Below are 57,671 nucleotides of genomic sequence, written 5' to 3'. Positions count from 1 at the left end.
GGACTGCCAGGGGATGTGCGGGGAAAAGTTTATTTCAGACAAGCAGTGGCTGACTTTTCTTACTGAAGGGGGACGGTAGAATGAAGCGGTGGCTGAGGAAATCGCCGGGCCCTAAGGATGAAGGCAGCATGGTTGTGGAGGCGGCACTGATTCTGCCAGTGTTCCTGTTATTTGTCCTGTTCCTCATCTTCATAATTCAAATGACCTTGTATTCTACAGCACTGCAGAGTACGGCTTCTGACACTGTCAAAATAATCTCAACCCATATGTATCCAGCAGCGCTGGCAATGCAGCAGCAGGAGGTGGAAGGTGGAGGAGATAAAGCCGAAGAAGCAGGTGAGGGTGAGCACTCAGATGATGCGGACTCCTCCGGCATCTGGAGCATACCTCGGCTGTCAATAACGGAGTGGAGTGAGGACTACGTGGAGAAGCTTCCGCAGCCGATGGAATCCTGGGTCAAGGCTATGGTCCGGGAGGGAGAAGGGCCGCTGCAGAAGGTGCAGGCGGGGGCATCGGAGGCTGCGCTGGATCTGGTGCTTAAGCCGATGCTGCGGCCTTATCTGTCCTCAGACCTGCTTGAATATAGCAGAATTCATGTGTCTAATGTCACTGTACCTGATCTGAGAAAAGGGACACATCCGTATTTCGGTATGGTAGTCAGCTATGAGCTGCCAATGCGAGTCCCGTTCCTGAATGAAAAAATCGTACTGGAGGCCAGCGCAGTTGAACGCTTATGGGTCGGCAACACCGATTCTTCCGGGGAAGGAAATACGGCTGAACCTGCTGAGGAGGCCGGGACCATTGTGATCCTGGAGAAGCCGAATCCGGGAGTAGCGAATCACCAGGGTATCATCAAGGTGAAGGTGCCTCCCGGGGCATCGGCCAATCTGTCGATCTTCTATAAGAGCGGCCAGAGTACTGCCAAGTATCTGGGCTGGAAGCAGGCGGATGAACACGGGTACATCGAATGGGAATGGAAGATCGGCGTGAATACTACGCAGGGTACCTGGCCTTTCGTGGTTAGTCTGGCTGATGGAACTACGCTTCAGGCGACTTTTACAGTGGTCAAAAAATAAAAGAATAGAGAAAAGAGGAGCACGGATGACGGAATGGGCGTTATGGGGCTGCCTGCCGTTCCTGACAGCGGCATTATTCACAGATATACGCTGGATGAGAATTCCTAACTGGATTACACTGCCTGCGCTGATTGGCGGACTGCTCCTGCAGTTGATTATCAATGGCTGGCAGGGGCTGCTGTTTTCACTTTGCGGCAGTGGAGCAGGCTTCCTGCTCCTGCTGATTATGTATTTTATCGGGGCGGTGGGGGCTGGCGATGTGAAGCTCTTTGCGGCTATCGGTGCTTGGACCGGAGTGCTATTCTCGCTTCAGGTCATTGTCTATTCGGTGCTCTTGGGGGCGGTCGTAGGCTGGATTATCATTCTCTACAGGAGGGAGACTGGGCGCAGGCTGCGCAGCATAATTAGCAGAACAGCCGGGTTCCTGGTGCTCCGTAATGTGAGTCCGGTCAAAGGCCGGGAAGGGGAACTGCTCAGGTTTCCCTTTATGCTGGCCGTGTTCCCGGGATTCATCTGTGCTTATCTATATTTCTGACTTAGAGCTTATCGTTGACAGCTTAGGAGGTGAAGAGACTTGTTTGGACTTGAACGGGATTTCATCCAGCAGGACGGAATAACGATGCTGCTGGGCAGATCCGGGGGGCTGAGCGCAGGAGAGCTGAATATGGTGCAGGCCCGGATGCTGATGACCAGCGGGATACCGCATCATCTACGCTTGCTGCTTAGAGAAATAGATCTGCAGGTCACACTGGAATACACAGTTGCAAGACGTAAAATGCTGGGAGCACTGCTTAAGAGCGGGAAGCTGAGCATGACAGAATTCTTCGGGCTGACGCTGCAGATCGCTGCCGGGATGGAGGAGGGGCAACTGTATATGCTGCGTACGGAGCAGTATGCGCTCCATGAGGATTTTATCTTTATCGAAGGTCCGCTCAGCAGCGGCAAGGTCTTCCTGACTTATATTCCGCTTGAACTCAAAGAACCTGCATTGAAGCCGGGAGAAGCCTTGAAATCGCTGATCATGGTCTTCATGGGAGCCATCCAGGAGTTATCGGGTGACGGGATTCAGCGGCTGCTGCAATACTGCGGGGAAGAAGCTTTTAGTCCGGCGGGGCTGAAGGAGCTGCTCGCAGAAATGCTGACGGAGGTTACACCCCATAAGGTCCATGTTGAAGGAGCGGAGCCTGCATATGTGAGTCCAGTGGCTGGCGCAGGCACCTCTGGTGCTGTACCAGGAACGAGGATAGACTGGGCGCAGCCTACGGCTCGCAGGTTGGAGGAACCGGGGGGAAGGGAGAGGTCCGTGGCCGCTGCGTTCTCCCGTGTACATGGAGATAAGGAGTCGCAGCCTTCCGGTTCGATGCTTAATCCCACGCCTTGGATGAGCGGTACGCCGCAACTGAAGTGGAAGGATGGATTATCAGGAGTTCATGCAGCAACGGGTACAACAATGAGATCGGTTCAGGCTGAGGACAAGCAAAGTCCTTACAGGACATATATATTGCTGGGGGCATTATTAGGTGATGCGTTACTATGGAAGTTTCTCTATCTGAATGATCCCCGGACACTATGGCTGGCGGTTTGTGCTGCGGTGACTCTGATACTGGCGGCTGTATGCTGGCTGATATGGAGTGGAAGGCTGGCTTGGGGCGAAGCTGAGGAAGAGATGGATGCTCTGGAGGAGGGGCCAGAGGATTATAACAGTACAGCCCGGAACCGTAAGCTGAGAAGCGATCTGGAGTGGGATTTCAGCAGGAATCCGGTAGATCAGCATCGTTCTCCTGCACCGGTCTACACTCCTCAGAACCAGGAAGCAAATGTGGGGCAGAGCGGATTCACAGCCGCACCGGCTGGCAGACAACAGGCTCCGGCGGGAATGAGCGCCAGTAGTCCGCAGAAGAAGGAAGCGGCGATGGCTACAGCGCTGCTGACCCGGGAACCCGTTCAGGTTACATGGAGCGGACTTACCCAGGCCGGAAGGACAGTGCCTTATCTGGAAAGAAGTGACCCGGATGACGTTGGAGCTCCCGAGAGAATTGAGCTGAACCGGCCCAGCTTCATTATCGGACGCTCCTCTGAAGTGGCTCAGTACATTGAGAAATCGGAGGGTGCTTCACGGGTCCATGCTGAAATCTCCAGAGCCTCAGGAGGATACATCTTGAAGGATCTGGATTCCAGAAACGGGACGCTGCTTGCAGGCGAAGCTATGGTTCCCTACAAAGAATACCCGCTGACCGAAGGCAGCGTGTTCACCATTGTTAAGGGTACCTACACTTTTCGCACTGCGTAGCAGAGATAGCTGGGGCGGATGGAATGGTGCGTTTGCAGCAGCCTACTGGTTTTTTAGTTGCTCCAGTGCAGGCTGTAACGTGGGATAGTTGAAGGTGAAGCCGTGGTTAATTGCTTTGGAAGGAAGTACACGCTGGCCTTCCAGCAGAATCTCTGACAGTTCGCCTACAGCAGTTTTCAGCAGAAACGCCGGAAGGGGGAACCAATGCGGGCGATGGTAGACCTTGCCGATCATCCGTCCGAACTGTTCATTGGTAACGGGCTGTGGAGCCGTGGCATTAACGGGACCCTCGATCTCAGGCTGAAGAATGCAGAATTCGATCAGGCGCACAATGTCTGTAAGGTGAATCCAGGACATCCACTGCTTGCCGGTGCCGATTTTGCCGCCGAAGCCAAGCGAGTAAGGCAGCTTCATTTTGGGAAAAGCACCGCTCTCATTGCCAAGTACAACCCCAGTGCGCAGCTTGACCAGACGGATACCGGCATAAGCTTCATCGGCAGCCTCCTCCCAGGTCTTGACTACCTCGGAAGGGAAATCGACGACCCGGGTCTCGGAAGCTTCGGTATAGGTATCCTGTACGGATGTACCATAGATGGCGACTGCCGAGGACTGGATGATCACGCTTGGCTTATGCTGGAGTGAATTCAGCAGCTTCCCGGCAGCGGCAACGGTTTCAAGCCGCGATTTCATAATCGCCTGCTTCCCCTTAGGGGACCAGCGCTGACTGAGCGAAGCTCCGGCCAGATTTATCAACGCATCTGCACCTTCTGCGGCTTCAGGGCTGGATGCCAAGCTGTCCCAGGTGAGATAGCTAAGCCCCGGATGTACCAGTTTGTTCTCGGGGTTCTTGCGGCCGACACTGATGATCTGATGTCCGCTGTGCAGCCAATATCCGGTAAGCTCGCTGCCTATGAATCCGCTGCCTCCGCAAATGATATATTTCATAGGGATGGCTCCTTAATATACTTTATTTGACCAGATGCTTGTAAGGCGCGTAGTCGATGCCGTTCTTCTCCAGGAAGGTGATCAGGAACCGGTTGTCGCGCCGGGGCGTGGCAATAATGTATCCTTGAATACAGTGCTCACGTGTAACCTCCGTTGCATGGCTCTCTACAGCAAGCTTGCCGATCTCAGCAGCGATAGAATGCTTGGCAATGTCGCGGAACGGGCTGGGCACCGGCTGTACAAGCTGGTCCAGAAAAGACTTCATCTCGTCGCTCCACAGCGGACGGCTGCGTTCCACCCAGTAGTTCTGCCAGTCCAGCTTGGATTTGCCGTCAGCCTTGGGCAGTACCTTCAGAAATTTGCGGAACATAAAATAGCCGCCGATGCACATGCTGCCCAGCAGTAAAAAGGTCCAAAATGCGATGGAGTTCATAAACCAGTTGCTTGGAGATGTGGACAATAAGCTTGAGGGTAAATGGAAATGCATGAATACACCGCCTTTGACAATGATGATTGTCACTTTCCTTTTGCTCCTCTTGAGTATAACGTATTTCCTTAGGTTTGCGAAGCGGAAGCGGCCTTTCGGGGCTTGCCTAGATTTATTCTCCCGATCACGGTAGAATAAGGGTTAATTCGTGAAGGAAAGAGGGAAATAGGCATGCTGAAAATAGGTTCACATGTGTCCTGCGCGGACAAGGGTCTCCTGAGCGCGGCCAATGAAGCAAATGAGTACGGATCTACCTCGTTTATGATATATACGGGAGCGCCGCAAAATACACGCCGGAAGCCGATTGAGTCGATGTTCCCCGAGGAAGGCAAGCAGAAGATGCGGGAGAATGGTGTCGGAGAGATTGTGGTTCACGCTCCTTACATTATTAATCTGGGCTCCTACAAGGAGAATACTTACCAGCTGGCAGTAGATTTCCTGCAGGAGGAGATCCGCCGGACCCATGCGCTTGAGGTCAAGCATATCGTCCTGCATCCGGGTGCATTCACTGATAAGTATGCTGATTACGGCATCCAGCGCATTGCAGACGGTCTGAATGAGGTGCTGGGCGGTACGAATGAGACAGATGTGCATATCGCACTGGAGACGATGGCTGGTAAAGGCACAGAGATTGGCCGCACCTTCGAGGAGATTGCCTCCATTATAGATAAGGTCGAATTTAATCAGAGGTTATCGGTCTGTCTTGACACCTGTCATATTCATGATGCCGGATACGATATCGTGAATGATCTGGATGGGGTGCTGAAGAAGTTCGATGATACTATCGGCCTGGAGCGGCTCGGCGTGATCCATCTTAATGACAGCAAGAACCCGCGCGGAGCGGGCAAAGACCGTCATACACCGATTGGCTCCGGCTACATAGGATTCGAGACGATCAACAATGTAGTCCATCATGAAGCACTCGCAGGTCTGCCGTTTATTCTGGAGACACCCTGGATCGGCAAGGATGCCAAGAAGCTCCGTCCCATGTATGAAGTAGAAATCGCCCTGCTGCGCGGCAATGTCACTGAACGCTTCGGTGCGGAATTCCTGCAGGAGCTGGAAGAGCTGCATGCCTTTTTTGCCAAGCAGGAGCTGGATTCCCGCCGTTATGTGCTGGAGGTGTGGGAACTGCTGAAGAATGACGCCAAGGCCAAAAAAGCAGATCCCCGTGAACCGCTGGAACGTCTCTATGATCAAGTCATAGCTGCCGGATTATTCCCTCAGCTTAGTGAGGAAGCCGTTAATCACCGGCTGATCGCCTGGCTTGCAGGCAAACAGCTGCTCGTGAAGGCATAAATCCACACAGATAACGCAAGCAGATGAGAGGATGGACGGAGAATTATGGAATTACACGTGAAAAGAGATCATTCAGCAGGCAGATCATATCCAGACCGGGCGCGTATGCTCATTTCTTGCCCTGACGGTCCGGGGATTGTAGCGGCGGTATCGCATTTTTTGTATCAGCATGGCGCGAACATCGTGCAGTCGGACCAATATACGATGGACCCGGACGGCGGAATGTTCTTCATGAGAGTAGAGTTTGACCTGCCTAAGCTGGATGAGCGGCTGGAAGAGGTACGTACCATCTTCGGCGGTGTTGCCGAGCGCTTCAAGATGAACTGGCAGATCTTCAAGGTAAGCCATAAGAAGCGGCTGGCGATCTTCGTCTCCAAGGAGGATCATTGTCTGGTGGAGCTGCTCTGGCAGTGGCAGGCGGGCGATCTGGATGCAGATATCGCGCTTGTGGTCAGCAACCACACCGATATGCAGGCTTATGTGGAATCATTCGGTATTCCGTTCCATCATATTCCGGTTACCGCAGAGACGAAGGCTGAAGCTGAAGCGCGTCAACTGGAGGTTATCGGTGAGGATATTGATGTGATCATATTGGCCCGGTATATGCAGATTATTTCCCCTTCATTCATCGAGCATTACCGGCACCGGATCATCAATATCCATCATTCGTTCCTGCCTGCCTTCGTCGGCGGTAAGCCGTACGCCCAGGCCTATCAGCGCGGAGTCAAGATCATCGGGGCGACTGCCCATTACGTGACTGAGGAGCTGGACGGCGGGCCGATTATCGAGCAGGATGTTCAGCGGGTCAGCCACAGTGATGATGTGAATGAGCTGAAGCGCATTGGACGTACCATTGAGCGGGTGGTTCTGGCCCGTGCGGTCAAATGGCATATTGAGGATAGAATCCTCGTGCATCACAATAAAACAGTAGTATTTAATTAATCAGCAGAGTCTTGCAGTCAACGTTACAACCACTCCGGTAAAAGTCAGCAACCCTGCGTAACGCAGGGGATATAGGACATCGTTCTGGCCTGGCTTTTACCGGCATTTATCTTCAGCGGGAGCTTCCCGCAGCCTCAGGCTTCACAACCTCACAAGGATAATCTAATACACTTCTCAACCACTAAGGTAAAAAAGCATTTTACCGGCATTTTGGACATAAGCGCCAAGATGTATTTTGCTATGTGCAGAAATCACATTCAAAGGGGGTAAAGGGCTTGTCAACAAAGCGCGGGCGTCTATTAAAGCGCAATTATTTCTTCGCCGGACTCATCCTGCTCATCGGCTTCGGCGGACTGCTTGGCTATGATCTCTACTTGAAGCCTTATGTACTGTCACAGACCGTTGTCAAAATCAAGGTGGATGGCGGGGGCTTCCTGCCCAAGAATCATGAGCTGACAGCGGAGAATCTCTATCTGGATTCCGTACAGACCAAAGACATCCCGGCAGGGGTCGTCCGTAGTCTGGAACAGGTGGAACAGAAGATTACGAATGTTAATCTGACGGATGGCAGCATTTTGACCGACTCGCTGGTGGATGTAAGCGAGCTGGAGCCACAGCAGGACGAGGGGATTTTCCCGATTCCCAAAGACGCCATCTATGCCATCAACGGTTCTCTCCGCAGCAGGGATAAGGTAGATATTTATCTGGTCGAAGGAGACTCACCCGCAAAAGAACGCAGAGGATACAGTCCGGCTGCTGCTGCATCTGTAACTACTCCCGGAGGGGGGCAGGCTTCAGACGCTTCTTCTGTGCCGGAAGCAGAGGTTCCGCCGGAAATCCCTGCGCGCAAAGTATTCTTAAGCGGAGTGACTGTAAACTACGTGCGTACGGAAGATAACAACGATGTACTCGACTCGGAGAATGGCAATAACAATAACCGCTTTACTTCCACCGGGAAGGTGGCAGCACCGGAGCTGAAGCTGAAGAAGAGCGACGGTGAGCTGCTGGGAGCTTATCTCGAGCAGGGCAAGAAGCTATGGATTGTTCGGGTGGAGTAGAAGAGCAGACAGCAAGGAGGAGGAATAAACTTGAGAATATTCAGTCTGGGCATAGATCAGCTGACGAACAATGAGATTAAGCTGGCAGGCTTCACCGTTATTGCCCAAAGTGTGTTGCCGGAGCCTGAGCATGCCGGAGGGCATCTGTTAATGGTAACGAGCGAGCAGGTGCCGGTAGCGGAATTAAGAGAGCTGAGAGGGAGGTATCCGGACTCTTCGATTTTGTACATCTATTTGCAAAAAGGGGTGCGGGGTTACCAGGCCATACATATGCAGTGTGAGAGTCTGGGCATATTTTTCATGCCTCCGCGCTGCACCTCAGCGGCAATCATCGATAAGCTACGCTATATGCTCGAAGATGAGCATAAGGAGAGCGGTAATGTGGTAGGCTTCTTCGGCTCGGGGCCGGGGATTGGCTGCACGAGTATTGCCAAGCTGTTCGCCAGGAGGATTGCCGCTTCAGGGCTGCGGGTGATTATGCTGGGTCTCGATCTGTACGATCCGGGCTATGACCGGAAGACGGCGGTTAGTCTGGACAGGCTGCGGCCGCGGATTACCGGTAAAATGCTGCACGATGAGGATTTCAGCGCGCTGGTGAAGCAGGAAGGCTATGCCTATCTGCCCGGGAACTTCGATTATCTAAGCGCCCAGGATTATCAGGAGGAGGAGATTGAATACCTGTTGGCGAGAGCAAGTGAAAGTGCTGATGTGGTGATTGCGGATTTTGGGTCGATTCCCGAGAGCGCCGCGTGGTACGTGGGGATGCAGAAGTCGGTGCTGCGCATGATCGTTACACATCCGCGGCATGAACACAGGCTGCAGCCCCTGATGGAGCTGGCCGGACATATGGACCTGCATCCGCAGGACTTCCAGTGGATTATCAACCGCAGCAATGTGGAGGAGCTAACGTCACCGAAGAGCCTGGCCCTGCGTTTTGGCAGCGAGCTTCTGCTGGAGCTACCGTATTATCCATCTTTTCCAGAGAGCCTGCCGTTGGGCAAAAAGGAGCTTCAGCATGTGGACGATAAGGTCCACGCATTGCTTGTATCACTGGGCCTCGCCCAGGAAACCCGCAAGAAGGGGATATTTCAATGATTAACAACAAGGATGAAAGCTTGCCATTGCAGCGGAAGCGTGTGCTGTCTGGATGGGCTCCGCTGGACCCTGAGCAGGGAAGGCGGCAGGAACAGCGGGACGAGAGCTTACAGGCGGTGCCTGGACTCGCAGACGGAACGCAGAGCAGACGGCTATTTTCACTGAAGCAGAGCGTACTGCGTACCAGCAAGCCAGGCAAAGAGGACTTCTACAGCTTCCTGCACACCATGAAAAGTGAAATGAACGCCGGGCTGGAGCGTGAGGATGATGGCTATTTCGAACTGAATGCGAAGGCGCTGGTTGGTGATCCGCAGGCGGTCAGCTTTTTTATGAACGAGATTGAGAAATATCTGCGCCGGACCCCGTTTACCGGCAAAGTGCCGGAGGCTTACCGAACAGCCGCTGAAGCGCTGTTTCATGAATGGAAGGGCTTTGGCCCCGCCTACCGCTGGTTTACAGACCGGGCCTATAGCGAATCCACCGGACTGCAGATGATCGGGCGGCAAATTTTTTATAACCATCAGGGGAAGTTTGTGGCGTATCCCTATGAGATGCCTTCGCTCGACCGGGTGGAGCAGCTTAAACGCTCACTTCTCAAAAGCGATCCGGGCAAGAAGCTGAACAAGGATAATCCTTCTGTTGAATTTAAAATGGATGATCCCCTCTGGCCCGGCCGGTTCATCCGTCTAGCCATCTGGGTCTCGCCAAGGGTCTGGGAGGGTTTCACTACCATCTCGCTGCGGCGGCAGGTCGTTGAATTTCTGGATCTGGATGATCAGGCCGGCACGGAATGCATTCCTGCGGAAGCGATTGATCTGATTCGTGCGCTTACCGGGACGTTTCGCAACACAATTATCGCGGGGGCCGTAGGCTCGGGCAAAACTACTTTTGCCAACACAATTGTCGGCGAGCAGCTGCTCGGCTCCTCTTCCTGCATGGGCGTCGTGATGATCGAGAAGCATCCGGAGTCGATTTTACCGTACCAGATCAAAGGCCACCGGATTATTCCGATTCAGGCTTCCAATGAGGAATTGATGGAGGTTGGAGTGGAGTCGCTGCGGCATGACCCGAACATACTCTACATGACGGAAATGCGTTATAACGAGTGGGAATTCTATCTGTGGAGCGGCGAAAAGGGCTATGACGGCATTACGGGCACCTTTCATACCGTAGATTCGGAGGATATTCCTTATCAGGGGGCGTTCGCTGTATCTACACGGATTGGCGGCAGTCTGAAGGGGCATTTAATCTCAGCGCTGAAATCCTGTGAGCTGGTGTTTATTCTGGAGAGTGTCCCGGATGGCAAGAAGCGGCTCACGCGGATCTCCGAGGTCTTTTATGAAGAGGCCAGTAATTCGGTCTTCGCGAACGATCTGATGCGCTGGGAACCAGAGCAGGCAGGCTGGACCTATAATGACAAGCTAACCCAGGCGCTGATTGTGAAGATGAAGAAGAAGAATGCCAGAGCGGCCCGGATGCTGCTGCAGGAGCTTGGACATCTCGCTGCGCAGAAGCCGATGACTGACCCGCTGAAGGAAAGCCTGAAGTCCAAAATCGTTTTGAATGAATGAGAGGAGGGAGTGCCTGTGGAGCTGCTGTTCTATATTATCCAGTTTGTGCTTCACCTGCTCGTTGCAGGCGGACTGTGGCTGCTGGTCAAGCCGCTGATTGAGCGGCATCTATGGCAGTGGGGGCAAAAGCTGGATCTGCGGATGAACCTGAAGATGAGCTTGTTCGGTCAGAAGGTCAGTAGCACGAAGAGGAAAATGTGGCTGTACCGCCATCTGGATAATCTTCTGTATTTTGCCCATAAGCGATACGAGCCTGGCATCAGTGTGCTGCGCTTCGTCATCCGTTCGGGGATGCTGTTCCTCGGTGTATTTTTATCGAGTCTGCTGACTCTTAAAGAGCTGCCGGGGCAGATGAGCTTCAGCAATCCTTTTCTGGAAGGCATGGTGTTGAATGACGGCGCACCTGTGGCGAATGCCTGGCGGCTTCCGCTGTTCCTGGCGGTTCTCTCGGCCTGTATTCCTTATCTGCGGATGAGGTATACCTATGCCCAGCGCAAGGTGCGGGGGAGCTACGATCTGCTCGATGTGATCAAAATCGCCACCAAATTCACGCATTTGTCTGCGGATTCCATCTTGTCCAAGACCAGTGACCTGCTGCCGGTGGAGAATGTGCTGAAGACGCCCTTGAGGCTGCTGGGGACAGCGTTCGCCGGCTATAGCAATGAACGGGAGCTGAATGAGGAAGCAGGGCGTTTTGCCGGAGCGATTGGCACGACGTTTGCCGTAGAATTCGTATCGGACCTGCTCTATTGCGAGAAGGAGGGCACCCGTTATCTCAAAAGCTCACTCATGACGCTTAACCGCTCAATGGAGCTGCAACGGGAGACTATTTTGACGGTAAAAGCCAGCAGCAGGGATGCGATCAGCCTGGGGTTGTACGGTAATCTGATTGTGCTGGTGTCTTCTGTGGGAACGTTCATGTACATGCTGAAGCCGGATGTGTATTTCAAATTGCAGTTCGAGACAACGATTGGACTTACATTTATGATGGTGATCCTTACGGGCTTATTCATCTCGTTCATGATCAGCACCATCCTCGCCAGACCCAGACTGGACTACCATTAAGGTGATGAATGATGAATAGATTACTACTTTTGATAGCTGTAACAGGTATTGTGTATCTTGCCTTATTGGTCTTTGTCAGCAGCAGCAGCCGTCAGCAGCGGTATGTGCTCCGTCTGGGCCAGCAGTGGAAGGCCTTCGGGGAACGTGTGCAAAATGAGCGGCTGCAGCAATTGCTCAATCAGAGCGGACTTTCTATACCAGCAGCCAAAATCACACTATTCCGATATTCGGCGGCCCTCCTCTATCTGCTGGTTCAGGCAACGGGAGACTTTGTACGCTCTGAGCCAATGTCCCTATACGATCCTCTGATTGCGCTGCTGATTCTCGTGATTACCAGTCCGCAGCGGGCGCTGCCGTTTGGCTGGGTGCTGGGCTGGCTGCATCAGAAGACACTGATTCAAAAAGACGGGGAGCTGATCTCCTTCATCCGCCTCTATGAGAACAACCGGCTGCGCAAGCGGGGGTATGTAGAATTTGGAGCCTTCTGCGCCGGAACGGCTAACCATTTCAGTTACATCCGCCAGGATCTGTATGAGCTTTCGGAGCGGGCGGTGGATGAGGGGACGGAGCGGGCCATTGAATGGTTTTGCAGCAAATTCCCGGAGAATCACATGTTCATCAACGATATCCGCTCGATTCTGCTGGCGACAGAAGGGATGGATGATGACCATGAAGCAGCGAAGTATCTTCAGGAGCAGGGCAAGATTATCACCAAAATCTCAAGTGACCAATATCTGAAGAAGTGGTCCTTTATCGGGGACATTTCCACGATCATCAATGTTATTCCGTCGATCGCCACCTTTCTGATGATTGTGTCGCTGGCGATGCAGTACATTATGCTGATTAAAGGGAATTTTAACGGCGTAGGGATGTTCCAATGACCAGTTCAGACAGGCTTACAGCAAGAAAAAGAACCAAATGAAATTTTTGTTATATTCAAGAAGCCATTTAAAATATAAAATCAAAAGGGAGATATTAACAATGAAAAAAGATGCTATTTCTACTGGTTTGTTTATCGCTATCGGGTTCCTGTGTGTGGCTATCGTAATTGCGGTATTGATTCCTGTGGTACGGGACGTAATCGATAAAGCGGATGACAACAGACCAGATATCCCGGCGGTTAGTCTGATTCAGCCCGCAGATTCTGTGGAGGCGGCAGTAACGTACACAATCGCTGGCCCTTTGGTTTAACAGAGATGAAGAAGGACTCGATTTCCGTCGCGCTGTTTCTGGCTATTGGCTTTGTGATTGCCGGGATTTTTATCGCTGGGGCTACAAGCATTATCGGCGGCAGCCAGGATGATATTATCACCCATGTCAAAGCTGTCGAGAAGTATTAAAAGGAGGCGCTGCGCTTGAAGGCAACCGTCCTCCGGGCCTTGTTCATGTGGCTGGTGCTGTTCATCATCCTGCAGCCGATTTTTACGTACATCGATTATCTGCTCGATCTGCAGGTCAAAGCCAACACCTCGTATATTACGCAAAAGGCAGCGACAGAAGGGAGGGTCACTGCCTCCATGAAGGCAGAGGTCATTTCGAACCTGAAGGCTGTAGGATTTCCGGAAGGCTCAATTAAGATAACCAGCGGAACAGAAGTGATCCTTGAGCGCAAACAGCGGATTGATGTGTATGTGACTGCGCCGCGGGTCAACCTGTTCCCCTACAATTTCTCCGGCGTATCCCAGCCGACACAGTACTATGGACATGGCTCGATCATGAGTGAATATCTCGATTAATTAAGGGATGAAGCTAACCTATGGATTATATTATTAAGCTGGCCTTTGTCTTGTTGATTTTTATTTATTCCTGGTTTTTTCAGATTCAGAATCAGGAATGGGACCAGGTGCGCAGCATGCTTAAGGATGCCAATAATATGGCCGTCCATGACGCATCACAGGAGTTGAACGAAGCAGCGAGGGCCCAAGGCCGTCTGGTCATTGATCCCGCTGAAGCTTATGCCACCTTCCGCCACACCCTGCAGAGTAATCTGGGACTGGATGACGGCTTATCCCCCTTGGCGGGGAGCCGGCTTCAGGCTCAAGTCAAGATCGTCAAGTTCGACATCGTGGATGAATCTACGGGCGATACTTTTCCGCTGCTCTATGAGGACAGCACTTACGGTATCACCAAATACATACAAGGCCCTTCGGTCATCGCCGTTATTCAAACGCAGCACCCGGTGCTGATCTCCAGAAACAAGGTTCAAGAGGCCATCACGGTACCGGCAGTTCAGGAATATAGGATGAATCGATAAAGGCATCCTGCTGATGCGGGTGGAAGAGATATGAAATTATAAAAATTAAAGGGAGAGGTTAATTATGATGAAGTTGAAGATTAGCAAGACCAAAGCGGGCAAAACAGCAGTAAAGGCTTTTCTGGCAGTGGCGTTGTTGGCCGGTCCGGCTGCTGTTCCAGCGGGGGATGTTAGTGCTGCGGGGGTTAAGGCTACGGCGGCTCCTGTGATGACAGATAACTTGGCTAAATTCGGACTGAAGAAGGCAATGAACCTGCCAGTCACTCTTGAATCAGAAGGATTGAGTTATACACTTCATAAGATTATGATTTATGATTTTAAATCTCCGGAAGTGAAGAAGCTTCAGAAGTTGTACGGGTTTCAGGATTCAACTGATATAATAGATAGCCCAAAATACTTTATTTGGACTAAGGTAACCATAGAGAATAAGACAAACAAAAAAATGCATGGTGGCGGTAACGATATTAAAGCTTCCATCCCACTTACCTTTGCAACTGGAAAAATGACAGATGCAATTTGGCCCAAGAAATTAGCATCTAAAACCAACAGTAAAGAGGCATTGTGGACGTACTCACTTAAACCTGGAGAAAAGATCACATCTTATCTTGGGTATGTTTACAACGGTGAGTTTGATCATTTTGTTATCCGTATGTTCTACGGAAAAAACTACGTAGAAAAGTTTGTGGTACCTGAATGAAGAAAATACTGACACTTTTGATAATATTCACTTTAAGTACTGCCTCCTTAATTGAAGTTAAGGAGGTAGTAGCAGCAGAAGTTAAAACAGTCTCCATTTCTATCCCTGCAAATACGGGATTAATAGGCGATGATAATGCTGTTAAGTCATATAACTTAGATTTACCAAGTGGGGTAACAGTAGCTTCAATTAATACAGGAAGTTTTAAATATAGTGGAAGTAATCAATTGAATGGAAATATTACATTAGAAAATGGGATGATTAATTTAAAATTGAATGGCGTGTCTAATAACAAAACAATATCAAATGTTCTCGGATACCGTGCCTCTTTCGGATCATTATTTATTTCAAATCCATATAACTCCATTTGGAGATACTCTGATGGTAGACGCTGGCAAATTAATGAGTATGATGAATCTAACGATGGAATGAAAACAAAAGATATGCCAGCGGAAGACAATGCAAATCCCTCGGATCGTCCACCTAGAGTAGTTATTTCGGCTGCTCCGTATCAGTCTATGGACTACTTAAAATGGTACGATGGATCGCAAGCCAATGTCATAGATTCAAAATATATTAATGCAAGCACAATTAAACCGTATTTTGAATCAAAATATTCTTCTAACACTATTAAAGAGATTAAATTTAAAAACAATAGAGTTATTGTAAACTATGCTATTCCCTATTTTGTGAACTCAGATGGAAAAATAACAGAACAAACTTATGTTAATCAAGATGCAGATTCATCTCACCCTCTTGTGGGTCATGCTCAGGGCAGAAAGTATGAGGTAACGGCTACTTATTATTATAAGGCTGACGCCAAAGTCCCAACCTACAGCTACAGCGGCAGCGTATCCTTCAGCTACACGCCCATCACCGAACCCACCCTAGACGGCGGAGTAAGCATCCTCAAGCCTTCGCCCAATCCGGCGAAGTTTGAGGGGAAGGACACTGAGGTATCCTTGAGAGTCAAGGGAGACCTTTTGGCTTACAATAATTCATCTAACATCGAAGAATGGATATTTTATGCTAAAGAAACTGGTTCCAGTGATGTGAAGACAAAGAAGGATTACGGCAAGGTTTTGAACAGCACACAGACCTTCGATAATTTTGTTATCCCTAAGAGCAGGGGCAGCAATGTGAAGCAAGAATACACCCTTACCGTTACCGTGCGGTTCACCAAACCGGTAGTGACCGGGAGCGGCACCGTCTCATCTCTTTCCAAGACGATGAAGGCCACCGTAGAAGTCTCAGATTCTCCTATTCCTACAACACCACCACCAACCAATAACAACAAGCCGCCAAAAGCCATACTGGATGTATCTGAAGAGGTCATGGCTGGGGAAGAAACCTTGATCTACGGGAAGGGATCATATGATCCAGACGGAACGATTGTAGATTATAAGTACAATACACCTGGAGCTGTGGAGCCGGTTAGTGGTCCCTTCGGCTGGACTTGGTATCCGCTAAGTTCCCTCGGCCAGCATTCTGTGCGCCTAACCGTAACTGATAACGGAGGATTGACCGGTTCTACCAGCGCCAAAATTAATGTCATACAGCCTATCCCTAAAGCTGTTATTGATGTAAAGGGGACAAAAAAAGAAAACAGGAAAGTAACCCTGTTGAGTAAGAGCCGAAGCCCGGAGCACTACCCTATTGATGAGACCAAGACGCAGTGGACGATTTCACCTGTTTCCGGCGGTACTGCTGCAGATATTAAATACTTGGGAAATCTCTCAGGGATGAACTCCAAAGATGTATTGTTTAAGAAGCCTGGGACGTTTAAGGCAACTCTCACCGTTACCAACACTGCCGGGTTTGGGGATTCCACCAGTATGACCTTTGATATCATTCCGGATGAGCCGCCGGTCGTTTATTTTTCTGCTCCTGGAAAGATCTATCGCGATCCAGCAAATGGGAACCAGGCGGTCGCGGCCTTAACCGATATGTCCTTTTCTCCAGACTATGATTTTTTGGCCCACCGAAAATGGGAATATCGGTATGATGCTGAGAATGATGGAGATTTCTCCAATAATCCATGGGTCCCGTTCAATGATGCCAACGTCAGTACTCTGAATTTGATTTTGTATGAAGTAGGCAGGTATGAAGTCCGGCTTACGGTAACGGAAGAGTTCGATCAGCCCACCATTGAAGAATTTATTACTCCAGCCGACCGAAAATCCAGAGACTCCTACAGCAGTGCGCCGCCGCAGCCGATAGCTGAACGAGTCATTGAAGTGTACAACCGTGCTCCGGCAGTCGATTGGTCATGGTAGAAGAGAGGATAACCGCATGAAAAGTCTGAGTCTGATAAAACGAATAACGTTAATGATCTTAATGGTTACAATGCTACCCTGGTATCCGTGGCTGGGAGAGCGGGCAGAGGCAGCGGGTGAGGTCCTAGAGTTCAACGATGTCCAAATTCCAGCGACTCAGTTAAATACCTCAAGACCCCCCTCATACGAAGGAGATAATAACTGGTATGCCAGTTCAATGCGTGTAGACTTACCTGCCGTTGACTTAACGGGTATGACTTATAACAAAGTCACGGGTGAACTGCACATCAATATGAGTAACCTGCAGACGCCAACCGCATGGATACTCATGAGGGAACAGTTACCTTATTATCCCAGGAGCTCCGATCCGGGATCAAGGTGGACGCATGGTTATGTTACCGGATATGCAGGACGCATATTGGTTACCTTTACGGATGGAAGTCAAGAACAAATCGCGCAGGTTGGTGGGGGCTCGTTTCTTGATAGTACAAACAATCCAACCTACTTTGATTCAACACAATTTACCCATCCGGGATTTTACGCTAAACGAGTTTACTTCTCTCCTCCATACGATGATCAATTCTATATAGATTATTTTACCTTAACACCATCTTTTTCGACCTTTATAAGTCCAGGTAAGACACCGAAAAACATCCAATTCATGCAGTCCTTTTCAGAACAATATTGGGTAGCAGATGTATGGCAAAATTCAGGCACCTATAAATACTTTCATACGTATACGATCAATGATGAACGAGTCTTTCCATTATCCACCAACAAAAAGCCCAATCTTACCCTTACCTCACAAAACGGGCAAAGTATCATCAATGATGCTGGGTTGAGCACTTTTTATGTTGAAGGGTATGTGCAAGACCCGGATAACGATACCGTCGATATCATTGCAGAGATCCCGAACGTGTTTTATAAAAAAATCTCCGTAACCAATACGGGCTCAGCGAAAAACTTCACCATTCCCATTGATGTGTTAAATGAGGGAATCCCGCCCGGTTGGTACAACGTCAATGTGAAGGTAGTCGATCCGTTCAACCTGAAGGCAGAAGCCTCCACTTCCTTTAGCGTGACCAACCGGCTGAGGAACAAAGCCTTCTTCCTTATCAATAGCCCGATTGATATCAGTACCTCATATACCGATTATGAGAATGACGGCAAATATGCAGAGCGGTACCGCTATGATCAGGACCCTGGTATTTTTGATAACTCCATGGGTATGATCTGGGACAGCGGGTTGTGGCGGGATAGCAAGTATCCGTCATTTCCTTTCAGCGGCGCTTACACGGCTACCTTTCAAGCGAGGGATAATCCGAAGGGCGATGACCGGTTTGATAATTACCGCATGTGGAGCCGGGACAACTTATCCAGCATGACGTTCATGGTTCACCGGAAGCCGGTTGCCCTATTTTCAGCGAAGCTGATAGGCGGCACGCTGCATCTCACAGACAGCTCATATGATCTGGACCATATGTCCAGTCCAACCAAGGGGTTGGTGACCTGGCAGTGGCAATGGCGCAAAGCCGGGGATGAAGTCTGGACCGAAGGACAGCCACCTGCGCAGCTTCCTTCGGGGGTTGCCCATGAGATCCGGCTGCGTGTCCGGGACATTGATGGTCCTAACGGCTTCGGGGTGTGGAGTGACTGGATGCAGCAGAGTGTGGGCAGCGCAGCCAATCTACCGCCGGTTGCTCTATTCACAGTGAGTCCGACCAATGTCTCTTACCGTAAGGCAACCATTATTATTGATAAGTCCTTTGACCCGGACAATGATCCGCTCGATGTGTATTCTTGGACGGTCATAAAAGACGGCTGGCAGCAGGTGTGGAGTCATTCGGGCGGTGCAACTGTACCGCCGAATATCGCGGCCTTCGGCGTGGGATCATACCAGCTTAATTTGCAGGTTCGTGATAACCGCGGACTCTGGTCGAATGTGTACAGCCAAACCGTGCAGGTCATTAATCATCCGCCTGCGGCCAGCTTTACGATGCCTAATGAGGTCTACCGGGATACGGTCATCAGCTTGAATAACTTGACCCCTGATCCGGATGAGGATGGAGATAATTTGCAGTATGGCTGGTATACCAAACTTAATAATGATCCCTATTACTGGCGGGGGAGCAACCGGAATCAGGTATTCAGGGTGCAAGACGTACTCAATGATTATGGGATTTCTGCACAAAAAGCAATCTCTGACGGCTGGGAAATGAGACTGAATGCGACGGATGGAAGTCTGTATTCCTATGCCACCCAGATGTTCAGCGTCAAAAATCATGTCCCGACAGCGGCGATTCAAGGTCCAGCAGCGGTCAATCAATACGATACCCATACCTTCAATTCCTCTGATGTGGATGAAGATATAGCCGATCAGAGCAGCTTGAAGTATTACTGGCGGGTAACGGGAAGCGATCATAAGATCACACTATTCCAGACTCCGAGTATCTCGCTTAATTTTGATGAACTGGGGACCTACACTCTGGAGCACTGGGCCGTGGACCAGATTGGCGACAAGTCGAACATAGCCACACTCAAGGTAACGGTTAAAGAAAACTTGGCTCCTAACATGACCCTAACGTATCCTGCAGGGACGGTGAACAACCCTACGATTATCGATGCGGAAAAAGAAGGAGATCCACTGATCAAGTGGACCTACTCCGACCCGGAGAATGATCCGCAGGAGAGCTATCGGCTGGAGTTCTTTACGAAGGACAAGCTGCTGGCCAAAACGGTGGAGAACACCGACAGTACGGGATCAATACGCCAGTATCAGTTGCCGGATCAATCGCTGGACCGATTCCTGCTCTATACAGTTCAGGGACGAGCATTCTCCAAACGGAAGTGGTCAGAAATCTCCAACGAAAAAGCTTTCATCATCGACAATCCGCCCAAGCCGGGATTCACCCTCATTACGGATACCGGAAAAGATGCCACGAAGGTACCGATCTACCGGACGGATGTTCTGAACATCCAAAGCACGGCAACGGACGCAGATATTCCGAAAGGAGATAGCATCAGCCATCAGTATTTCCTCAAGCCGGCGGCTGGTGCAGAGGGGCTTGTGAGCACAGAAGGCGATTTTAACAAAAAGTTTACTACAAACGGTACCTTTACGTATCGGCAGCTTGTTACGGACTCCCTGGGACTGTTCAGAGAGCTGTCCCATAGCATTACCGTGTTGAACCGGTTACCCAAGGTCGCTATTACCTATCCGACAAGTGACAGCCCCAACAAGCCGACCATTGCCAGCACGCTGACACCAATCATCAAGTGGGATTACCAGGATGAGGACGGGGATCAGCAGCAGCGCTTCCGGGTGCGGATAATTAATCTGGCCACAGGTGCGATTAAGGTGCAGTCTGGTGACCAGGTATCAAATTCAAAACAATGGAAGGTACCGGATGGAGCCTTAGCAGAGTACGAAAAATATGCTGTAGAAGTTGAGGTCTTCGATGGATTTGATTGGAGTGTTGTGTCCGCAAGAAAGTACTTTATGGTTAACCTGCTTAGCATCAAGGGGGCTGTCCGGCACACGGAGGAATGGAATGGCAACCGTCAGGCTTATAATATGAAGCAGAGTGGCTCGCCTGAAAGTCCGCGGGGGTATAGTGTCTATTGGGCTGGTGAGAAATTCGTGCTGCAGGGGACAGCGACTGGACTACCGGATACCGTGCAAGTCACAATGACTGGAGGATACACGGCTGCGCTAAGTCCGACTGGGAGCGATAAGACCATGTGGACAGGTGAACTGGCCGACCCATCGTTCGAGCAGCTGCCGGATGGCCCGGTTACTTTTACCTTCACCGCTACTAATGAGTATCAGACCAAGGTGGATACAGTGGCGGTAACGATTCTCGGAGATTGGACAGAATATTATCAGAGCCATCGTGTAAAATAACGCGGGATGCATTCCTTGTTCCTTATGCTCTTGTGAGATTTTATGTTTTACACGGCATCAAGCGGGCGGAGGGTGATCGTTCAGACGATTCCCTCGGTCCGTTCTTCATGCAGCCGCAGCCTCGGGGCCGCAAATTCTGGAGGATTAGTAGTTTGGGGGTTATGTAGACTGGAACCTCGAAGGTCCGCAGAATGACTGCGGTGCATATAGTAGGAGAGTTTGCCGCTGAATATTTTGTGGGCACACAGGGATGAAGCGAAATCCTCCGGAGTCACGAAGCAGGAGGGCTTGGCTACCGGATGAACGGTGGTTTCCTCTAATACAGAGGCGACGAATTGGGAACAGAAATAGGCGTTCTCCCGGTCAATCCGGATGTTCAGCAGCACCCCGACCAGACCGAGCAGGTGATATTTATAACGCTCCTGATTCTGCATCATACCCTGGACATGGTTATACATAGTATTGTACTCTTCCTCACTGACTCTGAGCTGGTAGATGGCACAGTCTGCACTGCTGTAGAACGGATGGATGAAGTTCTCATGGATAAGTCCGGCGATAAACGGGTTGTACACTTTTTTCCGGCCGAAGCTGTAGACCTCACGCAGCTCACTGTCAAAAGCAATCGAGGCATGATTCAGCTCCGCTTTGGTGAACCATTTAATAATTCCGCTGAAGGCCGTGCCTGTTCCGGTCAGCACAATATAAATGTCTCTGTTTGCAGTCATCTTCTGAATTCCTTTCTGCTGGAAATTATGGATAATCCGGCTAAAATTCCGCTGTGGTACTTCCATCTTACTGTATAAATCCGCTTTGTAAAACAAACTTTAGTCTTAATTAGAAACTAGACTTAAGGCTAAGTCTCTTCATTCCTGTCTTGCATCTTCAAGAGCGCCGTAAATCTGGCATAGGAGTGCATAGTCGCGGCAGAAGCCGTTAAATATAAGCTACAGCAAAAACAATTGGAAATGCTTCCACTTCCGTGATACAATAATAGTCAAAATGACATTCTTGATTTGAGGAGGATTATTTTAATGACTGAACAAGCAAAAGATCAAGCCATTCATAAAGAAGAAAACTCAACGGTGGACAACCTGGCCATCACTACGATCCGTACACTTGCCATTGATGCCATTGAAAAAGCAAATTCAGGACATCCGGGTATGCCAATGGGTTCCGCACCTATGGGATACCAATTGTTCGCCAAGACCATGAATCATAACCCGGACCATCCGACTTGGGTCAACCGTGACCGTTTCGTATTGTCTGCCGGACATGGCTCCATGCTCCTCTACAGCCTGCTGCACCTCAGCGGCTATGATCTGCCTATGGAAGAATTGAAGCAGTTCCGCCAATGGGGCAGCTTAACTCCAGGACATCCGGAAGTCGGCCACACTGCCGGTGTAGATGCAACAACAGGTCCGCTTGGACAAGGTATTGGTATGGCTGTAGGTATGGCAATGGCTGAAGCTCAGCTGGGTGCCACTTATAATAAAGATGAACATAACGTGATTGACCATTATACGTACGCCATCTGCGGCGACGGTGATTTGATGGAAGGGATCTCTTCCGAATCCGCTTCGCTTGCCGGACACCTGAAGCTGGGCAAACTAATTGTAATGTACGATTCGAATGATATCTCTCTCGATGGCAAGCTGAACCTTGCATTCTCCGAGAATGTAGCTAAGCGTTTTGAAGCTTACGGCTGGCAGGTTCTGCGCGTAGAAGACGGTAACGATCTTCCTGCACTGGCTAAGGCTCTTGAAGAGGCTCAGGCAGACAGCAGCAAACCGACACTGATCGAAGTGAAGACGGTCATCGGCTACGGCAGCCCGAACAAGCAAGGTAAAGGCGGCCACGGCGGTACTCACGGCTCCCCGCTGGGTGCTGATGAAACGAAGCTGACGAAGGCATACTACAAATGGGTATATGAAGAAGATTTCTATGTACCGGATGAAGTACGCGCCAGCTTTGCTGAAGTAAAAGCCAAAGGAATCGCCGCCAACAAGGCATGGGACGATAAATTTGCAGCCTACAAAAAAGCATACCCTGAGCTTGCTGCACAGCTCGAAACTGCACTGAACGGTGAGCTTCCTGCAGGCTGGGATGCTAATCTGCCATTCTACAAAGCAGAAGACAAAGCTGTATCTACCCGTGTGGCTTCCGGTAATGCACTGAACGGCTTGACTGGCGGTATCCCGCAGCTGGTTGGGGGTTCTGCCGATCTGGAGAGCTCGACCATGACGCACTTGAACGGTCTGTCCCAGTTCACCTCCGAATCCTATGACGGCCGTAATATCTACTTCGGCGTACGTGAATTCGGTATGGCCGCAGCTATGAATGGTATTGCACTGCACAGCGGTCTTAAGGTATTCGGCGGTACGTTCTTCGTCTTCACAGATTACCTGCGTCCGGCTGTCCGTCTGGCTTCCATCATGAAGCTGCCGGTAACTTATGTGCTTACTCATGACAGTATCGCTGTCGGTGAAGACGGTCCTACCCATGAGCCGATTGAGCAGCTTGCTTCCCTGCGTATCATTCCGGGGCTGACGGTCATTCGTCCGGCTGACGCCAACGAGACCTCTGCAGCTTGGGCATACGCTATGGAGAATACAGCCAATCCGGTAGCACTGGTACTGACTCGTCAGAACCTGCCGATCCTGGCTGGAACCGTAGACGGTGTGCGCGATAACATCAAACGCGGCGGTTATGTGGTCTCTGATTCCAAGAACGGTACTCCGCAGGCACAGATCATTGCTACAGGCTCTGAAGTACAGCTGGCGGTTAAGGCTCAGGCTGCGCTCGCCGAAGAAGGCATTGATGTTCGTGTAATCAGCTTGCCGAGCTGGGATCTGTTCGAAAAGCAGGATAAAGCATACCGCGATTCCGTTATCCTGCCTGAAGTGAAGGCCCGTCTGGCCATCGAAATGGCACAATCCTTCGGATGGGAACGTTATACAGGCGATCAGGGCGACATTCTGGGAATCACTACCTTTGGCGCTTCCGCCCCTGGCGACACTGTAATTAGAGAATATGGTTTCACTGTAGAAAATGTAGTCAGCCGCGTAAAAGCGCTGCTATAATAGACGGATCTAAGAACAAAGGGGAGAATAAGCAGATGAGTCAGTTTACGGGAGCGACAATTCAAAAAGCAGCTAATATTTATTACGACGGAAAAGTGACCAGCCGTACAGTTACTCTGGAAGACGGCACTAAGGTGACACTCGGCATCATGCTGCCTGGCGTATACGAATTCGGCACAGATGGCCCCGAGACGATGGAGATTCTCTCCGGCAATCTGAAGGTGCTGCTTCCCGGCACTGAGGTGTGGAAGGACATTGACGGAGCGGAGACCTTCCATGTTCCCGGCAACTCCAAATTTGCCCTGGAAGTATTCGCATTAACTGATTATTGCTGTTCTTACCCGATTGTGTAATTCAAAGCATAGTAACGAAGAAAGATCCCGGCAGCTCTAGTTGCCGGGATCTTTTTTTAACCTTAAAAGGACGGCAATGCAATTTCCACAATTCGACAAAAGATAAATAAAACTTATCTATTATTGACGAAATATGCACATTCTCATATACTTCCATTATTCGAGAGATTCACTCTCTCAGCTAGCCATGCTAGTAAATAGATATAGGAGTTGGGGATGTGAGAAGGTCAGGCTTGCGTAAGGAAATACATACGGTTATTTGGTTTTCGCTCAGTTTCATGTTGCTAGCATCGTTATTCGTAACAGCAGGACGGGTACATGCAGCGGCAAATATTGTGAACCCCAATCAGGTCTATTCTTACACTATTATGCAGAGGGATATTGAAAGATTAGCGGCGGAGTACCCCGATCTGGTATCTATGGAATCTCTGGGGAAGAGTCCGTATGGCCGGCAGCTGTGGGCGGTGAAGCTGGGGAGAGGAGAGTCCGTGCTGTTTCTTAATGGCTCTCATCATGCCAGAGAATGGATGACAAGCTCATTATTGATGAAATTGATCGACACTTACGCCCAGGCTTATGATACTAATGTGAGAATAGGCAACTATAACGTCCGTGACTTACTGGATGAAGTTAGCATTTGGGTCGTTCCGATGGTGAATCCGGATGGAGTTACCTTGTCTCAGCAAGGTACAGCAGGCTTACCGGCTGATCTGGCCCAGATGCTGCGTAAGTATAACAAGAACAGCACTAATTTTACCCGCTGGAAAGCCAATATGCAGGGCATTGACCTTAACCGCCAGTATCCGGCGAACTGGAATACGATTAGGGATGCGGTTTCATTTCCTTCGTATCAGAATTATAAGGGAAATAGGCCGGGGCAGGCTCCAGAAGTGCAGCTGATGATGAATTTTACAGAACAGATTGATCCGGAAGTTACGATTTCCTACCATAGCTCCGGTGAAATCATATTCTGGAACTTCAAGACGCTCAGCAGCAATCTGAACCGCGACAAAACGATGGCCCGGGCGCTTGGCAATCTTACTGGTTATTCTCTGGTAGCTCCGGAGAAGAACCCTTCTGGCGGCGGGTATAAGGATTGGTTCATTCAAGAGTATGGCCGTCCCGGCTTCACGATTGAAATTGCAGATTATGCTGGGGAGAGCAGTGTACCCTTAAGACAATTCAGTACGATCTGGTCTGAAAATAAGGAGGTTGGGCTGTACTCTGCGAAGCAGACCTATTCCTTATGGCTGAATAAAAAGAAGGTTCAGTATCTTCAGCAGTCCATGAGGCTGCTGGCGGGAACGGAGCTATACCCTAAACTGGGGGCTGCAGCCGGTGGGATCAGTCTGCAGCCGCAAACACTTCAGGTTATCGCAGAGAAGGGGGATTGGGTTCAGGTTCAAGCCGCAGAGGGACTGGGATGGATTCATCCATCACCGGGAAAGCTGGCCGCCATCGAGGAGATCACGGCAAATGCCGTATTAAACGTACGTACACCTGTTTATAAATATCCGGATGCTTACGCCCCTAAAGTGACTTATCTCGATCCGCAGACCGTCCAGGTATCTGGAAGATGGGGTACCTGGCTGCTGGCCTCGACTCCGGGCGGAAACTGGTGGATTGACGGTCGGAAGGTGGAGCTCAGCTGGCCTAAAGAGGAAACCGTCCAGGAGCCGGCAGAGGATGTTGAGGTACCAGTGGAAGTACAGAATGAGCCTGCAATTACTCCGTAAATTGAGGTCAAAATAGATTGCTGAATCTACGGGAGCTCCGCTATTTAGCGGGGCTTTTTCGTATTTACTGATAATTTTCTTGTGAATAATTACCATATATTATGATATTCTCTACCATATATAGGAACATAAGGTTGTGTTAATTATGAGTAGAGGAGTGTGTTAATGCTGTATTCCGATGTGTAATTCAGCAACGAAAAGGCGCAGCCTGTAATGAATATTGAAACTCATGGAGTAACCAAAGTTGAAGAAATAGGTAAAAAAGACGGCATCCATTCGGAGGAACCGAATAGCGTCGTCTTTTTTATGCGTTTTTTACTTTGTCTATGAAAGGTTAGTTTTTCAGTGGCCTCGGATAACCTTGGGGTGCCTTTTTTTGAAATATAAGAATTTATATGTTGCACACGATAACTTATCCTTCTATTTCTCGCTGAAACGAATGCCGTCCTTTCAAAGGATGGCATTCGTTTCCACTTGTTTTGTCAGCTCCCCGTGCTTTTGTAATGCCTCACGCCTATGCGCCATACCAGCAGAGACACTCCGAGGAAGGCAGCTCCAGAGGGAAGCGAGAGGAAGCCCAGCCAGCGGGGATAATCCCAGCCGCAGACGGTGGCCGCCGGATAGAAGCTGATGAACAGCATTGGGAGCACAAAGCTGAACACGGATTTTAGCATTCGCGGCAAATAGGGCTCTGGGCAGCGGGTAATCTGGTAGCTGGCGTTGGTCAGCAGAAAGATCCAGTCCAGCCCTTTGATAGTGAAAAAAGCAAGACCTGAGGTTAGCACGAACACTCCGCAGTACATCAGACAGCCTCCGGCCAGCGCCATCGCCAGAATGCCGAGTCTGCCGGGCGTCAAGGGAACGTCGAGCTGTCCCAGCGCCCAGCCCGCAGCACAGATCCCTGTAAACGGCCGTACCAGCCGGTGCAGATGGAATCTGGAAGCGGCGACCTGCACGAACAGGGACCGCGGGCGGAGCAGCAGCCGGTCGAAATCGCCGGAGCGCAGCAGATGCCACGGGAAATAATCAAACCCGCGGCATACGCTCTCGGCAAGTCCGAAGGAAGCCACCGCCAGCGAGTACACCAGAATGATATGGGCGACGGTCCATTCGCCGATATTACCAAAGCGGGAGAACAGCAGGACGGTGGCTATGGGATCGGAGATCACCACAGTAAGCACCTGAATCAGCATCAGCCACCAGCCCTTATATTCCATGCCGGACAGCAGATGCATCCGCAAGTATTTGCAATAAATTTTACCTTCAGCAAGCATACGTTACTCTCACCCTCCCTGGACGATAATGCTGTGCAATCTGCGTTTCATGATCATCCGGCCCGCCGAGATAAAGATAAGGCTCCAGAGGAGCTGTAAGCCGATGCCGGGCAATGCGGCGGCAGGAGCCACGCTACCTATATATAGCTGCAGAGGGATATCTGCGAACCCTCCAAACGGCTGCAGGTACAGGAAGGTCTGCATGAAATCAGGCCAGAGCCGCAGGGGGAGGTAGGTGCCGGACAATATGCCGCTTAGCAGTAGAAGCATATAGGTCGGTCCGTCCCCCCAAGTGATATTCAGCCGGATCGCAGTCACAAGCATAGCGAAGGCCGAGCACAGCACAAACGCCATAACCGCCGACAAAAGGAAATAGAATAGTGCAGGCAATGAGGCGGGGCCCCCTAGGGCATATCCGGCAGGCATCAGGAGCCCTGCGAGTACGGTGGCCAGCCCCCTGATCCAACTGGTGCCGAGCTTGCCGGCCGAGCTTTTGACAAACCAGTGGGTGTACAGGTTCATGGGCCGGCACAGCTCGATACCGACGTCACCGTTGTTGATTTTGCCCATAATTTCGCTGTCGATGTTCATACTCTGGAGTACAAACAGCCCCTGAGCCAGCCAGACATAGGATATGGCCTGAGAGAGGCTGAGTCTGTTATTATTCCAGGAGCTATTCTCGCTGTATGTATAGAACACGGTGAACAGCACACATTCTATAAGCGCCCAAAACACACCGACCATCGTGCCAGATATGGCGGACACCCGGTACTGGAGCCCTTCTGCCATGCGGATTCGGAAGAGGGAGCTGCAGGCCCGCCATGTATTTCTAAAATTCATTGTGCACCTCCTGATAGGCTTAACCCAAAGCTAAGTCATTGTACATAGCAGCAATCATCGCATCCGTGTTCACTTTCATGACGACCTCCGGCGCATATTTCTGCTGCAGACCTGAGAGTTGCCCGTCATAGAGTAGTTGGCCGTGCCCGATCACCATGACCCGCTCACATAAGGCCTCAATATCATCCATGTCGTGCGTGGTCAGCAGCATCGTAACCCCGTACTGGCGGTTCTCTGCCTTTAAAAAATTGCGCAGTGCCAGCTTTGATACCGCATCGAGTCCGATGGTTGGCTCATCCAGAAACAGAATTTTCGGCCGGTGCAGCAGCGCCGCCACCAGCTCACAACGCATCCGCTGTCCCAGCGATAGTTGTCTCACCGGCGTCCTTAATAGTGCTTCCACACCAAGGGTTGCTGTTAACTCCGAAAGTCTCAGCCTGTAGTCTCCGGGGGGAATCGCATAAATATCCTTCAGCACATCAAAGGAATCAGCCACAGGTACATCCCACCATAACTGTGAGCGCTGGCCAAACACGACGCCGATCCGGGATACATGCTCTACGCGGTGCTTCCATGGAATCTTGCCCAAGATGGTGCATTCTCCGCTGTCGGGTGTCAGGATACCGCTCATTACCTTGACGGAGGTGGATTTGCCGGCGCCGTTCGGGCCAATGTAACCTACCAGTTCACCCTCTTCAATATCAAAGCTGATGCCGCCGAGCGCGTCCACCTGGGTAACATTCCGCATAAACGCTCCTCTCAGCAGTCCCCATTTTCCTTCGGGGCGTTTGTACACCTTGAAGCTTTTGCGGATATCTCTCAGTCTGATTTGCATATCATTCGCCTCCTTCGCGCAGAAGATCATATCATCAGGGGAGGAGAGGGGGACAGCCGCGTCGGGCGCCGTCTTGATCCTTGCTGCCAGGTTGGCAGGGGGAAAATCATCTATTTTCTTCGTTTTCCATAAAAATGCTTGTTATGTTGACATTTCTGTGCTATATTAATTTTATAGTTAACGCAGGAAAAACATATGTTTTTTTGTATACGTACTGTAAAATAAACTTCTCGTACCGGTGATGAAATCACCGGTACTTTTGCGTTCTCACTCCTGACAAGAAGGCCATGCTCGTATAGTAAAAGGGCGCAGCCGATACTGCCTGGCTGTGCCCTGATTACGAGTTACATATGCAGAATGTAGGCGAAAAACCGAACACAATAGGCTGAGCGTCGGCACATGGTCCATTAGCATGATTCGCTCGGTAAAGTGATTCTGCTCTTAGCGGCCTGCCTCTGCCAGCGGACCTGTCCGCTCATATTCCCAGATGCTCTGGCTGCTCTCCGCATCATAGATCTCTCCGATACGGATGAAGCCGTGCTTCTCATAGAAGTGATGATTCCGGACGGCCCACGAGGGAGTATCCAGCGTCCAGCGCTTGGCCGCAGGATACTGTACAAATAAGAAATGCAAAGCTTCATGCCCGAACCCTTGATTCTGATATAAGGGATCGATAAAAATCCGGCCCAGATGACATTCCTCTTCTGTGGACGACGGGAAGATGATCATCCCGCCAACAATTCCATCGTCTTTCAGAAGCTTGTAATAATGGCCCTGCTGCATCTGTTCCGCCTGCCAGGGCACAGAATCGTAACCGGGAGGCCCGTCCTCATCTTTATTTTGATAACGCCGGGCATCATCATCGAAGGTTCGTTTTTGAACGTTTGCCAAGGCTGCTGCATCTTGCGGTTGGGATAGCTCAAAGGATACCATTTCATGTCCCTCCCTGAGAATTATACTAGTGTGAAGACTTAACTAGATGATAAGCAAATGCTAAGAATGCTGCTGTTAGAATGGTTACACACCCAGGCACAGCCGATAAATCCGGCTGTGCCTGGGTAATCACGCAATCTAGTATAGCCTGCTATTCCGTATCCCCTGTGCCGCCGATCTTACGGCCGATCCAGTCTTCGTAGGATTTGACCACAGCGGACAGATCCTCATCGCCGTAGCCGTGGTTGAAGCCTGCCTGGAACATGCTCTTGGCTACGCCGAGCATAGGGGAAGGGACGCCGGTGGAATCACTGAGCGAGGACGCCAGCTTGAGATCCTTGAGCATCAGGGCAAGGGAGAACTGGTTGCTGAAGTCGCCCTCGATGATCTTCTGGCCCTTTAGCTCAGCCTGCTTGCTGCCTGCCGATCCGTTCTTCACCAGTTCCAGGAACTTGTCTGCGGGAACGCCGGATTTCACAGCAATCGAGAAGCCCTCGGCAAGCGCGACATTGTGAATGCCGACCATGGCATTGTGAGCCAGCTTGGCTACAGCGCCGCTGCCGTTAGCGCCCATATGCAGCAGCAGGCGGCCCATGGAGTCGAAGAGATCCCGGTGCTTCTCAATCACTTCGGCATGTCCGCCGACCATGAAGACCAGTGTGCCGTCGATAGCTGCCGGCTTGCTGCCGGTTACAGGGGCATCAAGGAAGCTGCCGCCCCGTGCTTCAACTTCAGCGGCGATCTCCTTTGCAAGGCCGGGGGAGATGGTACTGGAATCAATCACAGTTGTTCCCGGCTGAAGGGTAGCGAGAATACCATCGTCACTGTAGAAGACATCACGAATCGAATCATCGTTGCTGATCATGGTGATAATAACATCCTTGCCTTCCGCTGCTGCCTGTGGTGTGGCGGCTGTTTTCGCGCCTTCCTGTTCCAGAGGTTTGCATTTCTCTGCTGTACGGTTGTACACCGTAACCTCAAAGCCGCTTCGCAGCAGGTTCGACGCCATAGGTGCTCCCATTGTTCCGAGTCCGATAAAGCCGATGTGCTTCATATCATTTCCACCTTTGCTCTCCTGAGATCATATTATAGAAACTAAGTTTGTCCTTCATTCTATCAGAAGGTTGAGGCATGTTCCACAGAACAGGTATCCTTGTCTGCTTAGTAACCGCTTTCAACAATTTTCATAAACAGGGCTCCAAAGCCGGGGGGTATGCCTTAAGACCTTGCCAGTCAAGGCAAATTAAAGTATTCTAGATTATAATGTTGCAACACACGGATTCAAATCTAAAGAGATAAACAGGAGGCTACCATTACCGATGTCCAAGAAGATTAATTTTGATTACACCAAAGCCCTTTCCTTCTTCAGCCAGACCGAGATCGACTACTTCGCCGCTCCGGTGAAGCTGGCCCACGAACAACTGCATAACAAGAGCGGAGCCGGCTCCGACTACCTGGGCTGGATTGATCTCCCTACAGCGTATGACAAGGAAGAATTCGCCCGTATTCAGCAGGCCGCCAAGAAAATCCAGAGCGACTCCGAAGTGCTGATCGTTATTGGTATCGGCGGATCTTACCTGGGGGCACGCGCAGCTATTGAGGCGCTGTCACATTCTTTCTACAATAACCTGTCCAAGGACAAGCGCAAGACTCCGGAAGTATATTTTGCCGGAAACAACATCAGCTCTACCTACATCACGCATCTGCTTGACCTGGTAGAAGGCAAAGACTTCTCCGTGAACGTAATCTCCAAATCCGGTACAACTACCGAGCCTGCTATTGCCTTCCGTATCTTCCGCGCAGCATTGGAGAAGAAATACGGCAAGGAAGAAGCCCGCAAACGGATCTACGCAACAACAGACAAGGAGAAGGGCGCACTCAAGAAGCTGGCTAACGAAGAAGGCTATGAGTCGTTCATTATCCCTGATGATGTAGGCGGACGTTATTCCGTCCTGACACCGGTAGGCCTTCTGCCTATCGCCGTAGCGGGAATTAACATTGAAGAAATGATGCAGGGGGCCGCAGCCGCAGCCGATGAGTTCAACAACCCCGATGTGGCTACGAACCAGAGCTATCAATATGCTGCAGTACGTAACGCGCTCTACCGCAAAGGCAAGACGACTGAAATCCTCGTGAACTACGAGCCGTCCCTGCACTTTGTCTCTGAATGGTGGAAGCAGCTGTACGGCGAAAGCGAAGGCAAGGATTACAAGGGAATCTACCCTTCCTCTGTTGACTTCTCGACTGATCTGCACTCCATGGGCCAGTTCATTCAGGAGGGTAACCGCAATATCTTTGAAACGGTTATTCAGGTAGAGCAGGTACAGCACCATGTATCCATCGAATCTGATCCTGATGATCTGGACGGACTGAACTTCCTGACAGGCAAGACGATGGATTTCGTGAACAAGAAGGCTTTCCAAGGAACCATGCTGGCGCACACAGATGGCCAAGTGCCGAACCTGATCGTTACCATCCCTGACCAGACTCCTTATACTTTTGGCTATCTGGTGTACTTCTTCGAGAAGGCCTGCGGGATCAGCGGATACCTGCTGGGTGTGAATCCGTTCGACCAGCCGGGTGTTGAAGCCTACAAGAAGAACATGTTCGCACTACTGGGCAAACCAGGCTACGAGAAGGAAAAAGCAGAGCTGGAAGCCAGACTTACCGAATAGTCCCACTCTAACCGCAGATCATTCATAGTAAGATAAGTCATCAGGGAGCAGTCCATAGGTAACCACTACCAGGGCTGCTCCTAATATATATCAAATCATCACATGTAGAGTAAGGAATGGACAACAATGCTGGAACAATACCGGACGGTACGTACCCCCGGCTCGCGGGAGGTCGTAATCCGTAAATCACGCTTCATCGGGCATATCATGCCGGTGGAGAACGAGGAAGAAGCTGTGCAATTTATCGATTCGATCAAGAAGCAGCACTGGCATGCAACGCATAACTGCTCTGCTTATATGATCGGAGAGAGGGATGAGATCCAGAGACAGTCGGATGACGGGGAACCGAGTGGAACGGCCGGGAAACCGATTTTGGAAGTAATCCGCAGCCAACAGGTGAAGAATGTCGCTATTGTTGTTACCCGTTATTTCGGAGGCATCATGCTGGGTGCAGGCGGGCTGATCCGGGCCTATACCGATGGCGCTGTACTGGCGCTTACGGCCGGAGAGGTCATCACACGTGTGCTAAGGCGGGAGGTATTCGTGGAAATCGAGTACACTTGGCTGGGCAAGGTGGAGAATGCACTGCGGGGCCGGAATATCCAGACCGGAGAGACTTTGTTTACGGATAAAGTTACACTGCTGTGTCTTCCGCGCAATAATGAAGGTGACGCATTTATCGCATGGATAACCGATCTTACGGAGGGGCAATCCCTGGTTACGGAAGGGCGGCGGCTTTACTACAGCGAAGGGGAATAGATTATGGCAAGAAGAGCAGTGGAACAGGAGTTGTCGAGAGAAAGAATTCTGGAGGCGGCGAGGCATCTTTTCATCACCAAAGGGTACCGTGCCATTTCGATGCGCAGCATTGGTCAGCACCTGGGTTACAGCCACGGCTCCCTGTATTACCATTTCAAAGAGAAAGCCGAACTCTTCTACGCCATTGTCGTTGAGGATTTCAATCATGTGGCTTCGCTGCTGAATCAAGCTATGACCACTCCGCCTGAAGAGGGAATGACCCGGGTGGAGCAGCTGATTATGGAGTTCATCCGGTTCGGGCTGGACCATCCGTATCAGTATGAGATCATGTTTATGATCCGCGACGAAGAGCTGCTGGCTTATTGCCGGGCAGAACAGGGTCGATGTTTCGAGTTGTTTGCGAGCATTGTCCGCCGTCATATGAAGGAAGAGGGATATGTAACAGAGGACTGGCAGAAAGTTCCGCTGACCTTATTCCTGTCTGCTCACGGATTTATTTCATATTATATCCAGGATAAAGTGTTGTTCGAAGATGTGAAGCAAGCTGCCCTGACACATGTTAAGGTATTAAGCCGCAGTTTATAAAAAGCTGTTTTTTTTAACGGCTCGTACTTTAGAGCGTTGCATTGGTATAACTTTGCATGGTGAAAGTGTTACAGGAACTATAAATTGTATAGAGAGCAGCTTCGCGGTTCATGCGTAGCTGCTCTTCTACAAGGGCAGGCAGTGCTAGCCTTCCATAATTTTGAGGTGGCACTGGCGTTGCCTTGGACCATCGAACTCGCAAAAATAGATGCCCTGCCAACGGCCCAAGAGCACAGCCCCTTCATGAATAATTAGGGTCTGCGAAGGACCGGCCGTAATGGATTTCAAGTGGGAAGCTGTATTGCCCTCGGCATGGCGGTATTTGGGATGCTCCCAGGGATAGACCTCATCCAGACGCATCAACACATCACGCTTCACATCAGGATCGGCGTTCTCGTTAATCGCAATCCCTGCGGTGGTGTGCGGGCAATAGACAATCAGCAGTCCGTTAAGAACTCCGCTATTCTTCACATAAGCCTGAACCTCGCGGGTAATATCCCGCATTTCATCCCGTTTGCTGGTGGTGATCTCCATAGTATGCAGCATCATGAACAGCCCCTCTCTGATTTGGATATAACGAGTGCTACTTATACTTTTACCCAAAAACTAACAAAGTAATTGACGGCAGCAAGCGGTATTTGGTAAAGTAGGAATAACTTTAAACCAAGTATATTAATAGGAATAATCAAACCTTAAAGTCGAGTATACCGACCGGTTATCCGGAGGTGGGAGGTTGACCATTGAATTCGCTGATCAGGCACAAGGGCTGGACCTGGGGATTTAGATCAACGGTTGTACTGTATTTTGTCATTCTGATTGTGCTGCCGATCCTTGGGGTCTATTACAATTCATTCTCATCCGGGCTCGGAAGCTTCACTGAAAGTGTGAGCGATCCGATTGCCTGGAAGTCGGTCCTGTTAACACTCAAGCTGGCGGTCATTGCGGCTCTTACGAATGTGCTGCTGGGTACGATGATCGCCTGGGTCCTTATCCGTTATAAGTTCCGGGGCAGAGCGCTGCTGAACAGCCTTGTCGATCTCCCGTTTGCCCTGCCAACTGCGGTTGGCGGACTGATGATTCTGCTACTGTTGGGTCCGGGAAGCTTGATCGGAGGCCTTGCGGAATCACTGGGCTTCACGATTGTTTTTCACCAGCCGGCCATAGTGATTGCCATGGTCTTCGTTACGTTCCCCTTCGTCATCCGGGCGGTGCAGCCGCTGCTGGAGGAGCTGGACGCTTCGGAAGAAGAGGCAGCCTATACGATGGGAGCGAAGCCGAGCCGGGTCTTCTTTCAGGTGATCTTGCCGTCTATGGCGCCTGGCATGATCGGCGGCGGGATGCTGGCCTTCTCGCGGGCGCTCGCTGAATTCGGTGCGGTTGTCCTCGTGGCAGGCAATATTCCGGGGCGCACGCTGGTGTCTTCCGTGTTTATTTTCGGAGAGGTCGAAAGTGATAATCCGGCGGGGGCCGCTGCGGTGTCGATCATTCTGTTGACCTTATCCTTCCTGATTCTCTGGCTGATCAGCCTCATGCAGATGCGGGGGAGAAGATCATGAGAAGATTGTGGATTGGACTGACCTATCTCGTGTTCTTCATTCTGATCGCAGCTCCGCTTGGCAGGATGACAATGGGGGCCTTCAGCGAAGGCTGGAGCGGCTTCTGGGACGCCCTGACCCGGCCGGAGGCGCTTCATGCGCTCCTGATGACCGGATACGTTGTGGTGGTTGTGACGCTGCTGAATACGCTGTTTGGTATTATGACGGCCCTGTATCTGGTACGGGCGAACTGGCTGGGCCGTCGTCTCAAAAGCCTGCTGAACAGCATTGTGGATCTGCCTTATGCGGTATCGCCGGTTATCGGCGGGCTGATGATCGTTCTGCTGCTCGGGCCGGATAGTGCGCTGGGTGCGTTGTTTGAGCAAATCGGAGTGAAGATTGTGTATGCTTTTCCGGGAATGGTGATTGCTACGCTGTTCGTGACGTTCCCGCTAATGGTGCGTGAGGTGATGCCGGTACTGCAAGAGATCGGGTCCCAGCAGGAAGAAGCCGCGTCCACACTTGGCGCATATGGCTGGACGACCTTCTGGAAGGTGACCTGGCCTTCTATACGCTGGGCTGTCATCTATGGAGTGATTCTGACGGTGGCCCGCTCGCTGGGTGAGTTCGGTGCAGTGCTCGTCGTCTCCGGCAATATTATGAACCGGACCCAGACGGCTACCACACTGGTCTATCAGGATGTCGAGAATTTCAATGTTACGGCTGCGGGCGGGATAGCGCTGGTGCTGGCCGCATTCTCCGCAGGACTGCTGCTGCTTATGGAATGGAGCAAGAGAAGAAAGGGAGGGCACTAATTATGCATGTAGAGGTCCGGGGACTCGATAAGCATTTTGGCGATTTTCATGCGGTGAAGGATGTCCATTTCGGCATTACCAAAGGCCATCTGATCGGGCTGCTCGGCCCAAGCGGCGGCGGCAAAACCTCGATCCTGCGGATGCTGGCGGGCCTTGAGACGCCGGACAGCGGCGAGATTATTTTCCACGGCCGGGCGGTGAATCAACTTCCGCCGCAGGAGCGCGAGATCGGCTTTGTCTTCCAGAATTATGCGCTGTTCAAGCATATGACGGTGTTCGAGAATATCGCCTTCGGACTGAAGGTCAAGAAAGCTAGTAAGTCTGTAATCCGTGACCGTGTCACCGAGCTGGTGGAGCTTACCGGTCTGAAGGGCTTCGAGAACCGGTATCCGCATCAGCTGTCCGGGGGGCAGCGTCAGCGGGTGGCTTTTGCCCGGGCGTTGGCCCCTGAGCCGCAGCTGCTGCTGCTGGATGAGCCGTTCGCCGCGATTGATGCGAAGATCCGTCAGGAGCTGCGTTCCTGGCTGCGGGAGCTGATCGAACGTGTCGGCATCACCTCGATCTTCGTCACCCATGACCAGGATGAGGCTATTGAAGTAGCGGATGAGATTATGATCATTAACCAGGGGCGGCTGGAGCAGAAGGGTACGCCTTGGGATATCTATAAAGAGCCGAAGACACCGTTCGTAGCGACGTTCATCGGGGAATCCACGCTGATCGGCAGTGCTTCCGAGCTGAAGGGCTTCGAGGGCGCAGGCGGCGGTAAGCCTACCAAGGCGTTGATCCGTCCCGAGTACATTGAGGTAGGCCATCTGCATGAATTCAAAATGGCTTCGGCCACGGAGCAGGGTACGGTCAAGCATCTGCATTTTCGCGGAAGTGAATGGCTCGTGGAGGTTGAGGTAAAGGGACATAAGCTGGTCACCTACCGCTCTCTGGAGAAAGAAACGCTGACTCCGGGCCAAGAGATATCCGTGCTGGTACACCGCGCTTACCTGTTCAATGAGGAGCGGAGCTGGATTCAGGAGAATGGCCTTAAGAAAGATCCGATGCCTGTATTTATCTAAAAAATAAATGATGTGGGATGTGTCGCCGGTATGAGGCTTATCAGAAGGAGCAGACCACTGCACGGATGGCTGACGGTCTTAATGCTGGCGGTGTTCACCCTGACCGCTGCCGGCTGCGGGAATGAGCAGCAGGCTGCAGGAGAGGCAGGTGCGCCGCCGCAGGGAGATCTAACGCTTGTGGTGGGTGCCTACAGCGTGGTGAAGGATGCCATGGGCGAGATTCTCCCCAGGTTCGCGGAGAAGTGGAAGGCGGATACCGGTCAAACTATCGTATTCCAGCAGTCCTATGAGGCTTCCGGAACCCAGGCGCGGGCGATTGCCGGCGGCTTCGAGGCGGATGTCACGCTGCTTGCCATGGAAGGCGATGTCGGGAAGCTGGTCAAGGCGGGCCTTGTGGAGAAGGACTGGAAGCAGCGCGGCGGTGAGGCGGGTATGGTGACGCGGTCGGTTGTGGCCCTGGGAACGCGGGTGGGCAATCCGAAGGGGATTCATGATTTTGCCGATCTGGCGAAGCCGGGGGTGAAGGTGCTCTACCCTAATCCGAAAACCTCCGGCGGTGCCCAGTGGGACATCAACGCGATCTACGGGGCCGGCCTGAAGCGTTCTGAGCAGCAGGAGGGGACGAAGGACCCTACGGTTGCCAAGGCTTTCCTGGAGAGCATACACAGGAATGTCGAATCGCTGGATAAAAGCGGGCGGGCCTCGATGGCTGCCTTCGAGTATGGAGTGGGCGATGTGATCGTCACTTATGAGAATGAGCTGCTGGCGCGGATTGCCGAGGGAGTGAAGTATGAGGTGATCATTCCGCAGAATACGATGCTGATCGAGAACCCTTCAGCCGTGGTGGATAAATACGCGGATAAGCATGGTACCCGTGCGGCCGCAGATGCGCTGGTCGATTATCTGACTACGCCACAGGCGCAGGAGATATTCGCCAAATTCGGCTTCCGTCCCGTGAACCAGCAGGTCTATGCCGAGCATGAGAGCCAGTATCCGGTTCCTGCCGGGCTGTTCGATATCAGCTATCTTGGCGGCTGGGAGGAAGTCCGTACCACGTTATACTCCAAGCGGGGCATATGGTATCAGGTGCTGGCCGGGATCTAGGCGGTTAAGGGCAGGTTCTGGGTGTGAGGTACGTATGAGGAAGAGAGCTGTTCTCCGGCCGGGTCAGGCTGAAGGACAGCTCTTTACTGTCTTACGGGCCGGGGTGCAAAGGACCGGCTCCTGTTCTATAATGAACTGACGGATATTCGAGAAAAAAGACGATGAGGTGGGCAGGCATATGGATACATTAGTGTTCCTCGGAACAGGGGATGCCATGGGTGTACCCCGGGTCTACTGTGATTGTGAGACCTGTACGGAAGCAAGAACCACCGGGCGCAATAACCGCCTGCGTTCTTCTGTGCTTATAGATAACGGCAGCGGCTTTCTGGCGATTGACTGCGGACCGGACTGGCGGAGACAGATGGAGCTGCAGGGGCACCGCACCATGAAGCGTCTGCTCGTGACACATGCGCATTTCGATCATATCGGCGGGCTGCCGGAATGGGCGGACAGCTGCCGCTGGATGGGCTTCCGAGGAGAACTGTACGCTCCGGCGGAGGTCATTCCCGTCATCCAGCGGCAATACCCGTGGCTCAGCGGGCATATCGACATGATCCCTTGTGATGACGGCATTACGCTGGATGGCTGGCAGATTAGCACATGGCGGGTGAACCATGGCAAGAATGGTTACTCCTATGCCTACAGGCTGGAGAAGGAGGACTATGCCTGGGTGTATTGCCCGGACTCGATCTCTCTGACCACGGAGGAAACCAGGCATATGCATGGAGTTGACCTGCTGGTGCTGGGAACCAGCTTTTATTACGAGGCAGCTGAATTGTCCACCCGTTCTGTGTATGATATGACCGAAGCCGCTGATCTGCTGGAGACGGTCCTGCCGCGCCGTGCAGTCTACACACATATGTCGCATGACATCAATCTGGACAAGGATTATATTCTGCCGGAGAAGGTTACGCTTGCTGTGACGGGGATGAGGCTTCCGCTGTACCGGGAGCAGTGATAAGGCTACGCGCCGGATGCAGGGCATGAACACAATGATCTAAGGATAGGCTCTCTATATGGCAGACAGGTATGGTTACTGCTGCTGTATCGGGGCTTTTTTATTGTCAAAAGATATTGCAACGTGAGGCACTGCCTATACGAGGCATGAGGTACGAGTATCGTTCATCTTAGGGTGATTTCAGCCCCAAGACCGACATGGGAATCCGCCCTCCGCCGCTGGGTCCCTTGCCTGAGGTCTAGTAAACTAATGGCATCGGAGCCGAAGCGAGTGAGTCCACGACGGGCTTGTCTTCCAGTTTTATGTATATGATGCGTATATTTCTTTATTTTCAAAAAGAGAAGGAGGTACTATACTAAAACGATGTGCTATGGATTAGAGGAATAAATTGTTAATGATACGGGGTGCGGAATTCTAAAGGGGAGCTGATGATGTGAAGAAGAAAGGTGCTTTTGCCAGATTAAGTACATACATGCTAAGACATAAGCTGATTTATACCGTACTGCTATTGGTGACGTTATTCAGTATTGCGTTGGATCTGACCATGGCCTGGTTCCTGGCCCGGATTACGGATGCGGCCGTCCGTCTGGATGTGGAGTCGTTCAAGGGGCTGGCTTGGTTCGGGATTCTATTCTTGCTGGTCACGGGATTGAATACCTTCGTCAGTGCGTATCTCAAGACCAATGTATCGGCCAAAATCAGAAATGAGCTGCGTCAGGACATGATGGGGCATACCCTGGCCTTGCCGCAGTCTTATTTCGACCGCAATCATTCCGGTGATTTGTTGTCCCGGTTCACGAATGACAATCAGTCGGTGGGGGAAGCCTGCGGGCAGGTGATGCTGGATCTGCTGCGCAACCCGCTGCTGGCAATCGCCTCCTTCGCCTATCTGCTCTATATTAACTGGCTGCTGGCGCTGATCTGCCTGTCCATCGGGCCGCTGTTGTTCCTGACCGGCAAAATCTTCGGCAATGCGATGCGCATCAACAGTGTGCGCGTGCAGGAAAGTATGAGCCGGACTACGGCTTTTCTGAACGATATTCTGGGCAGCAGTATGGTATTCAAGGCATTCTCCATGGAACGCAGGCTGCAGAAGCAATATGTTGGTTACAGTGAGGATATTGCCTCAGGAGAGAAAAAGAAAGCGAGAATCGAAGGAGCAACCGGAGCGATCTCCTCCTTGCTGGGGAATCTGACCTTCCTGCTGGCTCTGGTGATTGCCGGGTGGTTCGTGGCGAATGGAAGACTTGAGGTCGGGGCGATGATCGCCTTCATTCAGTTGATGAACTATCTGGTTGGGCCGTTCTCGTCCCTGCCGGGCCTGGTTGCTTCCATGCAGCAGTCGCTGGGTGCGGCGGAGCGGATCTTTGAGGTGATGGATGCGCCTGCTGAGGTTGAGGTGTTACCTGAAGTCCAGACGGAGCTGCCGGGGTTCGGGGAGCTTCGGCTCGCAGAGGTGTCGTTTAGCTATCCGGGCAGTGAGAAGCAGAGCCTTAACAAGGTCAGTCTGGAGCTAGCGCGCGGCCAGCAAATGGCCGTAGTGGGTCCGAGCGGCGGCGGGAAATCCACCCTGTTCAAGCTGCTGCTGGGTTTCTATCAGACGGATGCGGGTGAGGTTGCGATCAACGGCCGTCCGATCAGCGGAATACCGCTGGCAGAGCTGCGTAGCTATTTTGCCTATGTGCCTCAGGAGTCGGGCCTGTATTCCGGGAGCATCCGGGACAATATCGAGAGCGGCAAGCCCGGTGCGTCAGATGAAGAGATTGTCGAGGCGTTGCGGCAGGCGAATGCGTACGAGTTCGTGACGGAGCTGGCGGAAGGCATACACACGGATATTGGCGAGCATGGCTCCCGGTTGTCCGGCGGTCAGAGACAGCGGTTGTCCATTGCCAGAGCGATGCTCAAAAATGCGCCGATTCTGCTGCTGGATGAAGCTACGGCTGCCCTCGACAATGAGTCGGAGCGAATGGTCCAGCAGGCCATCCGTAAGCTCATGAAGGATAAGACAACGCTTGTGATCGCCCACCGGCTCTCAACGATTCAGAATGCGGATGTCATCCTGGTGATGGAGAACGGGGAGATTGTGGAGCGGGGCGGACATGAGGAGCTGCTTGCGGCAGAGGGACGCTACTCGGATCTGTATCATTCACAGCTTGAGCAGGAGGCGGGGGAGGAATTGTTAGCCCCTATCGCCTAGCTTTTTAGAGAGTAGGCGCTCTCAAGCTTACGGATTGTCGATTGCATAGAGGCTATAGATTGCAGTTGTTCCTCATTCGATATCTCTTCCATGAAGACACTTCCTTTCTACTTAGTATAAAAGGGTGGCGCACCGCAGTTCAAACCTGAACCTGCGGGGTGCCACCCTTTTTGGCATAAGATGTTCTGCTGTTGTTGCAGCAGCTTAGGCTTCTTGGCCTGCGTTAAGAATGAACTTATCAATCGCGTATTTCACGCCGTCCTCATTGTTGCTGAGTGTAACGAAATCAGCGATTTCCTTAAGCGCAGGAATGGCATTCGCCATGGCCACACCAAGACCCGCAGCTTCAAGCATCTCATGATCGTTCCAGGAATCGCCGACAGCCATCGTCTCGGACAGCTCGCACCCAAAGTGTGCAGCCAGGAATTCCAGGGCCAGGCCCTTGGTGCCTTCATGGTGCATGATCTCCAGGAAATGCGGCTTGGACTTCGTAATATGCACCGAATCGCCGAGCAGGCTGCGCAGAATCGGGGACAGTTCATCCAGGAAATCCGGATCGTCGATGATGAGCATTTTCGGTGTTTTTTGCGGAACCAGCTTCGCTTCCCAATCCGGTTCGATATAGTACTGTGTCCCGTTCAGGGTGGAATAATCGATCAGCTTCTGGTTCTCTTCGCGGGCATACAGCTTGTCGTCAATGTAAGTCTGCAGGTGCAGATCATGCTCTACACAATATTGGAAAAGCTTACGCACCGCCTCCTGCGGCACATAACGCTCATACAGGACCTCTTCATCGAGCAGGTTCTTCACCAGCGCCCCCTGATAGGTGATGATCGGCACATTCAATCCGGTCTGGCGGGCAATCGCCTGGGCGGAAGCATAAGCGCGTCCGGTAGCGAGGGTGACCACAACGCCTGCGGCTACAGCCTGCTCCAGCGCCGTCTGGGTGGCCGGGGTCACTTCTTTGTCGTCGTTAATCAAGGTATCGTCAATATCAATAGCAATCAATTTGTACATTTGGGTTCTCTCCTAAGTATGGTTTGTAGTCCGGCTATCCGCTATAACTTCTATAGGAAGGGGAACGGAAGCACGGCTCTCTGTCTGTAGCAATGGAACTTATTAACGTGAAGTCTGGCAAAAGGGTCCGCGGATTCCGGCTCAGCCCTCCGCCTGCGTCCCGGACGGCGCGGGGCTGAGCTCCGCCAGCAGCATAGCGGCCAGAATGCAGCCGCAGCCGAGCAGCGCGGATACGCCCAGCGTCTCTCCGCCGAAGAGCAGGCCGGTGACGGCAGCGAACACCGGTTCCATGGCATAGATGATCGCCACCCGGGACGGGGTGGTGTACTTCTGGCAGGCCGTCTGAATCCAGAAGGCGAAGGCGCTGGTCGGGCCGATGGAGATCAGCATCGCAGAGAGCACCTCCGGCTGGCGGAGCAGCTCTCCGCTGTGCAGCAGCGGAGAGCTTCCATCCACGAGCAGGGAGGCGGCGATGCTGAGCAGGCCTACGAAGCCGAGCTGAAGCGCCGCCAGCGGCAGGGCCGGATAACGCGGTGCGTATCTGCCGGTATACGCGATCTGCAGCGCAAAAGCCACGGCGCAGAGCAGAATCAGGCCATCGCCCTTATTCAGGGAGAAGGCAGAGCCGGTAAAGGTCAGCAGATACAAGCCGCCCGCTGCAAGCCCGGCGCTCAGCCAGGTATATCTGGAGATGGCCGTCTTCAGCAGCGCCAGAGACAGGAACGGCACAAGCACCACTGACAGCCCGGTAATAAATCCGGTGTTAGAGGTGGTGGTGTACAGCAGGCCCACGGTCTGAAAGCCGTAGCCGAGGAACAGGAAGAGGCCCAGCAGCAGGGCATGCATTACCATGCGCAAGCTCAGTTTACGCCATTCCTGGCGGTAGAAGACAGCGGTAATCAAGGCCAGCAGCACGGCGGCACCTGTAAACCGGATGCTGTTGAAGGCAAGCGGCGGCAGCACCCGCACGGCGGACTGCACGATCAGAAACGTGCATCCCCACATCATCGCCACCAGTAGCAGACTTAGATCGGCGATTCGGGAGCGATTCACAGGATGTCATCCTTTCAGGGCCAGTTGAGTTGTCCAAATTGTATCCTAAAACGGTGGGAACGACAAGCTGCAACTGCGCTGTTTGTATAAGGAAACAAGGGGGCTGAGCCCGGCCGGTGATTATATTCTGGACAAAAAAGGAAAGCCTTGGTATACTTCGGTAACCGCACACCTGTTCTTATTTCAAGACATCCAGAAGCATTTATACTTTCATCTAAGGAGCGGATTCACCATGATGGGCAAATCCCATTTAGTTATCAGCACCGGGGTTACCCTGTCCGCCATGAGCCTGCTAGGGCATGCCATTACCCTTCCGGCTGTTGCCGTCGCCGTGGTCAGCTCGCTGCTGCCCGATATCGACGAGCCGAATTCCATGCTGGTACGCAAGGCCGTGCCGGAGTTTTTGCTGCGTATTCTGCAGGTAGCGCTGATCGGAGCGGGCATTTATCTTTATTTTGCCGGGATAGCGGAGCCGCCCTGGAATATCGCACTGGCGCTGCTGGTGGGCAGCGTATCCTTCCTGCCCAGCCGCAGGCTGCGGCATCTGGTGATGCTGCTGATTGCGCTGGCCTTGTTTGCTTTTGCCGATGCCTATGATCCATGGAACTATATCGCCGCCTGTGTGCTGGTCGTAGCTTCCATAGTTCCGCACCGGGGAATCACGCATACGCTGTATGCCGTTGCCGGATGGGGCGCGCTGTTGTACTTCGTCTCCCTTGACATGAATGACGGCGGCAGTCTGTGGATTGCCGGGAGCCTGTCCTACGGACTGCATCTCCTCGCCGACTCCCTGACCCAGCGCGGGATCACCCCGCTGCCTCCGATTCCATTCAAGCTGCGGCTGAAGCTGATGAGCACCGGCACGAAGAAGGGCAATGCGGTGGAGAAAGTATGCGTAATGCTTACGCTGGCGCTCGTTGTGTATGTGTTCGTGCTTACGCCATCTTTGGGATGACGTCTGATAACGAACGGGCCAGGCCAGGACGCGGTGAGGACCGGAAATAGCAGTTGGATTTCGTACACTTGCTGATGAATGAATGCTTCCTGCTGCAACAGCAGGTGGATAAACAGCACTTACAACCTCTCGTTTCACCCTAAGTAGCAAAAAGGAGCAATTATAGATGCTGTTTATCCACTTGCTTCCCTGGATTCCTCAGAAACTAGCGAATTAAGATACGTTTATCCACTTGCTTGTTGAGGGGGAGCCGCAGTGCCTGGTACAATACCGGCAAGCGTGTACGGCAAAGCCCTCCGGTGCGGAGATCATCCGCGCTGGAGGGCTTTGGTTTGTAATGCCTTCTATTTTATTCCTCAAGTTTATTCCTCAAGAAACACAAGTCCGATGAAGTCCTCCGGTTCAATGCGGCCGAAGTAATGCTTCAGATCGAGATCAGCCAGCGCCTGGCGGACCTCTACCTCCTCATAACGCTTGCCGCGCAGTGCGTTCTCCACATCTGCCACATCGCCGACGCCGAAGAAGTCGCCGTAGATTTTGATCTCCCGGATGACCGAATCTTCAATATCCATGCGGATATCCACGAGCCCTGCCGGGAATTTGCGGGTGTGCTTCACGTTGCTCTTAGGCGAGAGGCCGTAGTTCCAATCCCAGTTCTGGTAATGCTCCTTGGAGATTTCATTGATCCGCACCCAGTCGTCCATGGTCAGCTTGTACTGCGGAACCTCGGCGGCCTCCATCCCGAAGATCGAGCGCAGCAGCCCCTCACGGAATTGTTCAATCGTCATGTCAGGATTGCCCAGTAGCTCCTTGATATTGGCGACCCGGCTGCGCACAGACTTGGTGCTCTTCGACTTGAACTTCTCGGGATTCACGTTCAGGGAAGCCTGGACATCATCCAGATTCAGATCGAACATCAGGGTGCCGTGGCTGAACATGCGTCCACGCGAGGAGAACTGGGCGTTGCCTGAGATTTTCTGCTCCCCGACCTGAAGATCATTCCGTCCGCTCAGCTCGGCATTCACCCCCATAGACTTCAGATAGTCGATGACGGGCTGGGTGAATTTCAGGAAGTTATGGAAGGACTGGCCGTCATCCTTGGTAATGAAGCTGAAGTTGAGGTTGCCGAGATCATGATACACCGCGCCGCCGCCGGACAACCGCCGTACGACCTGGATGTTATGCTCCTTCACATACTCCTGGTTGATCTCTTCGATGGTATTCTGGTGCTTGCCGATAATGATCGAGGGGCTGTTGATATAAAAGAGCAGGTAGCTCTCGTCCATCGGCAGATTTTTGAGCGCAAACTCTTCAATGGCCAGATTGATCGATGCGTCTGTAATTCCGGTATTATCGATAAAAAGCATTCGTGATTCCTCCGCGTGACCATAGTAAACTGCTGTACTCATTCTAAACTAAAAGAGAGATTTCTTCAAAAGACGGGCCGTCACAAATAGCATCAGCCTGGAGATCAAGTCGGGGGTACGGGGCTATGCAGAAAGTTTACGGGTTCAAGGCCGGTTGCATAGGCGATATAGCATTGACGGACTTCCGGTAATCGGCCAATAATTGGGAGAATGGCGATAGAGCTGTTGGATAGTGAAGTGAGACTTACATTGAAGTGAAGTACAGGACGGAGCATTGATAGACTATGAATAGTGTGGACAGGGAGGATATATAGGATGGGGAAATTTGGACAAGGAGGATGTACATATGCTTGAAAAATACGGCCACGGCGGGGATCTGCTGACCGCCGCCGAGTTATACGGGGACAGCAGCGGCGGGTTCCTGGACTTCAGCGCCAATATTAACCCGCTGGGTCCGCCGCCGGGCGTGCTGGCGTTGCTGCGGGATGCGGGCGCAGCGGTCACCGCGTACCCCGATCCAGGCCACCGCAGGCTGAAGGCACTGCTGGCGGAGGAGCTGGGTCTCGGCTCGGAGTGGATTACCGTGGCGAACGGGGCGGCAGAGTCGATGGCGCTGCTGCTGCTGGCTGTCGCGCCCCGCCGGGTGGGCATCGTGGAGCCGTGCTTCTCCGAGTACCGCCAGCTCGCGGAGCAGTTCGGTGCAGAGGTCTTGTCCGTTCAGGGGACTAGCCGGATGGATTACCGGGCTGCCGTGGACGGCATCTCCGGCCTGCTGGAGCAGGTCGATCTGCTGTTCCTCGGCCAGCCGAATAATCCGAACGGCGTCCAGTATCCGCTGGACGAGCTGCGGCAGCTCGCGCAGAAGGCAGAGGCCTGCGGGACGGTGCTGGCGGTGGATGAAGCGTTCATCGACTTCATCCCGGAAGCGGGCCGGCAATCTCTGCTGCCAGAGCTGGGGGCTTATCGTCATACGGTGCTGGTGCGCTCGATGACGAAGTTTTTTGCCATTCCGGGGCTGCGGCTGGGCTTCACTGCCGCGCATCCGGCGCTTGCCGCAGCCATGACCGGCAAGCAGGTGACCTGGAGCGTGAACGGGCTGGCGCTGCTGGCCGGGGAAGCTTGCCTGCGCTGCGGCGACGGCTACGGGCAGGAGACGCGCGCGTTGATCGCAGCCGAGCGGCAGCGGCTGCGGGAGGGCTTGCTTGAGCTCGGCTGCGGCGTGCCGCCGGGCGAAGCGAACTTCTTGCTGCTGCGGCTGCCCGCTCCGTGGAGCGCGCAGGAGATGCAGCAGCGCCTGGGCGCGGGCGGCATCCTCGTCCGCAGCTGCGCGATGTACCCCGGCCTTGAGCCGGGACACATCCGCGTAGCGGTGAAGGGCCGGGCGGACAATGCCCGGCTGCTGCGGGAGCTGGGGACGCTGCTGCAGGCGGGAAGATAAAGCAGCGGCCGGAAGCGTGTAAACCCGCAGCCGGAAGACAATATTAACCTGAAGCTGCTGGATGATACCACGGATTCCCCGTACAACTTGACAGATGAGACTGACGTCCGGAATTCCGGGTGTCAGTTTTTTCTGGAAAAAATTATATGGAAACGAGATAATATAAGGATAGGACAGATTCCTGAATAGTCTTACTGTTGAAGGGAGTAGATGCAGCGTGGAAAAAGTAGAGGTAGACCTGCCTTTTAATCTTGAACAAGGAGTGAAGACGTACCACAGCAAGGTGTGGCCCGGGCTGGTGCTGGAATGGCGGGAGGGCCATCTGCTGCTGGATTTTCCGGCTGAAGCGGACAGTATATCGAGTGCGGTGTATGGCGGTGGCTCGGGGCGTCTGAAGCGGGCGGTGAACCAGTACGTCAGCCGGGACTACGAATGCAGCAATCCGGTGCAGGATCTGGAAAACAAGCTTCAGGAGTGGGGCTACCAGCTGGAAGACTGCGCAGGTCTTATGACGGCTGTTCCCCTGGAGCACGCCGCTGTTGCCGAGGAGGATACCGGATCAGCGGGGATTTTCTGCTGTGTGACAGCAGCAGCGGGTAATGCTGCCCGGGCCGGATCGCAGCGCAGCGTATTGGCGGCCTACCGCCCGGGCACAATCAACATCATGCTTGGGATTGACGGCTGGCTGTCCCAGTCGGCCATGGTCAACGCTGTGATGACGGCTACCGAAGCGAAGGCTGCGGCGCTGGCAGACCTCGGAATCAAGGATTCTGAGAATGGGCTTAGCGCAACCGGAACCACTACGGATGCCATGGTAGTGGCGGTGAGCGGAAGCCGCCGTTATGCTGCGGAGCATGTGTATGCCGGGACGGCGACCGACCTTGGCGGAGCGATTGGCCGGCTGGTGTACAGCACGGTGACGGAGAGCCTGCGTTCGGTGAAGGCTGCGCAATCCTTGAGTAGAGCGCAAGAGGAAGAATCGCAGGCTGCACACGGAGGAGATACGGAAGCGTTACAGGCATCACGATCTGCGCAGCCCCGTGTCTCTCAGAGCGGCGGCCGGGGATGACGAACACGGACTGCTATACAGAGCGGCGGGGTGAGCCAAGGTGAGGCTTGTTATCATCCTGCTCTCTGCTTATATTGTGGACCGGATAGTCGGTGATCCGCGCACATTTCCCCATCCCGTTATCTATATGGGGAAGGCGATTAGTGCCCTGGAGCGGGGGATTCGCCGCTTCGCCGCAACGCCCAGTGCTCTGAAGCGGGCGGGGATTCTCCTTCCGCTGCTGGTGGCAGGCGGCGCATGGGTGTTGACTGCGCTGGTTGTCGTGCTGCTCGCCCGTCTGTCCCCCTGGCTGGCCGGGATTGCCGAAGTTTGGCTAATCTCGACCACCATTGCCTCCAAAGGGCTGAAGGATGCGGGCATGGCAGTTTACGCAGAGCTGCGTTCGGAGGATCTGCCCGCCGCCCGCCGGGCGCTTGGGATGATCGTCGGCCGCGATACGGCTCATCTGGATAGCCCGGAGATTGTCCGCGGCACGGTGGAGACGGTGGCAGAGAATATCGTCGATGCGATCATCTCGCCGCTGTTCTTCGCACTGCTGGGCGGAGCGCCACTGGCCATGGCCTACCGTGCAGTGAACACGCTGGATTCTATGGTCGGCTACAAGAACGATAAATACCGCGACCTCGGCTGGGCTTCCGCCCGGCTGGATGATGTCGCCAACTACATACCGGCGCGGATGACCGCGCTGCTCTTAACCTTGTGTGCTGCGCTTCTGCGGCTGGACTGGCGCAGATGCTGGAACACGGTTCGCCGGGATGCCCGTCTTCATCCCAGCCCGAACAGCGGCTACCCGGAATCGGCAGTCGCCGGAGCACTTGGCATCCGGCTCGGCGGTGAGAATGTATACCATGGCGTAACCTCCTTCCGTGCTTACATGGGTGATCCGCTGCGGACGCTTAAGCCGGAGGATATTATTGTCACTTCACGGATGATGATGTGGTCATCCGCAATATTTGTCTGCATCTGTGCAGCTGTTGCCCTGCTATGGCACGGGATCGGGGGTTGATTGGGATGGAAAGAGTGGGGTGCGGGGGATTCCTCTCAGCTGTCCAGAAAGTTCAGAACACTCAGGAAACTTGGGGAGATCAGGAGGCTCAAAAGTTGCAGAGTACACAGTCACCTCAGACCAACCCTGCACAGCCAGAACTGGAACTGGTGTTAATCCGTCACGGCTATACCCAGTGGAATAAGGAACACCGTTATCTGGGCAGCACCGATTTGCCGCTTGTGCCGGGAGAGGCAGAGCGGCTTGAGAAGCTACAGACACAGCCGCCGCTTGGCGGGGAATTCCGCCGCGTCTATTGCAGTGACCTGCGCCGTTGCAGAGAGACTCTGGTGGCCTTGGTTCCGCATCTGATGCCGCAGGCAGTCTATGATACCCGGCTACGGGAGATGGACTTCGGAGCGTGGGAAGGCTGCACGTATGATCAGCTCAAGGATAATCCGCTGTACCGGCGCTGGATTGACAACCCTGAGGAGGCAACGCCCCCGGAAGGGGAGGCGTGGACGCAATTCGCCGCCCGGGTTGATCATTTCTGGACGCAGCTTCAGCGGGAGGTGCAGGCTCCCAAAGTATCCCGTATATTACTGGTAACCCACGGCGGCGTTATCCGGCAGCTGCTGGCGCAGATCATTGAAGGCCTGACATTCTATACCGCAGCAGCGCCAGCTCCAGGTGAGGTTACGGTCCTGCGCCTGCAGAGTGATGGAGGGTGCTGGCACATGGCAGCTGAGAATGCTAACGGGTGAATGTGGCGCAACCGCTGATGTTAAGCATTCAGCTAACGTATACGCTATCGCTAACGCAAATGATTCCGCGCAACTACTAACGGGTGATTGCACTATGTACATCAGATTGGTCTAATAACCGTGCCAGAACCCGTTCTGCTGTATTTCCTGCAACAGAATATCAGCAACTGCCCCCATACCAGGCGAAATCCACATTTCTAATGTACATAATGCAGCAGAACGCGAAAAGAGGCCAATATACGCTAATCTGACTGTACAAAATACAATAGAACCCTAACGGGAGCGCCTAAATGGTGTCCAGAGTATACCCGATAATCACATCCCAGCAGTATCCGCCGATATCACCCGTTCCCGCCCCTCATCCCCCACAGAACCACGCCCGGAAGAAAATCCCGGGGCGGTGGTTCTTTTTTTACGGCAGCGTCTGTGCCATGATAGCTATGGAGGCGATCACAGGATGTTTAAGGATTTCAAGCTCATTGCCGGGCGTCCGGTATCGATCCAGGTGAAGGATTACATGAAGCATCTCATCATCAAAAGCGCGCTCCAAGGCGGGCAGAAGCTGCCCTCCACACGTGAGCTGAGCACCTTGCTGAAGGTCAGCCGGAACTCGGTGATCTCGGCGTATGAAGGTCTGGAAGACGATGGTTTCGCCTACACCGTACAGGGCCAGGGCAGTTATGTCGCACAAGGTGCGGCAGCGCAGAACGGTGCGGAAGCCGCCCTATGGATGCTGGACTGGACAGAGCGGCTCAGCAGTCAGGCGCTGCTCGCGGAGGAACTGGATATTATGAAGCGGGGGATACGCGCGGAGAAGGGCACGATTTCTTTTACCAGCATCGCCCCGGATGAGCGTCTCTTCGATCTGGACCATGTGCGTAGAGCGTTTCTGGAGCGTATGTCCGTAGAGGGCAACGTTCTGCTGAACTATGGATATGCCAAAGGCTATAAGCCATTAATAGACTATCTCAAACAATATATGGAGCATAAAGGCGTGGATCTGCGCGGCAAGGATCTGCTGATTACCAACGGGTTCACGGAGGGCTTCGACCTGGTGCTGTCGGCTCTCGGCAAGCGTCATGGCACAGTGGTCTGCGAGAATCCGACGCATCATACGGCGATCAAGAATCTGAAGCTGCACGGCTTCGGAATTCACGGGGTCAAGATGGAGCGGGACGGCATCCACCTCGGGGAGCTGAAGCAGGCGCTGGAGGCGCGGCCATACGACTGTGCTTATCTGGTTCCCTCCTACCACAATCCCACCGGCATCGTCATGTCCCCCGAGAAAAGACAAAGGCTAATGAAGCTGATGCAGGACTACAACGTGCCGGTGATTGAGGACGGGTTCAACGAGGAACTGCGCTATTCCGGCGCCCATGTGGCTCCGTTAATTGCGGCGGCGGGCGGCGGGAATGGCGTGGTGTATCTCGGCAGCTTTTCCAAAGTCCTGTTCCCCGGGCTGCGGGTGGGCTGGGTGCTGGCGGATCAGGAGTTGATCTATTATCTGGAGAGTCTCAAGCGGGCAAGGACCATTCATACCTCGACGCTCGACCAGTCCATTCTGTATCAATACCTGCTGGGCGGCAACCTGGAGAAATATCTCAAAAAAGCCCGGCTGGAGTATAAACGCAAATACGAGCTGACCCTGGCCTGCTGTAAGGAGCATATTCCTTATGCCTCATTGTCGGGGGACGGGGGGCTGCATCTGTTTGTAACGTTTGCGGAAGGCTTCAATACAAGAGAATTGCTGGTGGCTTGCCATGCGCGGGGGGTTATTTTTACGGCGGGAGACATCTTCTTCACAGACGGTGCAGGACAGAATACGTTGCGGTTGGGATTCTCCAGGGTGGCGGATGAGGATATCGTGAGGGGCATTGCAATCATCGGGAAGACAGCACGGCAAATCATGGGAGAATGAGGTGCGGATATGCTTAGAGTAGGTGTGATTATGGGCGGAGTGTCGTCCGAATATGAGGTATCGCTGAAGACCGGCAGGGAGATGCTGAAGGCGCTTGATCCGGCAAAATACACAGCGGTTCCGGTACACATTACCTCGCGCAAAGAGCTGCTGGAAGGGACTGCCGGACTGGACTTCGCTCTGCTCGCCCTGCATGGGGCCTATGGGGAAGATGGTACGGTGCAGGGAGCCCTGGAGACGCTCGGAATCCCGTATTCCGGTAGCGGGGTGCTCGCAAGCAGCCTATGTATGGATAAAGGGCTGGCCAAGACGATCATCCGCAGCAAAAGCATTCCCACACCCGACTGGCTGTGCTGGGACAGCATGGACGACTATGCCCCGGAAGCCGTGCAGCGGCTCGGTTATCCGGTAATGGTGAAGCCGAATTCCGGCGGGTCCAGCATCGGCATGACCAAGGTGAATCATCCGCAGGAGCTGGCGGGGGCGGTAGAGAAGGCTTTTGCTTGCGCAGCAGAAGGCGCAGTCCTGATTGAACACTACATCCCGGGACAGGAGATTACCTGCTCCATCCTTGCGGGAGAAATGCTGCCGGTCATCGGCATTCAATCGCTGGGTGCGGACTGGTTCGATTATGAGGCCAAATACGAGCAGGGCGGAGCGGAGGAACGGATCATCCGGCTGCCGGATGCGTTGCAGGAACAGGTGCGGACGGCGGCGTTAACCTGCTATCGGGCGCTCAAATGCGCAGTGTATGCACGGGTGGATATGCTGCTGAAGGATGGCATCCCTTATGTGCTGGAGGTGAATACATTGCCCGGAATGACGGCAACCAGCCTGTTGCCCCAGAGTGCTAAGGCGGCCGGAATGGACTTCAGCAGCCTGCTGGATGAGATTATTACCAGATCACTGCGGGAGCGCGGGGGGCTGCAAGGTGACCTTGGCGAGGGAGCGCGGACGGTGGCGGATACAAGAGTTAAGCCGCAGGGGCAAGTCAAGGAGGCGCAGCAAGCCGATCATGATTATGCCAATCATACCCATCAGCTCCCTCAAGTGCCTCAAGCGCAGCCTGTAGTATATGGAGGTGTCAGGCTATGAATACGATGAGAAGGGACAATGCCTTCATTATTAATCCGCGGTTACAAGAGATTCCGCCTTCGGGCATCCGGGCTTTTTTTGATTTGGCTGCGGGTAACAACGATATTATCTCACTGGGAGTAGGCGAGCCGGACTTCGCTACACCCGAGCAGGTAAGAGCAGCCTGTATCCGTGCGCTGGATCGCGGTGAGACCGGGTATACCTCTAACAGCGGACTGCCGGAGCTGCGGGAGGAGATTGCGGGCTATCTAGAGACGGGCTTCGGATTGCGCTACGATCCTGCGGATGAGATTCTGGTCACGGTGGGCAGCAGTGAAGCGGTGGATCTGGCGCTGCGGGCCTTCATTGCTCCGGGCAACGAGGTGCTGATTCCTGCTCCTGGATATGTTGCCTATGCGCCTATTGCCTACCTGAACGGTGGGGCGCTGGCACCGGTGGAGACAAAGGCGGAGGAAGGTTTTAAGCTCACTGCCGAAGCTCTGCGTAAGGCGGTAACGCCGCGCACGAAGCTGCTGATCTTGAATTTTCCAAGCAATCCTACGGGGGCGATCATGACTTATGAGGACTGGCTGCCGGTGGCTGAAGTGGTGAAGGAGCATGGCTTGATCGTCATTTCCGATGAGATCTATGCCGAGCTGACCTACGACAGCAAGCATGTAAGCATCGCCTCACTGCCCGGGATGCAGGAGCGGACGGTGGTGATCAGCGGGTTCTCGAAGGCTTTTGCCATGACGGGCTGGCGGGTGGGATATGCCTGCGGGAACCGTGAGCTGCTCTCGGCCATGCTCAAAATCCATCAATACACCGCCATGTGCGCACCTCTGCCGGGACAGATTGCTGCGGTCGAGGCGCTGCGCAGTGCGCTCCCGGATATGGAGCGGATGAAGGCGTGCTTCAAGGAACGCCGCTCGCTGATCGTGGAGGGCCTGCGGTCCGCCGGATTGTCCTGCCATATGCCGCAGGGGGCCTTCTATGCCTTCGCTTCGATCAGCCGCACCGGGCTCGGGTCAGAAGAGTTCGCCATGCGCCTGCTCCAGGAGGCAGGGGTTGCCGTGGTGCCGGGCCATGTGTTCGGAGCTGGAGGGGAAGGCTATATCCGCTGCTCCTACGCCGCTTCTACGGCGAAGCTGACCGAAGCGCTGGAGCGGCTGGAAGACTTCACGAAGGTGACAATGCTGCATAGTGTTGCAGGTAAAAATGTAATTGTAAGATGATTTCATATCACCTATAATCCTTAAAGGAAGAAATAGGGATATTGTAACAGCATCCGGCCCGCCGCCGGATCAGGAGGCCCCCTTCTTCATTTGGAGGGGGCTTTTGGGCTTGTAATGGGGGAAGGCTGGGGAAGCCGGTGGGGGCTTGATGGTGCTGAAAGTTGGCGGGCGGGTAGGCGGTTGGCAGGTAACTAGGTAATTGTGGCGGGATGTAGGCTGGCGGTAGTTAGGAATAAGGGGGAGAAATCCCTCTGGTTATGGTGGGAGTAGGCTGGTGAAGGAGAGGGGAGGAGGAAATCCCTTTGATCCTACTGTGCTCAGGTGCACAAGTGCACCTGAATTTGGTGAAATGGGGCTCGACGGTTGAATGAGGAGCATTAGTGCACCTGATTTCAACGAAATGGGGCTCGACGGTCAAATGAGGGGTATTAGTGCACCTGATTTCTGCGAAATGGGACTAGGCGGTCAAATGAGGGGTATTAATGCACTTGATTTCAGCTACCTTGACCTACCACGTGCTGCACTATTCCGCCACCCCGCACACCCGCACCCTGCAACTTTTACACAGCATGCTTACACACTGCACCACCTCCATAGCAGCAATTTGACTAAATTTATCCTTCTCATACAGGCTTAGGCCCTTCTGTTCGCTAATGAGCGGCATGGCCTGTAATACTTGCGAATTTAAACTTCAATGACTGTTACACAACTTCAACGTAACCTGATCAGCAGACACAGATGTATTCTTGCAGCGGGAGTCCGCATTCGCACTATCTAATTCGCACTATCTAATAGGAGGCAATATCATGATCTCAGCCATTCAAGAAGTAACCGGACGGATCGCTCCGCCTGACGAAAAAGCTACACTACGTGCAGTGCTCCGCCTAAACAGTCTGACCAAGCCGCCCGGAAGCCTCGGGCGGCTGGAGGCGCTGGCTGTCCGGCTGGCCGGAATCTCCAAAGTAGAGCAGCCCTGCTACAGCAAACGAACGGTAGTGGTTATGGCCGCAGACCATGGAGTCTGCTGTGAAGGCGTCAGTGCTTTTCCGCAGGAGGTGACCATGCAGATGGCCTATAACTTCCTCAGCGGCGGGGCGGCGGTGAATGTGCTGGCCCGCCAGGGCGGTGCTGAGGTGCAGTTCGTGGACATCGGGATCAACGGTGATATCGACCACCCGCAGTTGATTAACCGCAAGGTCCGCCGGGGCACAGACAATATGGCAGCAGGTCCGGCGATGAGCCGGGAGGATGCGCTGCGCGCAATTCTGGCCGGAATTCATGTGGCGCAGGAGGCGGTGAAGAACGGCACGGAGATTTTTATTACCGGGGAGATGGGCATCGGGAATACGACAGCCAGTGCGGCGGTCTTGTGCGCACTCGAGGGCGTTCCGGCAGAGACGGCGGCAGGACGGGGGACAGGCATTAACGATGAGCGGCTCCAGCACAAAATCTCGGTAATCGAACGTGCCCTTCAGGTGAATAACCCCGACCCTGCAGATCCGGTTGATGTGCTCGCCAAGGTCGGGGGGCTTGAGATTGCCGGGCTAGCCGGGCTGATACTCGGAGCGGCAGCCCTGCGGATTCCGGTCATTCTGGACGGTTTCATCTCTGGGGCGGCAGCCCTGATCGCCCGGGCACTGGCGCCGGAATCCACAGCATATATGATCGCTTCCCATGTCTCTGGTGAGCAGGGGCACAAGCTGATGCTGGACCGTCTCGGTCTGGAAGCGCTGATTGATATGGGCCTGCGGCTGGGCGAAGGCACCGGGGGCGCGCTGTGTCTGCATTTCATCGAAGCGGTCTGCCGGATTATGCGTGAGATGGCAACCTTCGAGAGCGCGGGTGTCTCCGGCTCGGAGAGCGTATGAGCATTCTGGTCACGGGCGGGGCACGCAGCGGTAAAAGCGGCTTCGCCGAGCGTCTGACCCGCAAGCTGGCTGACTCGCAGCAGGCGGTCTATGTGGCGACTGGACAGGCTTTTGATGAGGAGATGGAAGCGCGGATTACCTTGCACCGGCAGCAGCGGCAGGCGGACGGCTTCCAGTGGGAGACGCTGGAGGAGCCGCTTAAGCTCGCAGCACTGCTGGGGCGGCTCTCCGGCAGTGGCCAGACTGTGCTGGTGGACTGCCTGACGCTCTGGCTGTCGAATCAGCTGCTGGCTGTGGAGGAGCGAAGTGACAGGAAGGAATTAGTAGAGGCTGCAATTGCCGAACTGGAGCAGGCCGTCTCCGGCTTCGAGGGCACGTTGATTCTGGTCACAAATGAAGTAGGCGGCGGTATTGTGCCGGAGTATCCGCTGGGCCGGCTGTACCGTGATTTGGCCGGAAGGATGAACGCCCAGCTTGCTGCCCGGTGCGGGCCGGTATTTCTTGTTACCGCCGGAATCCCGGTTGAGCTGAGAAGCCGGGAGTATCTTCTGTGAGTGCGCGGGGAAATGCAGCGGCTGCTTTTCAGTTCCTGACGCGTTTTCCGGTCCGCAGCCGGGAAGACTTCTCGCCGGAGCTGCTGCGCGCGAGCGTGGTCTATTATCCGCTCGTCGGGGCAGCCATCGGCCTTAGCACGGCGCTCGGTGCTGCAGCGGCAGGCTGGCTGCTGCCGGCCTGGCCTGCCGCTGTAATCACCCTCATCCTGTGGGTGGGGCTGACCGGCGGGCTGCATTTGGACGGCTGGATGGACAGCGCCGATGCGCTGCTCAGCTACCGCTCCAGGGAGCGGATGCTGGAGATCATGAAGGACAGCCGTGTCGGCGCTATGGGCGTGCTGGCCTGCGTGCTGCTCCTGCTGCTGAAGGCCTCGCTGCTGGCGGCATGGCTCGAAGGCGGCAGCTTCAGGCTGCTGCCGCTGCTCCTGCTGCCGCCGGTCTGGGGCCGCTGGTACATGGTGCGGGCGATGGCCCGCTATCCCCTGGCCCGCGGCAATGAAGGGCTGGCCGCCACCTTCGGCGGGCTGCCTGCCCGGCAGGAGCGGCGCGCGGGCCTTAGCGCCGCGCTGCTGACGTTGGCCGCTGCCGCTGCGCCTCTGGCGCTGGGCGCGGGCAGCGGGGCCTGGCCGCTGCTGGCGGCTGCGGCCGTCCTGGCGCCGCTGGCTGCGG

General features: G+C 53.3%; 53 protein-coding genes (1 of these 53 running past the window's edge). 41 read left to right on the top strand and 12 right to left on the bottom strand.

Features of this window, described 5'->3' with window-relative positions:
- The 4 genes in view from ACFSX3_RS16065 to ACFSX3_RS16050 are tightly spaced (at most 39 nt apart) and all read left to right on the top strand, a layout consistent with a single transcriptional unit that may run on beyond the window.
- On the top strand, nt 1-66 hold the final stretch of the coding sequence (locus ACFSX3_RS16065) for a hypothetical protein (protein ID WP_209991654.1). Its footprint begins 2,181 nt before the window's first position; 66 of the gene's 2,247 nt are visible here — the last part of the coding sequence; its start codon lies beyond the left edge, outside the window; it ends in the stop codon at nt 64-66.
- Between the two features lie 14 nt (nt 67-80).
- Entirely contained in the window at nt 81-1,076 is a 996-nt protein-coding gene (locus ACFSX3_RS16060; RefSeq protein ID WP_379257590.1) for a TadE/TadG family type IV pilus assembly protein, read from the top strand.
- A gap of 25 nt (nt 1,077-1,101) precedes the next feature.
- On the top strand, nt 1,102-1,611 hold the full coding sequence (locus tag ACFSX3_RS16055) for an A24 family peptidase (RefSeq protein WP_209991653.1): 510 nt from the start codon (nt 1,102-1,104) through the stop codon (nt 1,609-1,611).
- Nucleotides 1,612-1,650: 39 nt separating this feature from the next.
- Nucleotides 1,651-3,366, top strand: coding sequence for a DUF6382 domain-containing protein (locus ACFSX3_RS16050; protein ID WP_379257588.1), 1,716 nt, complete (start codon nt 1,651-1,653; stop codon nt 3,364-3,366).
- Between the two features lie 42 nt (nt 3,367-3,408).
- On the opposite strand, the gene ACFSX3_RS16045 is transcribed toward ACFSX3_RS16050, so the two are convergent.
- Nucleotides 3,409-4,311: a TIGR01777 family oxidoreductase gene (locus ACFSX3_RS16045; RefSeq protein WP_209991652.1), complete on the bottom strand. Its 903-nt coding sequence runs from the start codon at nt 4,309-4,311 to the stop codon at nt 3,409-3,411.
- A gap of 22 nt (nt 4,312-4,333) precedes the next feature.
- Nucleotides 4,334-4,798, bottom strand: coding sequence for a DUF2621 family protein (locus ACFSX3_RS16040; RefSeq protein ID WP_209991726.1), 465 nt, complete (start codon nt 4,796-4,798; stop codon nt 4,334-4,336).
- A 171-nt stretch (nt 4,799-4,969) separates the two neighbouring features.
- On the opposite strand from ACFSX3_RS16040, the gene ACFSX3_RS16035 reads away from it, so the two are divergent.
- The 14 genes from ACFSX3_RS16035 (at nt 4,970) to ACFSX3_RS15970 (ending at nt 20,959) form a co-directional block, all read left to right on the top strand.
- Nucleotides 4,970-6,097, top strand: coding sequence for a deoxyribonuclease IV (locus ACFSX3_RS16035; RefSeq protein WP_209991651.1), 1,128 nt, complete (start codon nt 4,970-4,972; stop codon nt 6,095-6,097).
- Between the two features lie 45 nt (nt 6,098-6,142).
- The gene (gene purU / locus ACFSX3_RS16030) at nt 6,143-7,039 is read left to right on the top strand and encodes a formyltetrahydrofolate deformylase (RefSeq protein WP_209991650.1); all 897 of its coding nucleotides are present in this window, start codon (nt 6,143-6,145) and stop codon (nt 7,037-7,039) included.
- 275 nt (nt 7,040-7,314) lie between these two features.
- Nucleotides 7,315-8,097, top strand: a complete 783-nt coding sequence (locus tag ACFSX3_RS16025) for an SAF domain-containing protein (RefSeq protein WP_209991649.1) — start codon at nt 7,315-7,317, stop codon at nt 8,095-8,097.
- Nucleotides 8,098-8,127: 30 nt separating this feature from the next.
- Nucleotides 8,128-9,192 (top strand): hypothetical protein, encoded by a 1,065-nt coding sequence (locus ACFSX3_RS16020; protein WP_209991648.1) that lies wholly within the window; start codon nt 8,128-8,130, stop codon nt 9,190-9,192.
- The gene (locus tag ACFSX3_RS16015; RefSeq protein ID WP_209991647.1) at nt 9,189-10,763 is read left to right on the top strand and encodes an ATPase, T2SS/T4P/T4SS family; all 1,575 of its coding nucleotides are present in this window, start codon (nt 9,189-9,191) and stop codon (nt 10,761-10,763) included. Before ACFSX3_RS16020 ends, ACFSX3_RS16015 begins: the two co-directional genes overlap by 4 nt.
- Nucleotides 10,764-10,778: 15 nt before the next feature.
- A complete protein-coding gene (locus ACFSX3_RS16010) occupies nt 10,779-11,828 on the top strand; it encodes a hypothetical protein (protein ID WP_209991646.1) in 1,050 nt (349 codons plus the stop codon).
- A gap of 11 nt (nt 11,829-11,839) precedes the next feature.
- Nucleotides 11,840-12,709, top strand: coding sequence for a hypothetical protein (locus tag ACFSX3_RS16005; RefSeq protein WP_209991645.1), 870 nt, complete (start codon nt 11,840-11,842; stop codon nt 12,707-12,709).
- Nucleotides 12,710-12,809: 100 nt separating this feature from the next.
- A complete protein-coding gene (locus ACFSX3_RS16000) occupies nt 12,810-13,019 on the top strand; it encodes a hypothetical protein (RefSeq protein ID WP_209991644.1) in 210 nt (69 codons plus the stop codon).
- Nucleotides 13,020-13,024: 5 nt separating this feature from the next.
- Nucleotides 13,025-13,168, top strand: coding sequence for a hypothetical protein (locus ACFSX3_RS15995; protein WP_155991580.1), 144 nt, complete (start codon nt 13,025-13,027; stop codon nt 13,166-13,168).
- Nucleotides 13,169-13,183: 15 nt separating this feature from the next.
- Nucleotides 13,184-13,564, top strand: a complete 381-nt coding sequence (locus ACFSX3_RS15990) for a hypothetical protein (RefSeq protein WP_209991643.1) — start codon at nt 13,184-13,186, stop codon at nt 13,562-13,564.
- A 20-nt stretch (nt 13,565-13,584) separates the two neighbouring features.
- Entirely contained in the window at nt 13,585-14,082 is a 498-nt protein-coding gene (locus tag ACFSX3_RS15985) for a hypothetical protein (RefSeq protein WP_209991642.1), read from the top strand.
- A gap of 64 nt (nt 14,083-14,146) precedes the next feature.
- Entirely contained in the window at nt 14,147-14,779 is a 633-nt protein-coding gene (locus tag ACFSX3_RS15980) for a hypothetical protein (RefSeq protein ID WP_209991641.1), read from the top strand.
- Nucleotides 14,776-17,055: a hypothetical protein gene (locus tag ACFSX3_RS15975; protein WP_209991640.1), complete on the top strand. Its 2,280-nt coding sequence runs from the start codon at nt 14,776-14,778 to the stop codon at nt 17,053-17,055. The genes ACFSX3_RS15980 and ACFSX3_RS15975 overlap by 4 nt, the downstream gene beginning before the upstream one ends.
- A gap of 838 nt (nt 17,056-17,893) precedes the next feature.
- Nucleotides 17,894-20,959 (top strand): hypothetical protein, encoded by a 3,066-nt coding sequence (locus ACFSX3_RS15970; protein ID WP_209991639.1) that lies wholly within the window; start codon nt 17,894-17,896, stop codon nt 20,957-20,959.
- A gap of 80 nt (nt 20,960-21,039) precedes the next feature.
- On the opposite strand, the gene ACFSX3_RS15965 is transcribed toward ACFSX3_RS15970, so the two are convergent.
- A complete protein-coding gene (locus ACFSX3_RS15965; RefSeq protein WP_209991638.1) occupies nt 21,040-21,684 on the bottom strand; it encodes a hypothetical protein in 645 nt (214 codons plus the stop codon).
- 306 nt (nt 21,685-21,990) lie between these two features.
- Between ACFSX3_RS15965 and tkt the strand changes: the two genes are divergently transcribed.
- From tkt to ACFSX3_RS15950, 3 genes are all read left to right on the top strand, one after another.
- Entirely contained in the window at nt 21,991-24,039 is a 2,049-nt protein-coding gene (tkt, locus tag ACFSX3_RS15960; protein WP_036696921.1) for a transketolase, read from the top strand.
- Nucleotides 24,040-24,074: 35 nt separating this feature from the next.
- Entirely contained in the window at nt 24,075-24,392 is a 318-nt protein-coding gene (gene ppnP / locus ACFSX3_RS15955; RefSeq protein ID WP_209991637.1) for a pyrimidine/purine nucleoside phosphorylase, read from the top strand.
- 335 nt (nt 24,393-24,727) lie between these two features.
- Nucleotides 24,728-26,128, top strand: a complete 1,401-nt coding sequence (locus tag ACFSX3_RS15950) for a M14 family zinc carboxypeptidase (protein WP_379313026.1) — start codon at nt 24,728-24,730, stop codon at nt 26,126-26,128.
- A 482-nt stretch (nt 26,129-26,610) separates the two neighbouring features.
- Here the strand turns inward: ACFSX3_RS15950 and ACFSX3_RS15945 are convergent, their stop codons facing one another.
- The 5 genes from ACFSX3_RS15945 to ACFSX3_RS15925 all read right to left on the bottom strand — a co-directional run bounded on the left by ACFSX3_RS15945 (nt 26,611) and on the right by ACFSX3_RS15925 (nt 31,064).
- Nucleotides 26,611-27,402 carry an ABC transporter permease gene (locus ACFSX3_RS15945; RefSeq protein WP_209991635.1) on the bottom strand — a complete coding sequence of 264 codons (792 nt, stop codon included), beginning with the start codon at nt 27,400-27,402 and terminating at the stop codon, nt 26,611-26,613.
- Between the two features lie 9 nt (nt 27,403-27,411).
- Nucleotides 27,412-28,242 carry an ABC transporter permease gene (locus tag ACFSX3_RS15940; protein WP_209991634.1) on the bottom strand — a complete coding sequence of 277 codons (831 nt, stop codon included), beginning with the start codon at nt 28,240-28,242 and terminating at the stop codon, nt 27,412-27,414.
- A 19-nt stretch (nt 28,243-28,261) separates the two neighbouring features.
- The gene (locus ACFSX3_RS15935) at nt 28,262-29,077 is read right to left on the bottom strand and encodes an ABC transporter ATP-binding protein (protein ID WP_339222843.1); all 816 of its coding nucleotides are present in this window, start codon (nt 29,075-29,077) and stop codon (nt 28,262-28,264) included.
- A gap of 441 nt (nt 29,078-29,518) precedes the next feature.
- Nucleotides 29,519-30,010 carry a GNAT family N-acetyltransferase gene (locus ACFSX3_RS15930; protein WP_209991632.1) on the bottom strand — a complete coding sequence of 164 codons (492 nt, stop codon included), beginning with the start codon at nt 30,008-30,010 and terminating at the stop codon, nt 29,519-29,521.
- A gap of 151 nt (nt 30,011-30,161) precedes the next feature.
- Nucleotides 30,162-31,064: an NAD(P)-dependent oxidoreductase gene (locus ACFSX3_RS15925; RefSeq protein WP_209991631.1), complete on the bottom strand. Its 903-nt coding sequence runs from the start codon at nt 31,062-31,064 to the stop codon at nt 30,162-30,164.
- 265 nt (nt 31,065-31,329) lie between these two features.
- Here ACFSX3_RS15925 and ACFSX3_RS15920 point away from each other — a divergent pair, with 265 nt between their 5' ends.
- The 3 genes from ACFSX3_RS15920 to ACFSX3_RS15910 all read left to right on the top strand — a co-directional run bounded on the left by ACFSX3_RS15920 (nt 31,330) and on the right by ACFSX3_RS15910 (nt 34,029).
- Nucleotides 31,330-32,685: a glucose-6-phosphate isomerase gene (locus ACFSX3_RS15920; RefSeq protein ID WP_209991630.1), complete on the top strand. Its 1,356-nt coding sequence runs from the start codon at nt 31,330-31,332 to the stop codon at nt 32,683-32,685.
- 126 nt (nt 32,686-32,811) lie between these two features.
- Entirely contained in the window at nt 32,812-33,444 is a 633-nt protein-coding gene (locus tag ACFSX3_RS15915) for a YigZ family protein (protein ID WP_209991629.1), read from the top strand.
- A gap of 3 nt (nt 33,445-33,447) precedes the next feature.
- Nucleotides 33,448-34,029 carry a TetR/AcrR family transcriptional regulator gene (locus ACFSX3_RS15910; protein WP_209991628.1) on the top strand — a complete coding sequence of 194 codons (582 nt, stop codon included), beginning with the start codon at nt 33,448-33,450 and terminating at the stop codon, nt 34,027-34,029.
- Between the two features lie 144 nt (nt 34,030-34,173).
- Here the strand turns inward: ACFSX3_RS15910 and ACFSX3_RS15905 are convergent, their stop codons facing one another.
- Nucleotides 34,174-34,575, bottom strand: a complete 402-nt coding sequence (locus ACFSX3_RS15905; protein ID WP_036727896.1) for a secondary thiamine-phosphate synthase enzyme YjbQ — start codon at nt 34,573-34,575, stop codon at nt 34,174-34,176.
- Nucleotides 34,576-34,769: 194 nt separating this feature from the next.
- On the opposite strand from ACFSX3_RS15905, the gene cysT reads away from it, so the two are divergent.
- The 6 genes from cysT to ACFSX3_RS15875 all read left to right on the top strand — a co-directional run bounded on the left by cysT (nt 34,770) and on the right by ACFSX3_RS15875 (nt 41,705).
- The gene (gene cysT / locus ACFSX3_RS15900; protein WP_209991627.1) at nt 34,770-35,585 is read left to right on the top strand and encodes a sulfate ABC transporter permease subunit CysT; all 816 of its coding nucleotides are present in this window, start codon (nt 34,770-34,772) and stop codon (nt 35,583-35,585) included.
- Nucleotides 35,582-36,379 (top strand): sulfate ABC transporter permease subunit, encoded by a 798-nt coding sequence (locus ACFSX3_RS15895; protein ID WP_209991626.1) that lies wholly within the window; start codon nt 35,582-35,584, stop codon nt 36,377-36,379. The genes cysT and ACFSX3_RS15895 overlap by 4 nt, the downstream gene beginning before the upstream one ends.
- A 2-nt stretch (nt 36,380-36,381) precedes the next feature.
- Nucleotides 36,382-37,446 carry a sulfate/molybdate ABC transporter ATP-binding protein gene (locus ACFSX3_RS15890; protein ID WP_209991625.1) on the top strand — a complete coding sequence of 355 codons (1,065 nt, stop codon included), beginning with the start codon at nt 36,382-36,384 and terminating at the stop codon, nt 37,444-37,446.
- A gap of 30 nt (nt 37,447-37,476) precedes the next feature.
- Complete coding sequence (locus tag ACFSX3_RS15885) at nt 37,477-38,550, top strand: sulfate ABC transporter substrate-binding protein (RefSeq protein WP_209991624.1); 1,074 nt, start codon at nt 37,477-37,479, stop codon at nt 38,548-38,550.
- Between the two features lie 178 nt (nt 38,551-38,728).
- Nucleotides 38,729-39,508, top strand: coding sequence for an MBL fold metallo-hydrolase (locus ACFSX3_RS15880; RefSeq protein WP_209991623.1), 780 nt, complete (start codon nt 38,729-38,731; stop codon nt 39,506-39,508).
- 433 nt (nt 39,509-39,941) lie between these two features.
- Nucleotides 39,942-41,705 (top strand): ABC transporter ATP-binding protein, encoded by a 1,764-nt coding sequence (locus ACFSX3_RS15875; protein ID WP_209991622.1) that lies wholly within the window; start codon nt 39,942-39,944, stop codon nt 41,703-41,705.
- Nucleotides 41,706-41,909: 204 nt separating this feature from the next.
- Here ACFSX3_RS15875 and ACFSX3_RS15870 read toward each other — a convergent pair whose 3' ends face one another.
- Together ACFSX3_RS15870 and ACFSX3_RS15865 are read right to left on the bottom strand one after the other, a co-directional pair.
- Nucleotides 41,910-42,722 (bottom strand): Cof-type HAD-IIB family hydrolase, encoded by an 813-nt coding sequence (locus tag ACFSX3_RS15870; protein ID WP_209991621.1) that lies wholly within the window; start codon nt 42,720-42,722, stop codon nt 41,910-41,912.
- A gap of 141 nt (nt 42,723-42,863) precedes the next feature.
- Complete coding sequence (locus tag ACFSX3_RS15865; RefSeq protein ID WP_209991620.1) at nt 42,864-43,775, bottom strand: DMT family transporter; 912 nt, start codon at nt 43,773-43,775, stop codon at nt 42,864-42,866.
- A gap of 232 nt (nt 43,776-44,007) precedes the next feature.
- On the opposite strand from ACFSX3_RS15865, the gene ACFSX3_RS15860 reads away from it, so the two are divergent.
- The gene (locus ACFSX3_RS15860) at nt 44,008-44,730 is read left to right on the top strand and encodes a metal-dependent hydrolase (protein WP_209991619.1); all 723 of its coding nucleotides are present in this window, start codon (nt 44,008-44,010) and stop codon (nt 44,728-44,730) included.
- A 362-nt stretch (nt 44,731-45,092) separates the two neighbouring features.
- Here ACFSX3_RS15860 and ACFSX3_RS15855 read toward each other — a convergent pair whose 3' ends face one another.
- The gene (locus ACFSX3_RS15855) at nt 45,093-46,097 is read right to left on the bottom strand and encodes a lipoate--protein ligase (protein ID WP_209991618.1); all 1,005 of its coding nucleotides are present in this window, start codon (nt 46,095-46,097) and stop codon (nt 45,093-45,095) included.
- A gap of 346 nt (nt 46,098-46,443) precedes the next feature.
- Between ACFSX3_RS15855 and cobD the strand changes: the two genes are divergently transcribed.
- From cobD to cobS, 10 genes are all read left to right on the top strand, one after another.
- The gene (gene cobD / locus ACFSX3_RS15850) at nt 46,444-47,535 is read left to right on the top strand and encodes a threonine-phosphate decarboxylase CobD (protein ID WP_209991617.1); all 1,092 of its coding nucleotides are present in this window, start codon (nt 46,444-46,446) and stop codon (nt 47,533-47,535) included.
- A gap of 217 nt (nt 47,536-47,752) precedes the next feature.
- Nucleotides 47,753-48,604, top strand: coding sequence for an adenosylcobinamide amidohydrolase (locus ACFSX3_RS15845; protein ID WP_209991616.1), 852 nt, complete (start codon nt 47,753-47,755; stop codon nt 48,602-48,604).
- 40 nt (nt 48,605-48,644) lie between these two features.
- The gene (cbiB, locus tag ACFSX3_RS15840; RefSeq protein ID WP_209991615.1) at nt 48,645-49,610 is read left to right on the top strand and encodes an adenosylcobinamide-phosphate synthase CbiB; all 966 of its coding nucleotides are present in this window, start codon (nt 48,645-48,647) and stop codon (nt 49,608-49,610) included.
- A 95-nt stretch (nt 49,611-49,705) separates the two neighbouring features.
- The gene (locus tag ACFSX3_RS15835; RefSeq protein WP_209991614.1) at nt 49,706-50,353 is read left to right on the top strand and encodes a histidine phosphatase family protein; all 648 of its coding nucleotides are present in this window, start codon (nt 49,706-49,708) and stop codon (nt 50,351-50,353) included.
- A gap of 457 nt (nt 50,354-50,810) precedes the next feature.
- Complete coding sequence (locus ACFSX3_RS15830; RefSeq protein WP_209991613.1) at nt 50,811-52,271, top strand: aminotransferase-like domain-containing protein; 1,461 nt, start codon at nt 50,811-50,813, stop codon at nt 52,269-52,271.
- A 9-nt stretch (nt 52,272-52,280) separates the two neighbouring features.
- On the top strand, nt 52,281-53,366 hold the full coding sequence (locus tag ACFSX3_RS15825; protein ID WP_209991612.1) for a D-alanine--D-alanine ligase: 1,086 nt from the start codon (nt 52,281-52,283) through the stop codon (nt 53,364-53,366).
- On the top strand, nt 53,363-54,580 hold the full coding sequence (locus ACFSX3_RS15820) for a pyridoxal phosphate-dependent aminotransferase (protein WP_209991611.1): 1,218 nt from the start codon (nt 53,363-53,365) through the stop codon (nt 54,578-54,580). Before ACFSX3_RS15825 ends, ACFSX3_RS15820 begins: the two co-directional genes overlap by 4 nt.
- An 806-nt stretch (nt 54,581-55,386) precedes the next feature.
- Entirely contained in the window at nt 55,387-56,448 is a 1,062-nt protein-coding gene (gene cobT, locus ACFSX3_RS15815) for a nicotinate-nucleotide--dimethylbenzimidazole phosphoribosyltransferase (protein ID WP_209991610.1), read from the top strand.
- Nucleotides 56,445-57,002, top strand: a complete 558-nt coding sequence (cobU, locus tag ACFSX3_RS15810) for a bifunctional adenosylcobinamide kinase/adenosylcobinamide-phosphate guanylyltransferase (RefSeq protein ID WP_209991609.1) — start codon at nt 56,445-56,447, stop codon at nt 57,000-57,002. Before cobT ends, cobU begins: the two co-directional genes overlap by 4 nt.
- A partial coding sequence (cobS, locus tag ACFSX3_RS15805; RefSeq protein ID WP_379313021.1) for an adenosylcobinamide-GDP ribazoletransferase occupies nt 56,999-57,671 on the top strand: 673 nt, incomplete at its 3' end. The genes cobU and cobS, both read left to right, overlap by 4 nt.

The organism is Paenibacillus rhizoplanae, from assembly GCF_042684125.1.
Classification (GTDB): Bacteria; Bacillota; Bacilli; order Paenibacillales; family Paenibacillaceae; genus Paenibacillus_AQ; species Paenibacillus_AQ rhizoplanae.
This window is presented reverse-complemented; position numbering and strand designations above follow the sequence as displayed.

Coding starts and splice junctions, on each gene's coding strand:
- ACFSX3_RS16060 (WP_379257590.1), top strand. CDS start 81: ATGAAGCGGTGGCTGAGGAAATCGCCGGGCCCTAAGGATGAAGGCAGC.
- ACFSX3_RS16055 (WP_209991653.1), top strand. CDS start 1,102: ATGACGGAATGGGCGTTATGGGGCTGCCTGCCGTTCCTGACAGCGGCA.
- ACFSX3_RS16045 (WP_209991652.1), bottom strand. CDS start 4,311: ATGAAATATATCATTTGCGGAGGCAGCGGATTCATAGGCAGCGAGCTT.
- ACFSX3_RS16040 (WP_209991726.1), bottom strand. CDS start 4,798: ATGCATTTCCATTTACCCTCAAGCTTATTGTCCACATCTCCAAGCAAC.
- ACFSX3_RS16035 (WP_209991651.1), top strand. CDS start 4,970: ATGCTGAAAATAGGTTCACATGTGTCCTGCGCGGACAAGGGTCTCCTG.
- purU (WP_209991650.1), top strand. CDS start 6,143: ATGGAATTACACGTGAAAAGAGATCATTCAGCAGGCAGATCATATCCA.
- ACFSX3_RS16015 (WP_209991647.1), top strand. CDS start 9,189: ATGATTAACAACAAGGATGAAAGCTTGCCATTGCAGCGGAAGCGTGTG.
- ACFSX3_RS16005 (WP_209991645.1), top strand. CDS start 11,840: ATGAATAGATTACTACTTTTGATAGCTGTAACAGGTATTGTGTATCTT.
- ACFSX3_RS16000 (WP_209991644.1), top strand. CDS start 12,810: ATGAAAAAAGATGCTATTTCTACTGGTTTGTTTATCGCTATCGGGTTC.
- ACFSX3_RS15995 (WP_155991580.1), top strand. CDS start 13,025: ATGAAGAAGGACTCGATTTCCGTCGCGCTGTTTCTGGCTATTGGCTTT.
- ACFSX3_RS15985 (WP_209991642.1), top strand. CDS start 13,585: ATGGATTATATTATTAAGCTGGCCTTTGTCTTGTTGATTTTTATTTAT.
- ACFSX3_RS15980 (WP_209991641.1), top strand. CDS start 14,147: ATGATGAAGTTGAAGATTAGCAAGACCAAAGCGGGCAAAACAGCAGTA.
- ACFSX3_RS15975 (WP_209991640.1), top strand. CDS start 14,776: ATGAAGAAAATACTGACACTTTTGATAATATTCACTTTAAGTACTGCC.
- ACFSX3_RS15965 (WP_209991638.1), bottom strand. CDS start 21,684: ATGACTGCAAACAGAGACATTTATATTGTGCTGACCGGAACAGGCACG.
- tkt (WP_036696921.1), top strand. CDS start 21,991: ATGACTGAACAAGCAAAAGATCAAGCCATTCATAAAGAAGAAAACTCA.
- ppnP (WP_209991637.1), top strand. CDS start 24,075: ATGAGTCAGTTTACGGGAGCGACAATTCAAAAAGCAGCTAATATTTAT.
- ACFSX3_RS15945 (WP_209991635.1), bottom strand. CDS start 27,402: ATGCTTGCTGAAGGTAAAATTTATTGCAAATACTTGCGGATGCATCTG.
- ACFSX3_RS15940 (WP_209991634.1), bottom strand. CDS start 28,242: ATGAATTTTAGAAATACATGGCGGGCCTGCAGCTCCCTCTTCCGAATC.
- ACFSX3_RS15935 (WP_339222843.1), bottom strand. CDS start 29,077: ATGCAAATCAGACTGAGAGATATCCGCAAAAGCTTCAAGGTGTACAAA.
- ACFSX3_RS15930 (WP_209991632.1), bottom strand. CDS start 30,010: ATGGTATCCTTTGAGCTATCCCAACCGCAAGATGCAGCAGCCTTGGCA.
- ACFSX3_RS15925 (WP_209991631.1), bottom strand. CDS start 31,064: ATGAAGCACATCGGCTTTATCGGACTCGGAACAATGGGAGCACCTATG.
- ACFSX3_RS15920 (WP_209991630.1), top strand. CDS start 31,330: ATGTCCAAGAAGATTAATTTTGATTACACCAAAGCCCTTTCCTTCTTC.
- ACFSX3_RS15915 (WP_209991629.1), top strand. CDS start 32,812: ATGCTGGAACAATACCGGACGGTACGTACCCCCGGCTCGCGGGAGGTC.
- ACFSX3_RS15910 (WP_209991628.1), top strand. CDS start 33,448: ATGGCAAGAAGAGCAGTGGAACAGGAGTTGTCGAGAGAAAGAATTCTG.
- ACFSX3_RS15905 (WP_036727896.1), bottom strand. CDS start 34,575: ATGCTGCATACTATGGAGATCACCACCAGCAAACGGGATGAAATGCGG.
- ACFSX3_RS15895 (WP_209991626.1), top strand. CDS start 35,582: ATGAGAAGATTGTGGATTGGACTGACCTATCTCGTGTTCTTCATTCTG.
- ACFSX3_RS15890 (WP_209991625.1), top strand. CDS start 36,382: ATGCATGTAGAGGTCCGGGGACTCGATAAGCATTTTGGCGATTTTCAT.
- ACFSX3_RS15885 (WP_209991624.1), top strand. CDS start 37,477: ATGAGGCTTATCAGAAGGAGCAGACCACTGCACGGATGGCTGACGGTC.
- ACFSX3_RS15880 (WP_209991623.1), top strand. CDS start 38,729: ATGGATACATTAGTGTTCCTCGGAACAGGGGATGCCATGGGTGTACCC.
- ACFSX3_RS15870 (WP_209991621.1), bottom strand. CDS start 42,722: ATGTACAAATTGATTGCTATTGATATTGACGATACCTTGATTAACGAC.
- ACFSX3_RS15860 (WP_209991619.1), top strand. CDS start 44,008: ATGATGGGCAAATCCCATTTAGTTATCAGCACCGGGGTTACCCTGTCC.
- ACFSX3_RS15855 (WP_209991618.1), bottom strand. CDS start 46,097: ATGCTTTTTATCGATAATACCGGAATTACAGACGCATCGATCAATCTG.
- cobD (WP_209991617.1), top strand. CDS start 46,444: ATGCTTGAAAAATACGGCCACGGCGGGGATCTGCTGACCGCCGCCGAG.
- ACFSX3_RS15830 (WP_209991613.1), top strand. CDS start 50,811: ATGTTTAAGGATTTCAAGCTCATTGCCGGGCGTCCGGTATCGATCCAG.
- ACFSX3_RS15825 (WP_209991612.1), top strand. CDS start 52,281: ATGCTTAGAGTAGGTGTGATTATGGGCGGAGTGTCGTCCGAATATGAG.
- ACFSX3_RS15820 (WP_209991611.1), top strand. CDS start 53,363: ATGAATACGATGAGAAGGGACAATGCCTTCATTATTAATCCGCGGTTA.
- cobT (WP_209991610.1), top strand. CDS start 55,387: ATGATCTCAGCCATTCAAGAAGTAACCGGACGGATCGCTCCGCCTGAC.
- cobU (WP_209991609.1), top strand. CDS start 56,445: ATGAGCATTCTGGTCACGGGCGGGGCACGCAGCGGTAAAAGCGGCTTC.